The sequence below is a fragment of the Kribbella sp. NPDC003557 genome (genome assembly GCF_040610805.1).
GTDB lineage: Bacteria > Actinomycetota > Actinomycetes > Propionibacteriales > Kribbellaceae > Kribbella.
Genome location: NZ_JBEXMY010000008.1, coordinates 282,321 through 338,182 on the forward strand (window position 1 = coordinate 282,321; position 55,862 = coordinate 338,182).

Annotated in this window: 56 protein-coding genes (1 of these 56 only partly in view); 38 read left to right on the forward strand and 18 right to left on the reverse strand. The window is 70.0% G+C overall.

Annotated features, from left to right (window positions below):
* Positions 1-885 carry the 5' portion of a M56 family metallopeptidase gene (locus ABZW60_RS32890; protein ID WP_355483506.1) on the reverse strand. Its footprint begins 21 nt before the window's first position, so 885 of the gene's 906 nt are visible here — the first part of the coding sequence; it begins with the start codon at positions 883-885; its stop codon lies off the left edge, out of view.
* The gene (locus ABZW60_RS32895; RefSeq protein ID WP_355483508.1) at positions 882-1,274 is read right to left on the reverse strand and encodes a BlaI/MecI/CopY family transcriptional regulator; all 393 of its coding nucleotides are present in this window, start codon (positions 1,272-1,274) and stop codon (positions 882-884) included. Before ABZW60_RS32895 ends, ABZW60_RS32890 begins: the two co-directional genes overlap by 4 nt.
* Positions 1,275-1,354: 80 nt before the next feature.
* Here ABZW60_RS32895 and ABZW60_RS32900 point away from each other — a divergent pair, with 80 nt between their 5' ends.
* The 7 genes from ABZW60_RS32900 to ABZW60_RS32930 all read left to right on the forward strand — a co-directional run bounded on the left by ABZW60_RS32900 (position 1,355) and on the right by ABZW60_RS32930 (position 9,948).
* On the forward strand, positions 1,355-2,758 hold the full coding sequence (locus ABZW60_RS32900; protein ID WP_355483510.1) for a cytochrome ubiquinol oxidase subunit I: 1,404 nt from the start codon (positions 1,355-1,357) through the stop codon (positions 2,756-2,758).
* Positions 2,759-2,768: 10 nt separating this feature from the next.
* On the forward strand, positions 2,769-3,752 hold the full coding sequence (gene cydB / locus ABZW60_RS32905) for a cytochrome d ubiquinol oxidase subunit II (protein ID WP_355483512.1): 984 nt from the start codon (positions 2,769-2,771) through the stop codon (positions 3,750-3,752).
* On the forward strand, positions 3,749-5,374 hold the full coding sequence (cydD, locus tag ABZW60_RS32910; RefSeq protein WP_355483514.1) for a thiol reductant ABC exporter subunit CydD: 1,626 nt from the start codon (positions 3,749-3,751) through the stop codon (positions 5,372-5,374). Before cydB ends, cydD begins: the two co-directional genes overlap by 4 nt.
* Positions 5,371-6,981, forward strand: coding sequence for a thiol reductant ABC exporter subunit CydC (gene cydC / locus ABZW60_RS32915; RefSeq protein ID WP_355483516.1), 1,611 nt, complete (start codon positions 5,371-5,373; stop codon positions 6,979-6,981). Before cydD ends, cydC begins: the two co-directional genes overlap by 4 nt.
* Positions 6,982-7,027: 46 nt before the next feature.
* The gene (gene ftsY / locus ABZW60_RS32920) at positions 7,028-8,230 is read left to right on the forward strand and encodes a signal recognition particle-docking protein FtsY (RefSeq protein ID WP_355483775.1); all 1,203 of its coding nucleotides are present in this window, start codon (positions 7,028-7,030) and stop codon (positions 8,228-8,230) included.
* Positions 8,231-8,291: 61 nt separating this feature from the next.
* Positions 8,292-8,699: a YciI family protein gene (locus ABZW60_RS32925; RefSeq protein ID WP_355483518.1), complete on the forward strand. Its 408-nt coding sequence runs from the start codon at positions 8,292-8,294 to the stop codon at positions 8,697-8,699.
* Positions 8,677-9,948, forward strand: coding sequence for a sigma-70 family RNA polymerase sigma factor (locus ABZW60_RS32930; protein ID WP_355483520.1), 1,272 nt, complete (start codon positions 8,677-8,679; stop codon positions 9,946-9,948). The genes ABZW60_RS32925 and ABZW60_RS32930 overlap by 23 nt, the downstream gene beginning before the upstream one ends.
* Here ABZW60_RS32930 and ABZW60_RS32935 read toward each other — a convergent pair whose 3' ends face one another.
* On the reverse strand, positions 9,949-10,905 hold the full coding sequence (locus ABZW60_RS32935) for an asparaginase (RefSeq protein WP_355483521.1): 957 nt from the start codon (positions 10,903-10,905) through the stop codon (positions 9,949-9,951). It abuts the gene before it with no gap.
* A gap of 9 nt (positions 10,906-10,914) precedes the next feature.
* Positions 10,915-11,490 carry a helix-turn-helix transcriptional regulator gene (locus ABZW60_RS32940; protein WP_355483523.1) on the reverse strand — a complete coding sequence of 192 codons (576 nt, stop codon included), beginning with the start codon at positions 11,488-11,490 and terminating at the stop codon, positions 10,915-10,917.
* 79 nt (positions 11,491-11,569) lie between these two features.
* Here ABZW60_RS32940 and ABZW60_RS32945 point away from each other — a divergent pair, with 79 nt between their 5' ends.
* The 3 genes from ABZW60_RS32945 to ABZW60_RS32955 are packed head-to-tail and all read left to right on the forward strand — an operon-like array spanning position 11,570 to position 14,219.
* On the forward strand, positions 11,570-12,517 hold the full coding sequence (locus tag ABZW60_RS32945; RefSeq protein ID WP_355483525.1) for an NAD(P)/FAD-dependent oxidoreductase: 948 nt from the start codon (positions 11,570-11,572) through the stop codon (positions 12,515-12,517).
* A gap of 8 nt (positions 12,518-12,525) precedes the next feature.
* Entirely contained in the window at positions 12,526-12,987 is a 462-nt protein-coding gene (locus tag ABZW60_RS32950) for a sigma factor-like helix-turn-helix DNA-binding protein (RefSeq protein ID WP_355483527.1), read from the forward strand.
* Positions 12,984-14,219, forward strand: coding sequence for a hypothetical protein (locus ABZW60_RS32955; RefSeq protein ID WP_355483529.1), 1,236 nt, complete (start codon positions 12,984-12,986; stop codon positions 14,217-14,219). Before ABZW60_RS32950 ends, ABZW60_RS32955 begins: the two co-directional genes overlap by 4 nt.
* Here the strand turns inward: ABZW60_RS32955 and ABZW60_RS32960 are convergent.
* On the reverse strand, positions 14,208-14,741 hold the full coding sequence (locus ABZW60_RS32960) for a TetR/AcrR family transcriptional regulator (RefSeq protein WP_355483531.1): 534 nt from the start codon (positions 14,739-14,741) through the stop codon (positions 14,208-14,210). The genes ABZW60_RS32955 and ABZW60_RS32960 overlap by 12 nt on opposite strands.
* A gap of 344 nt (positions 14,742-15,085) precedes the next feature.
* On the opposite strand from ABZW60_RS32960, the gene ABZW60_RS32965 reads away from it, so the two are divergent.
* The 4 genes from ABZW60_RS32965 to ABZW60_RS32980 are packed head-to-tail and all read left to right on the forward strand — an operon-like array spanning position 15,086 to position 20,100.
* Positions 15,086-16,444, forward strand: coding sequence for an ammonium transporter (locus tag ABZW60_RS32965; RefSeq protein WP_355483532.1), 1,359 nt, complete (start codon positions 15,086-15,088; stop codon positions 16,442-16,444).
* Positions 16,441-16,779, forward strand: a complete 339-nt coding sequence (locus ABZW60_RS32970) for a P-II family nitrogen regulator (protein ID WP_355483534.1) — start codon at positions 16,441-16,443, stop codon at positions 16,777-16,779. Before ABZW60_RS32965 ends, ABZW60_RS32970 begins: the two co-directional genes overlap by 4 nt.
* Positions 16,780-19,038 (forward strand): [protein-PII] uridylyltransferase, encoded by a 2,259-nt coding sequence (locus tag ABZW60_RS32975; protein ID WP_355483536.1) that lies wholly within the window; start codon positions 16,780-16,782, stop codon positions 19,036-19,038.
* A 9-nt stretch (positions 19,039-19,047) separates the two neighbouring features.
* Positions 19,048-20,100 (forward strand): DUF2332 domain-containing protein, encoded by a 1,053-nt coding sequence (locus ABZW60_RS32980; protein ID WP_355483538.1) that lies wholly within the window; start codon positions 19,048-19,050, stop codon positions 20,098-20,100.
* Here the strand turns inward: ABZW60_RS32980 and ABZW60_RS32985 are convergent.
* Positions 20,093-20,968: an arginase family protein gene (locus tag ABZW60_RS32985; RefSeq protein ID WP_355483540.1), complete on the reverse strand. Its 876-nt coding sequence runs from the start codon at positions 20,966-20,968 to the stop codon at positions 20,093-20,095. The genes ABZW60_RS32980 and ABZW60_RS32985 overlap by 8 nt on opposite strands.
* A gap of 140 nt (positions 20,969-21,108) precedes the next feature.
* Between ABZW60_RS32985 and ffh the strand changes: the two genes are divergently transcribed.
* The 8 genes from ffh to ABZW60_RS33025 all read left to right on the forward strand — a co-directional run bounded on the left by ffh (position 21,109) and on the right by ABZW60_RS33025 (position 31,336).
* Entirely contained in the window at positions 21,109-22,665 is a 1,557-nt protein-coding gene (ffh, locus tag ABZW60_RS32990; RefSeq protein WP_355483542.1) for a signal recognition particle protein, read from the forward strand.
* A gap of 191 nt (positions 22,666-22,856) precedes the next feature.
* Positions 22,857-24,209: a lytic murein transglycosylase gene (locus ABZW60_RS32995; RefSeq protein WP_355483544.1), complete on the forward strand. Its 1,353-nt coding sequence runs from the start codon at positions 22,857-22,859 to the stop codon at positions 24,207-24,209.
* Between the two features lie 263 nt (positions 24,210-24,472).
* Entirely contained in the window at positions 24,473-25,654 is a 1,182-nt protein-coding gene (locus ABZW60_RS33000) for a lytic transglycosylase domain-containing protein (RefSeq protein ID WP_355483546.1), read from the forward strand.
* 24 nt (positions 25,655-25,678) lie between these two features.
* Positions 25,679-26,764, forward strand: a complete 1,086-nt coding sequence (locus ABZW60_RS33005; RefSeq protein WP_355483548.1) for an amidohydrolase family protein — start codon at positions 25,679-25,681, stop codon at positions 26,762-26,764.
* Positions 26,765-26,873: 109 nt separating this feature from the next.
* Positions 26,874-28,208, forward strand: a complete 1,335-nt coding sequence (locus ABZW60_RS33010) for an N-acetylmuramoyl-L-alanine amidase (protein WP_355483551.1) — start codon at positions 26,874-26,876, stop codon at positions 28,206-28,208.
* Positions 28,209-28,269: 61 nt separating this feature from the next.
* Positions 28,270-29,502: a histidine kinase gene (locus tag ABZW60_RS33015; protein ID WP_355483553.1), complete on the forward strand. Its 1,233-nt coding sequence runs from the start codon at positions 28,270-28,272 to the stop codon at positions 29,500-29,502.
* A complete protein-coding gene (locus ABZW60_RS33020; RefSeq protein WP_355483554.1) occupies positions 29,493-30,131 on the forward strand; it encodes a response regulator transcription factor in 639 nt (212 codons plus the stop codon). Before ABZW60_RS33015 ends, ABZW60_RS33020 begins: the two co-directional genes overlap by 10 nt.
* A gap of 86 nt (positions 30,132-30,217) precedes the next feature.
* Entirely contained in the window at positions 30,218-31,336 is a 1,119-nt protein-coding gene (locus ABZW60_RS33025) for a S1 family peptidase (RefSeq protein ID WP_355483555.1), read from the forward strand.
* Between the two features lie 42 nt (positions 31,337-31,378).
* Here ABZW60_RS33025 and ABZW60_RS33030 read toward each other — a convergent pair whose 3' ends face one another.
* From ABZW60_RS33030 to ABZW60_RS33040, 3 genes are read right to left on the reverse strand one after another with little or no spacing between them, the layout of a single operon-like run.
* Positions 31,379-32,161 carry a peptidoglycan DD-metalloendopeptidase family protein gene (locus tag ABZW60_RS33030; protein WP_355483557.1) on the reverse strand — a complete coding sequence of 261 codons (783 nt, stop codon included), beginning with the start codon at positions 32,159-32,161 and terminating at the stop codon, positions 31,379-31,381.
* A gap of 59 nt (positions 32,162-32,220) precedes the next feature.
* Positions 32,221-33,570 carry an SPFH domain-containing protein gene (locus ABZW60_RS33035; protein WP_355483559.1) on the reverse strand — a complete coding sequence of 450 codons (1,350 nt, stop codon included), beginning with the start codon at positions 33,568-33,570 and terminating at the stop codon, positions 32,221-32,223.
* Between the two features lie 21 nt (positions 33,571-33,591).
* Entirely contained in the window at positions 33,592-33,786 is a 195-nt protein-coding gene (locus ABZW60_RS33040) for a hypothetical protein (protein ID WP_355483560.1), read from the reverse strand.
* A 119-nt stretch (positions 33,787-33,905) separates the two neighbouring features.
* On the opposite strand from ABZW60_RS33040, the gene ABZW60_RS33045 reads away from it, so the two are divergent.
* Complete coding sequence (locus tag ABZW60_RS33045) at positions 33,906-34,289, forward strand: hypothetical protein (protein ID WP_355483561.1); 384 nt, start codon at positions 33,906-33,908, stop codon at positions 34,287-34,289.
* Between the two features lies 1 nt (position 34,290).
* The gene (locus ABZW60_RS33050; protein WP_355483562.1) at positions 34,291-36,396 is read left to right on the forward strand and encodes a caspase family protein; all 2,106 of its coding nucleotides are present in this window, start codon (positions 34,291-34,293) and stop codon (positions 36,394-36,396) included.
* Here ABZW60_RS33050 and ABZW60_RS33055 read toward each other — a convergent pair.
* Genes ABZW60_RS33055 through ABZW60_RS33070 form a run of 4 tightly spaced genes read right to left on the reverse strand, consistent with a single transcriptional unit; the run spans position 36,362 to position 40,368 of the window.
* Positions 36,362-37,189: a carbohydrate ABC transporter permease gene (locus ABZW60_RS33055; RefSeq protein ID WP_355483564.1), complete on the reverse strand. Its 828-nt coding sequence runs from the start codon at positions 37,187-37,189 to the stop codon at positions 36,362-36,364. The two genes, ABZW60_RS33050 and ABZW60_RS33055, sit on opposite strands and share 35 nt — an antisense overlap.
* Positions 37,186-38,115 carry a sugar ABC transporter permease gene (locus tag ABZW60_RS33060; RefSeq protein ID WP_355483565.1) on the reverse strand — a complete coding sequence of 310 codons (930 nt, stop codon included), beginning with the start codon at positions 38,113-38,115 and terminating at the stop codon, positions 37,186-37,188. The genes ABZW60_RS33055 and ABZW60_RS33060 overlap by 4 nt, the downstream gene beginning before the upstream one ends.
* Positions 38,112-39,401, reverse strand: coding sequence for an extracellular solute-binding protein (locus ABZW60_RS33065; protein ID WP_355483566.1), 1,290 nt, complete (start codon positions 39,399-39,401; stop codon positions 38,112-38,114). Before ABZW60_RS33065 ends, ABZW60_RS33060 begins: the two co-directional genes overlap by 4 nt.
* A 4-nt stretch (positions 39,402-39,405) precedes the next feature.
* A complete protein-coding gene (locus ABZW60_RS33070) occupies positions 39,406-40,368 on the reverse strand; it encodes a PfkB family carbohydrate kinase (RefSeq protein ID WP_355483568.1) in 963 nt (320 codons plus the stop codon).
* 126 nt (positions 40,369-40,494) lie between these two features.
* Here ABZW60_RS33070 and ABZW60_RS33075 point away from each other — a divergent pair, with 126 nt between their 5' ends.
* The 14 genes from ABZW60_RS33075 (at position 40,495) to dprA (ending at position 51,964) form a co-directional block, all read left to right on the forward strand.
* The gene (locus ABZW60_RS33075; RefSeq protein WP_355483570.1) at positions 40,495-41,247 is read left to right on the forward strand and encodes a DeoR/GlpR family DNA-binding transcription regulator; all 753 of its coding nucleotides are present in this window, start codon (positions 40,495-40,497) and stop codon (positions 41,245-41,247) included.
* Entirely contained in the window at positions 41,244-42,629 is a 1,386-nt protein-coding gene (locus ABZW60_RS33080; protein ID WP_355483572.1) for a 6-phospho-beta-glucosidase, read from the forward strand. Before ABZW60_RS33075 ends, ABZW60_RS33080 begins: the two co-directional genes overlap by 4 nt.
* Before the next feature lie 171 nt (positions 42,630-42,800).
* Positions 42,801-43,289, forward strand: coding sequence for a 30S ribosomal protein S16 (rpsP, locus tag ABZW60_RS33085; RefSeq protein WP_355483573.1), 489 nt, complete (start codon positions 42,801-42,803; stop codon positions 43,287-43,289).
* A 5-nt stretch (positions 43,290-43,294) separates the two neighbouring features.
* Positions 43,295-43,546, forward strand: a complete 252-nt coding sequence (locus ABZW60_RS33090) for an RNA-binding protein (protein WP_131292053.1) — start codon at positions 43,295-43,297, stop codon at positions 43,544-43,546.
* A 67-nt stretch (positions 43,547-43,613) separates the two neighbouring features.
* Positions 43,614-44,165, forward strand: coding sequence for a ribosome maturation factor RimM (gene rimM / locus ABZW60_RS33095; protein ID WP_355483575.1), 552 nt, complete (start codon positions 43,614-43,616; stop codon positions 44,163-44,165).
* Position 44,166: 1 nt separating this feature from the next.
* On the forward strand, positions 44,167-45,363 hold the full coding sequence (gene trmD / locus ABZW60_RS33100) for a tRNA (guanosine(37)-N1)-methyltransferase TrmD (protein WP_355483578.1): 1,197 nt from the start codon (positions 44,167-44,169) through the stop codon (positions 45,361-45,363).
* Between the two features lie 193 nt (positions 45,364-45,556).
* The gene (gene rplS / locus ABZW60_RS33105) at positions 45,557-45,916 is read left to right on the forward strand and encodes a 50S ribosomal protein L19 (RefSeq protein WP_355483581.1); all 360 of its coding nucleotides are present in this window, start codon (positions 45,557-45,559) and stop codon (positions 45,914-45,916) included.
* Between the two features lie 145 nt (positions 45,917-46,061).
* On the forward strand, positions 46,062-46,691 hold the full coding sequence (gene lepB / locus ABZW60_RS33110; protein WP_355483584.1) for a signal peptidase I: 630 nt from the start codon (positions 46,062-46,064) through the stop codon (positions 46,689-46,691).
* Positions 46,688-47,452, forward strand: coding sequence for a signal peptidase I (gene lepB / locus ABZW60_RS33115; RefSeq protein ID WP_355483586.1), 765 nt, complete (start codon positions 46,688-46,690; stop codon positions 47,450-47,452). The genes lepB (ABZW60_RS33110) and lepB (ABZW60_RS33115) overlap by 4 nt, the downstream gene beginning before the upstream one ends.
* Before the next feature lie 51 nt (positions 47,453-47,503).
* Positions 47,504-48,202 carry a ribonuclease HII gene (locus tag ABZW60_RS33120; RefSeq protein ID WP_355483588.1) on the forward strand — a complete coding sequence of 233 codons (699 nt, stop codon included), beginning with the start codon at positions 47,504-47,506 and terminating at the stop codon, positions 48,200-48,202.
* 76 nt (positions 48,203-48,278) lie between these two features.
* Positions 48,279-48,602, forward strand: coding sequence for a DUF2469 domain-containing protein (locus ABZW60_RS33125; RefSeq protein WP_012922325.1), 324 nt, complete (start codon positions 48,279-48,281; stop codon positions 48,600-48,602).
* Positions 48,603-48,678: 76 nt separating this feature from the next.
* Positions 48,679-49,035: a YraN family protein gene (locus ABZW60_RS33130; RefSeq protein WP_355483590.1), complete on the forward strand. Its 357-nt coding sequence runs from the start codon at positions 48,679-48,681 to the stop codon at positions 49,033-49,035.
* Positions 49,035-50,612: a YifB family Mg chelatase-like AAA ATPase gene (locus ABZW60_RS33135; RefSeq protein WP_355483592.1), complete on the forward strand. Its 1,578-nt coding sequence runs from the start codon at positions 49,035-49,037 to the stop codon at positions 50,610-50,612. Before ABZW60_RS33130 ends, ABZW60_RS33135 begins: the two co-directional genes overlap by 1 nt.
* On the forward strand, positions 50,609-51,964 hold the full coding sequence (gene dprA, locus ABZW60_RS33140) for a DNA-processing protein DprA (protein WP_355483594.1): 1,356 nt from the start codon (positions 50,609-50,611) through the stop codon (positions 51,962-51,964). The genes ABZW60_RS33135 and dprA overlap by 4 nt, the downstream gene beginning before the upstream one ends.
* 25 nt (positions 51,965-51,989) lie before the next feature.
* On the opposite strand, the gene ABZW60_RS33145 is transcribed toward dprA, so the two are convergent.
* The 5 genes from ABZW60_RS33145 to ABZW60_RS33165 form a co-directional block, all read right to left on the reverse strand.
* Positions 51,990-52,280, reverse strand: a complete 291-nt coding sequence (locus ABZW60_RS33145) for a transcriptional regulator (RefSeq protein WP_355483596.1) — start codon at positions 52,278-52,280, stop codon at positions 51,990-51,992.
* Complete coding sequence (locus ABZW60_RS33150) at positions 52,277-52,738, reverse strand: hypothetical protein (RefSeq protein WP_355483598.1); 462 nt, start codon at positions 52,736-52,738, stop codon at positions 52,277-52,279. Before ABZW60_RS33150 ends, ABZW60_RS33145 begins: the two co-directional genes overlap by 4 nt.
* A gap of 439 nt (positions 52,739-53,177) precedes the next feature.
* Positions 53,178-53,999 carry an SRPBCC family protein gene (locus ABZW60_RS33155; protein WP_355483600.1) on the reverse strand — a complete coding sequence of 274 codons (822 nt, stop codon included), beginning with the start codon at positions 53,997-53,999 and terminating at the stop codon, positions 53,178-53,180.
* 2 nt (positions 54,000-54,001) lie between these two features.
* Entirely contained in the window at positions 54,002-54,346 is a 345-nt protein-coding gene (locus ABZW60_RS33160; protein WP_355483602.1) for a metalloregulator ArsR/SmtB family transcription factor, read from the reverse strand.
* A gap of 406 nt (positions 54,347-54,752) precedes the next feature.
* Entirely contained in the window at positions 54,753-55,628 is an 876-nt protein-coding gene (locus tag ABZW60_RS33165; RefSeq protein WP_355483604.1) for an NADP-dependent oxidoreductase, read from the reverse strand.
* Positions 55,629-55,862: the final 234 nt, after the last annotated feature.

A 55,862-nucleotide genomic window follows, 5' to 3' on the forward strand; every position in this document is an offset into this window, starting at 1 on the left:
CGCCTTCACGATCGGTGCGGCGACCGTGATCGTCGGCACCACCAGCAGCGCGGCCGCTCCGGCGTACGTGATGGCGGACAGCGTCGGCTCGTTGGCCGGGGGCCCGGCCAGTCGTTGCACTCTGAGCACCGTGGCGGACTTGGAGGCAGCCAGGGCCGCTTCAGGCGCGGGCGCACCGGCAAGTGCGACCAGGGCACGCGCCAGTGGACGTGGGCCGTTGCGGCGGCGCGCGTCGTCGTCGGCGAGCAGCTCGACCAGCGTGCGTGCCTGCTCCAGCGCGACGTCGCTCCGCACCCAGCGCGGGAAGGCGTCGTGCAGCGCGGTGAACTCCTCCAGCACCAGGTCGTGCCGCGCCCGCAGATGAGCCTGCTCGTGCGCGAGGACGGCCCTCAGTTCACTGTCGTCGAGACGGTCCAGCGCGCCGACCGAGACGACCACCCGCGCGCCACGCAGCGCCGGCAGGCAGTACGCGAGCGGTGTCTCCTCGGCCAGCACGCGCAGGCCGGGGATCAGGCCGTCCGGCGTCGCCAGTACGTCGACCAGGTCGCGGTGCCGCCGGCGCCGAGCCCGCGTACCGACAGCCACACGCCCGATCGTCCACACCAGCCGCACGACGACCAGTGCGACCATCGCGAGGATCACCGCGGCCAGCAGGTCCCGCGGCGACGACGGGTCGAACCGTGGCTCGCCGGGCCGCCCGGCGATCGAGTAGGACAGCGCGATACCGCTACCGAGCGCGGCCAGTACGGCGGCCAGCGCGATCGCCTGCCAGAGGATCACCGCGGCGCGCGGGACCCGGTACGGCCACTCGGAACGAGCCAGCAGGGCCGGTGCCGGGCCGGTGAGCACCAGCGCCAGAACGGCCAGCAGGACCGCGGCGGTCACCCGGCCGGCTCCTTGCCGTCCAGCTGGGACAGGGCCTCGCGCAGCAGCGCTGCTTCCTCGTCGGACACCTGACCGACGAAACGGACCAGGGCCTCGCGGCGGTCGCCCGCACGGTCGAGCGCGTCCCGCATCAGGTCGGCGGCCATCTCCTCGCGGGGCGCGGCGGCGCTGTAGCGCCAGGCCTTGCCGTCGCGCTCGCGCTCGGTCAGCTTCTTCTTCGCCAGCCGGTCCAGCACGGTCATCACGGTCGTGTAGGCGAGCTCACGGGTGCCGGCCAGTTGGGCGTGCACCTCGCGGACGGTCAATGCCTCCGGCGCCGCCCAGAGCCGCTCCATGACCAGGCGCTCCAGGTCTCCCAGCGGCCTGGGCGCTTTCTCCTCACTCGCCACGTGACCAGTATAACTACGCGTTGTAGTAGATCCGCGCTAGCATCTACTACGAAACGTCGTAGATGCCCTGGGGAGGGCTTGTGGACACCCTGGATCTGGCCCGCTGGCAGTTCGCGATCACCACCGTGTACCACTTCTTCTTCGTGCCGGTGACGATCTCACTGGTCGCGATCACCGCCGGCCTGCAGACCGCGTGGTACCGGACCGGGAAGGAGAAGTACCTGCGGCTGACGAAGTTCTACGGGAAGCTGTTCCTGATCAACATCGCGATGGGGGTCGTCACCGGCCTCGTGCAGGAGTTCCAGTTCGGGATGAACTGGAGCGACTACTCGCGATTCGTCGGGGACGTGTTCGGCGCCCCGCTGGCGCTCGAGGGGCTGCTCGCGTTCTTCCTCGAGTCGACCTTCATCGGCCTGTGGATGTTCGGCTGGGACCGGCTGCCGAAGCTCGTCCATCTGGGCTGCATCTGGATGGTGGTGCTCGGCACGCAGCTGTCGGCGTACTTCATCCTCGCGGCCAACTCCTGGATGCAGAACCCGGTGGGCTTCCGCGTGAATCCCGAGCGCGGCCGGGCCGAGCTGACCGATCTGTGGGCGGTGCTGACCAACAAGGTGGTGCTCGTCACCTATCCGCACACGATCTTCGCCGCGTTCATGGTCGGGGGAGCGTTCGTCGCCGGGGTGGCGTTGTGGCACCTGATCCGGCGGCCGGACACGGACCGGGCCGTGTTCCGGTCGGCGCTGAAGATCGGCGCGTCGGTCGTCCTGGTCGCCAGTGTGGGCGTCGCGATCAGCGGTGACCTGCAGGGCAAGGTGATGACCGAGGTGCAGCCGATGAAGATGGCCGCGGCCGAGGCGCTGTACGAGACCGAGAAGCCGGCGTCGTTCTCGGCGTTCACGATCGGCACGCTGGACGGGTCGAAGGAGATCTTCTCGATCAAGGTGCCGTACCTGCTGTCGTTCCTGGCCACCGGGCACTTCGACGGCGAGGTGAAGGGGATCAACTCGCTGCAGGACGCCTACGAGCAGTTGTACGGGCCGGGGTCGTACAAGCCGAACATCCCGCTGACCTACTGGACCTTCCGGCTGATGATCGGCGTCGGGATGGCGTCGGCCGCGGTCGCGCTGTGGCTGCTGTGGACCACGCGCCGCGGCCGGGCCCCGGCCAGGTGGCTGATCTGGCTCGCGGCCCCGCTGCCGCTGCTGCCGCTGCTCGCGAACACCTTCGGCTGGATCTTCACCGAGACCGGACGGCAACCCTGGCTGGTGTTCGGTCTGTTGCCGACGGCATCGGGTGTCTCGCCCGGGACGACCAGCGGTGAGGTGATCACGTCGCTGGTCGGGTTCACCGCGCTGTACGGCGTACTCGCGGTGGTCGAGACCAAGCTGCTGCTGCGGACCATCAGGGCCGGCCTGGCCGGGACCGACGCGCCGCCACCGGACACCGAGCCGGAGCCCGACAAACCACTGTCGTTCGCGTACTGAGGGGCTCGAGATGGAACTGACGACTGTGTGGTTCGTCGCGATCGCGACGCTGTGGACCGGGTACTTCGTGCTCGAGGGCTTCGACTTCGGCGTCGGCATGCTGTACCGCGTGCTCGGCCGGAACGAGCCCGAACGCCGGGCCGCGATCAGCACGATCGGGCCGGTCTGGGACGGCAACGAGGTCTGGCTGATCATGGCCGGTGCGGCCACCTTCGCGGCGTTCCCGGAGTGGTACGCGACGCTGTTCAGCGGCTTCTACCTGCCGCTGTTCGCGATCCTGGTCGGGCTGATCCTGCGCGGTGTCGCGCTGGAGTACCGCGGCAAGCGGGACGAGCCGGTCTGGCGGGCGCGGATGGACGCGATGATCGTGATCGGGTCGGTGCTGCCGGCGCTGCTCTGGGGTGTTGCCTTCGGCAACATCGTGCGCGGCGTGCCGCTGGACGCCGAGCACGAGTACGTCGGCGGCTTCGGGTCGCTGCTCAACCCGTTCGCGCTGCTCGGCGGGCTGACGTTCGTCGCGGTGTTCGTCACCCACGGAGCGATCTTCCTCGCCCTGCGCACCACCGACGCCCTGCGGGTCCGGGCCAACCGGCTCGCCACCCGCACCGGCGCGATCGCCGCGGTCCTCGCGATCGCCTTCCTCGCCTGGGCGCAGGCGTTGCGCGGCGACGCCGTCTCGGTCGGCCTGGCGATCGCCGCCGTGGTTGCCTTCGCCGGAGGGCTGGTCGCGAACCTGCTGCGCCGCGAGGGCTGGGCCTTCGCCGGTACGACGGCCGCGATCGGACTGGCCGTGGTGTCGCTGTTCGTCGCGCTGTTCCCGGACGTGATGCCGTCCACGCTCGATCCGGCGTCGACGCTGACCGCGGTCGAGGCGGCGTCCTCGGCGTACACGTTGAAGGCGATGACGATCATCACGGCGATCTTCATGCCGCTGGTGCTGCTGTACCAGGGCTGGACCTACTGGGTGTTCCGTCAGCGGGTCGTGGTCGCGTGAAGCCGCTCGACCCGCGATTGCTGAGGAGAGCCCGGGGCGCCCGGGTCTTCCTGTCGGCCTCAGTCGTGATCGGGGTCCTCAGCGGGGTGCTGATCATCGTGCAGGCGGTGCTGCTGGCGCATGGCATCGCGGGCGTCGTCCTGCGGGGCAGCGGAGTGGCCGCAGTGGCCTGGGGTCTGGCTGCTGTCATCGCGGGGCGGGCATTGCTGGTGTGGGCTCAAGAAGTGGTCGCACAGCGCGCTGCGGCCGCGGTGAAGTCCACGCTGCGACGGCAGGTGCTGGAGCACTCGCTGAAGCTCGGGCCGGTGTGGCTGAGCGGTGAACGCAGCAGTGCGCTGACGACCCTGCTGACAAAGGGCCTGGACGATCTGGACCCGTACTTCGCTCGCTACCTGCCCCAGCTGGTTCTGGCGTCCACGGTGCCGGCCGGAGTGATCGGGTGGATGGCGACCGGGGACCTCATCGCTGCCGGGACAGTGCTGATCACGTTGCCGCTGATCCCGATCTTCATGGCGCTGATCGGCTGGGTGACCCAGGCGCGCAGCCGGCAGCGGCAGCACGCCCTGGCCGTCCTGGCGCATCATTTCGCGGATGTGGTCGGCGGGCTGACCACGCTGAAGCTGTTCGGTCGCGCGAAGGCCCAGGAGTCGGCCGTGCGGCGGGTGACCGACCGGCATCGTGCCGCGTCGATGGGCAGTCTGCGGATCGCGTTCTTGTCGTCGTTCGCGTTGGAGCTGCTGGCGAGCCTGTCCGTCGCGCTGGTGGCCGTCGGCGTCGGTCTGCGGCTGGTCGACGGGAAGCTGGGGCTCGAGACCGCGTTGATGGTGCTGATCCTGGCGCCGGAGGCCTATCTGCCGCTGCGGCAGGTCGGCATGCAGTTCCACGCCAGTGCGGACGGGGTCGCGGCGAGCGAAGAGGTGTTCCGGGTGCTGGAGACGCCGCTGCCGGTGCGGGGCGAGCGGACCGACGTACCGGATCTGCGGGTGAGTTCGCTGTACCTGTACGACGTGACGGTGACCTATCCGGGGCGGGACGAGCCGGCGTTGGACGGGTTCGACCTGGAGGTGCGGCCGGGCGAGGTGGTGGCTCTGACCGGGCCGAGTGGAGCCGGCAAGTCGACCGTGCTGTCGGTACTGCTCGGGTTCGTCGAGCCGGAGCGTGGTGTGGTCGTCGCCGGTGGCAGTGCGGCTGACGAGTTCGATCCGGTGGAGTGGCGACGGCAGTTCGCGTGGGTGCCGCAGCGCCCCGGGCTGCGGCTGGGCTCTGTCGCCGACAACGTGCGGCTGGGCCGGCCGGACGCGTCCGACGACGAGGTGCGCCTGGCGCTGCTAGCTGCCGGTGCCGCCGACCTGCCGCTGGACAAGGCGGTCGGTGAGCAGGGCCAGCAGCTGTCGGGCGGTCAGCAGCGGCGGGTCGCCCTCGCCCGCGCTCTCCTCACCGATGCGCCGGTCCTCCTGCTCGACGAACCCACAGCCGGCCTCGACGCCGACACAGAAGCCACAGTCATCACCAACCTCCGCACCACCGGCCGCACAGTCCTGCTGATCGCCCACCGCCCCGCCCTGATAGCCGCCGCCGACCGCACGATCACCGTAGGCCCCCGAGAGCTGGTGAACGCATGAGTCTTCAGATGGCCCGGCCACAGCGTGCTGTTGTGTGGCGGTTGGTGCTGGCGTTGGTGCTTGGGGTCGGGGCGGCTGGGTCGGCTGTTGCTCTGCTGGCTACCTCGGCCTGGTTGATTACGGCGGCCTCGGCGCAGCCTCCGGTGTTGTTGCTGATGGTGCCGATCGTGGCGGTGCGGGCGTTCGGTGTGGGGCGTGGGGTGTTCCGGTACGTCGAGCGCCTGGTCGGCCACGACGCGGCGTACCGAGTGCTGGGGGAGACCCGTGCACGGATCACCGGGCGTCTGGAGAAGCTCGCACCGCTCAGCTCGCAGCGGAAGGGGGACCTGCTCGCCCGGCTCGTGCTGGACGTGGACGCGGTCCTCGACCTCTGGCTGCGAGTCCTCCTACCCGTCGCGGTCGCAGCCGTGACAGCAGCCGCCACAGTCGCTCTCCTCGCGATCCTGCTTCCAACAGCCGGTGCGGCTGTCGCACTGGCAGTGCTGGTCGCCTGCACCGTCGTACCGTGGCTGACTGCCCGCACCGCGCAGCGAGCCGAGCGCAACCTCGCAGGCGCCCGTGGCGATGTCGCGGCCACCACGACCGAGTCCCTGCTCACGGCCGCCGACGTCGTCGCCTACAACGCGATCGACACCGTGCTGGACGACTTCAGCCGCCGTGACGCACGCCTGGCCGCGGCCGAGCGCCGTTCGGCCTGGAGCGCCGGCCTCGGCAGCGCCCTCCTCGTCTTGTGCGTCGGCGGCGCGAGCATCGCCGCCCTGGTCCTCGGGAGTACGGCGAACATCACCGGCGCCGTCTTCGCCGTACTGGTCCTCACCCCGCTCGCCCTGGCCGACGTACTGGGCGGACTCCCCGCGGCAGCCCAGCTGGCCATCCGGGTCCGGGCGTCCCTCGACAGAGTCCAGGAACTCGTCGACACCCCCACGCCGGCGACCGAGCCGGCCGAGCCACTCCCGCTGCCGGCCGGACGCGACCTCCAGGTGCGGCTGCTGCGAGCCGGGTACGACGACACCGACGTACTGGACGGGCTGAGCCTCGACCTGCCCGCCGGGAGTCGCGTGGTGATCACCGGGCCGAGCGGATCGGGCAAGAGCACGCTGGCGTCGGTACTGCTGCGGTTCCTCGAGCCACGCGGAGGACAGGTGCTGCTGGACGGCGTCGACATGGCCAGGCTCGAAGGCGATCAGGTGCGTTCGGTCGTCGGGCTGCTCACCCAGGAGAGCCATGTGTTCGACACGAGCATCCGGGAGAACCTGCTGCTCGCGAAGCCGGGCGTCAGCGACCTGCGGCTGTGGGAGGCGCTCTACCGGGCGCGGCTCGGGCTGCTCGTCGAACGACTCCCGGACGGCCTCGACACGATGGTCGGGGAGCACGGCGCGCGGCTGTCGGGCGGTGAGCGCCAGCGCCTCGCGTTCGCCCGGCTGCTGCTGGCGGACCGCGATGTCCTCGTCCTGGACGAGCCCACCGAGCATCTGGACGAGGAGACCGGCCGGGCGCTGCTCGCCGACCTGTTCGAGGCCGCGGGTGACCGGACCGTGGTCCTGCTCACCCACCGGCCCGAGTTGGTACCCCCTCACGTAACGCGACAACAGGTTTGCCTGACGTGACAAATGCGGGCGGCGGGCCGGGTGTCTGTCAAGATGGGGAATCGTGTTGACCCCACTGCTCGTCTCGCTGCTCCTCCCGCTGCTGACCGACCAGGCGCTGATCACGATCGTCGTCGCGATCGCGGTCGTGCTGGTCGTCGGCACGACCGGTCTGGTCGTCGCCCGGCGACGCCGCGCCGAGCTGCCGCCGGCAGCTCCGAAGCCCTCGGTGGAGGCCCCCGAGCCGAAGGTCGGCGAGGACGCGGAGGAACCGCGGGACACTCCGACCCGCACGCTCGAGGACACCGAGCTCCCGGAGCCCGAGGCCGCCACGACGACCGTCGAGAAGCCGGAGTCCGCGCAGGGCCGCCTGGTCCGGCTGCGCGCCCGCCTGGCCCGCTCACAGGGCTCGCTCGGCAAGGGCCTGCTCGCGCTGCTGTCCCGCGACAAGCTGGACGAGGAGGCGTGGGAGGACATCGAGACCACGCTGATCACCGCCGACGTCGGGGTGGCTCCGACGCAGGAGCTGGTCGACAAGCTGCGCACCCGGATGCGCGTGGAGGGCGTCGGCGCCGCCGAGGCCCGCGAGATCCTCCGCGAGGAGCTCGTGGAGCTGGTCAACCCGTCGCTGGACCGGTCGCTGAACGTGACCCGCAAGGAGGGGCAGCCGGCCGTCGTGCTGGTCGTCGGCGTCAACGGGACCGGCAAGACCACCACGGTCGGCAAGCTGGCCCGGGTGCTGGTCGCGGAGGACAAGCACGTCGTCCTCGGGGCTGCGGACACCTTCCGTGCGGCCGCGGCCGACCAGCTGCAGACGTGGGGCGAGCGCGTCGGCGTCCGGACCGTCCGCGGGCCGGAGGGCGGTGACCCGGCCAGCATCGCGTTCGACTCGGTCAAGCAGGGCATCGAGGAGGAGGCGGACGTCGTCCTGGTCGACACCGCCGGCCGCCTGCACACCAAGACCGGCCTGATGGACGAGCTCGGCAAGGTGAAGCGGGTGATCGAGAAGACCGCCGAGGTGGACGAGGTCCTGCTGGTCATCGACGCCACCACCGGCCAGAACGGCCTCACCCAGGCGCGGGTGTTCGCCGAGGTCATCGACGTCACCGGCCTGGTCCTGACCAAGCTGGACGGTACGGCCAAGGGCGGCATCGTGATCGCGGTGCAGCGCGAGCTCGGCGTACCGGTGAAGCTGGTCGGCCTCGGCGAAGGACCCGACGACATGGCACCCTTCGACGCGGAGCAGTTCGTCGACGCGCTGCTGGACTGATGTAGAGAACCGGATCGCGGCTTCGTCTCCTGGGTAAAGGCTCCACGAGGAGGAGAAGAACATGACCAAGTTCATGCTGCTGATGAACATGGACGGCGGGAACTGCGAGACCCCGATGCTGGAGTGGGACGAGGCCGACATGAAGGCCCACCTGCAGCACCTGGAGAACCACGTGGCGCGGCTTCGGGACAGCGGCGAGCTGGTCGAGGTCAACGCGCTCACCTGGCCGAAGCACGCCAAGGTGGTCCGCGCCGCGAGCGTGGCGGCGCCCGTGCTGACCGACGGGCCGTACGCCGAGTCCAAGGAGGTCCTGGCCGGCTACATGATCGTCGACGTCGAGTCGGAGGAGCGGGCGATCGAGCTCGCCGCCGAGCAGTCGATGGCTCCCGGGCCGGGCGGTGTACCGCTCGAGCAGCCGATCGAGGTGCGCAGGTTGATGGACTCGGATGGCGACCTCCAGGACTTCTGACTCCGCCAACGGCCCGAGCGGCGGCCCGAGTGACGGCCCCGTCGGCGGCCCGGTCTCCGGCGCGGGCCACGAGCTCGAGGACCTGCTGCGTGAGCTGACGCCGCAGGTCCTCGGCGCGGTCGTGCGCTGGTCGGGTGACTTCGCCGCGGCCGAGGACGCCGTCCAGGAGGCGCTGCTCGCCGCTGCGACCACCTGGCCGCGCGACGGCCGGCCGGACAGCCCGAAGAGCTGGCTGATCCAGACCGCCTCCCGGCGGCTGATCGACGAAGTACGCCAGCAGCAAGCACGCCGGCGCCGTGAGGAGCGTGCGGCGCTGCGCGAAGTACCGGCCGGGGAGGTCGAGGAACACGACGACACGCTGCGGCTGTTGTTCCTGTGCTGCCACCCCGGCCTGACACCCGCTTCGGCGATCGCGTTGACGCTGCGGGCCGTGGGAGGCCTCACCACAGCCGAGATCGCCACCGCGTACCTCGTGCCCGAGGCGACGATGGCCCAGCGGATCAGCAGGGCGAAGTCGAAGCTGAAAGGGGCCAGCTTCGAGCTGGACGCGGACCCGGACCGGCTGCGGAACGTGCTGCACGTGCTGTACCTGATGTTCAACGAGGGCTACACCAGCACCAGCGGACCGGAGCTGCACCGCAGCGATCTCTCCGGCGAGGCGATCCGCCTGACCCGCGCGGTACGGGCTCAGCTGCCGGGCGACGGGCAGGTCACGGGACTGCTCGCGCTGATGCTGCTGACCGACGCACGGCGGGCCGCACGGACCGGTGCGGCCGGCGAACTCGTCCCGCTGGCCGAGCAGGACCGGTCGCTGTGGGACCGCGACCACATCACCGAGGGCGTCGCGCTCGCGGTCGAGGCGTTCGAGACGCCACCGCTCGGCGAGTACCAGATCCAGGCGGCGATCGCCGCGCTGCACGACGAGGTGGACCGCGCCGAGGACACCGACTGGCCGCAGATCCTCGCGCTCTACGGTCTGCTGGAAGACCTGTCCGGCAACCCGATGGTGAAGCTCAACCGGGCCATCGCCGCCGCCATGGTCGACGGCCCGGACGCCGGCCTGAAGCTGCTCGAACCGCTGGACGACGAGCTGGCCGGCCACTACCGCCTCGACGCCACCCGCGGTCATCTGTACGAGATGCGCGGCGACAACGCGGCCGCCGCCGAACACTTCCGGGCGGCGGCCCGCGGGACCACGAGTCTGCCGGAGCGCGACTACCTGATGACCAAGGCCGCGTCGCTCAGCTGATCAGCCGTACTGCCCGAACGCGGTCAGGTCCTCGTCCGTTGCCAGGAGCAACCGAAGCAGGACGCGTGCCTTGTACGGGTCGAGGAAGCCGCCGTCGATCAGCCCGCGCCGCAACAGGTCCGTCTCCGAACCGGGGGAGTCGTAGGTGTTGCGGACGATCGAGCCGGCGCCGGTCCGTGACGTGAGGACGACCGGGATGCGCGCTGCCAGTTCACCGAGCACCGGTGCGAGCTTGGCCGGCACGTGCCCGACGCCGTACCCGGCGACGACCAGACCCTGATGTGTGTCGGCCAGCCCCTGCAGCAGTACGCCGTCGTCGTCCAGGGTGACCGTGTAGAGCGCGACACGGATGTTGTCGAGCTCTGCCGGCTCAGCACTGCCCTGGACGCCGTCCAGCCGCAGCGGACGCGTGAGGATGCGGACCTGGTCCTCGACCACATGGCCGACCGGCCCCGCGTTCGGTGACACGAAGGTCGCCGTACTGGTGCTGTGGGTCTTCCGCACCCAGCGAGCAGCGTGGATCTCTTCCTTGAAGACGACCAGCGCGCCCAGGTCACGGGCCGCGGGGGAGCAGGCGACGCGGAGTGCGGCCAGCAGGTTCGCCGGGCCGTCGGGGCCGGCCAGTGTCGGGTTGCGCATCGCTCCGGTGAACACGAGCGGCTGCGGGTGCGGCCAGACCAGGTCGGCCAGGAAGGCGCTCTCCTCGAGCGTGTCCGTGCCCTGGGTGACGACCACGCCGACGGCCCCGGCAGCGACGGCCTTGGAGGCGGCGTCGACGACCTCGAGCAGCTTGGCGGCGGTCAGGTTCGCGCTCGGGACCTTCTCGATGTCCTGGATCTCGACCGGATGGCCCAGCTCGGGCAGCCCGGGCATGGCGGCGGTCAGGTCGTCACCGGTCAGCCGACGGGCACCGGCCATCGAGATGGTCCCGCCCAACGTGAACAACGCGACGCTCACTGCTGTCTCCTATCGGGTTCGCGCTCTGACGTGCATCCGCTCCCCTTGCGGGCCGTAAAGACATAGCACCTCTGTCGGTCCAGGTCCCGGATTGGAGAACCAGTGCGGCACCCGGCAGTCGAATTCGACCACTTCCCCCTCCTTGACGATGAAGTCCTGGTCGCCGAGCTTCAGCCGGATGCGGCCTGACAGCACGTAGAACCAGTCGTAGCCCTCGTGCGTCTTCTGCACCACGTCGTTGCCGGGATAACCCTCCGGCAGGATCTGCTTGAACGCCTGTAGCCCGCCGGGCCGCCGGCTCAGCGGGATGTGAATGGTCCCGTGCCGCTTGATCGGCTTCTGGTAGATCCGCGGGTCACCGGTCGGTGGTGCGTCCACCAGTTCGTCCAGCTGCACCTGATGCGCCCTGGCCAGCGGCAGCAGCAGCTCCAGCGTCGGCCGGCGCTGCCCGGACTCCAGCCGGGACAGGGTGCTGACCGAGATCCCGGTGGCCTCGGACAGCTGGGCCAGCGTCGTACCGCGCTCGGTCCGGAGCGCCCGCAGCCGCGGCCCGACCGACTCGAGAACGTCCTCGTCGTTTGCCATACCGGCAACAGTACTTGTCGAAAATGAAAATCACCACGCACGCTGGGGGCAGACCTGGAGACAACGGAGGAGTCCTGAGATGACGAAGTACGACGTGATCGTGATCGGCGGCGGCGCGGCCGGGCTGAGCGGCGCGCAGGCGCTGGTCCGGTCCCGCCGGTCGGTCCTGGTGATCGACGACGGTTCGCCGCGGAACGCGCCCGCCGACGGTGTGCACAACTTCCTGACCCGTGACGGCGTTCCGCCGCGCGAGATCTACGCGATCGGCCGCCAGGAGGTGCAGGGGTACGGCGGTGAGTTCGTCGACGGCACCGTGACCACGGCCCGGCGCGACGAGGAGGGGTTCACGGTCGAGCTGGCCGACGGTACGACGTACCGGAGCAGGCGGCTGCTGGTGACGACAGGGCTGACCGACGTGCTGCCCGACGTGCCGGGCCTGGCGGAGCGGTGGGGGAAGGACGTGGTGCATTGCCCGTACTGCCACGGGTGGGAGGTGCGTGACCAGGCCATCGGTGTGCTGGCGACCAGCCCCATGGCCCTGCACCAGGTGCAGCTGTTCCGGCAGCTGAGCGATGACGTGACGCTGTTCCTGCACACCGCGCCGGAGCTGGCCGACGAGCAGTGGGAGGAGCTGGCTGCACGCGGAATCTCCGTGGTGCAAGGAAAAGTCGAGCAGCTCGAAGTGACGGGCGACCGGATCACAGGAGTGCGGCTGGAAGGCGGCAAGGTCATCCCGCGGCAGGCGCTGGCGATCCAGACCACCGTCAGGGCCCGTGCCGGCTTCCTCGCCGACCTGGGGCTGGAGGCCACCCTGGTCGAGGCGAACGGCGTCGAGGTCGGCACCGCGGTGCAGGTCGACGGCATGGGCGCCACGCAGATCCCGGGCGTTTTCGCGGCCGGTAACGTCGCCAGCCCGATGGCGCAGGTCATGCCTTCCGCGGCCGCCGGGCTGATGGCCGGAGCCGGTATCAACTTCGATCTGATCTCCGAAGAGACACGTCTGGCAGTAGCAGCCCGCAGTAGTTGAGGAGTTGAATGGGGCTGGGAGGGTGGATGCGCGACACGGTCGACCCGGACTTCGCCTCGTTCGTCGATGCGCGGCAGGGCAGATGGCTCCGCACGGCGTACCTCGTGTACGGCGACCTGCACCGGGCTGAGGAGCTGCTGCTGCACGCCTTCACGCAGCTGTCCGTGCGCTGGACGAGGGTGGACGACCCTGATGCCTTCGTCCAGCGCCTGCTCTACCAGCCCGCCCTGCGGCCGTGGAACCGGGCGAAACCGTTCCCGGACGACGAGGACCCGATCAGGGTCGCGCTGGCCGAGCTGACGCCGGCGCAGCGCACGGTGCTGGTGCTGCTGCACTTCGAGGAGCTCACCGAGTTCGAGGTGTCCGACCTGCTCGGGATGTCGCAGACCGCCGTGCACACACACGGCATGAGCGCCTTCGGCCGGTTCCGTGCGGCGCTCGGCGCGGGCGACTGGCGTGATGCCCGATGAGACGCGAGGACGTCCGCCCGCTGCTCCTGCAGACCACCGACCAGCTGCCGGAGCCGGAGCTGGCCGACGCCGCCTGGGCGGGCGGTCTGGTGGTCAACCGGCGCCGGCGTCTGGTGGTGGTGATCAGCGGTATCGCCGTGATCGCGCTCGTCGTCGTCGCGTCGATCCTGATCGGGACCGGGACCCGCGGCAACGCCGACATCACCCCGCCGCCGACACCGCCCGGCTACATCGAGTCGTCCGGGAAGATCAGCGGGATCGACTTCTGGGTGGCGCCGCCGCCCGGCAGCGAGCGCTTCCTCGACCGGCTGGAGACGCCGCTCGGTGACCGGCTGGAGCTGCCAGGCAAGGTCCGCGCGCTGGAGAAACACCCGCTGGACAACGTCGCGGCGGTCGTCCTGGTGAAGCAGGGCGACCGGTACGCGCCGTTGCTGCTCGACGCGGACGGCACCTGGGCCGAGGCCGACGTCGGGCTGGCGCCGGTCGACGGCGGCCCGCCGTTGAGCTCGGGCGCGATCTCCCCGGACGGCCGGATGGTCGCGTTCCCGCAGCGCGGCGAGCTGATCACGGTGGACGCGACGACGGCGCAGATCGCCCGCTTCCCGCTGCCCGACGGCGAGTACCGCAGCATCTCCTGGGTCGCCGACGGACGGCGCGCCCTGGTCAGCGGGCCCGACCGGGCGTACCAGGTGCTCGTCGGCGAACGCGGCGACGGAGAGGACGAGGTCGTCCCGGTCGCGGCGACGAAGGACCCGGACGAGGCCACCTCGCCGTTCCGGGTCCAGACCGGGGCCGTGATGCGCTACGCGTTCAACGGCCAGTGGATGGAGGACACCCCGCTGACCCTGCCGGTCCGGTCGTGGCAGGGCCAGACGTTCTCGTCCATCGCCGGTGCGGCCCGGGTCTTCGTCGCGGAGACGCTGCCGCAGGTGCCGACCCGGGTGTCGCAGCCGCAGGTGGTGGCGGCCATCTCCACGCTCAGGACGATGCCCAGCCGGCTGCTGGTGCTCGGTGAACCACAAGACAATCCCCCGACCCAGGAGGGGGCGGGGGATCGTCCGTTCGTGCGTGAGGCCGGTTGCTGCGCCGTACTCGGCTGGTACGACGACAGCAACGTGCTGTTCCGGGTCCACGGCTGGGTCTTGGCCTGGAACCTTGATAGTGGCCGGGTCCGACGCGTCACCGAGTTGGGCGTGGACCAGGTTGCTCTCGGGCCCGGACTACGGCCCTGAGGTCGGCATTTCGAGTACACAGCGCAGGGTGACGTCGGCCAGGCGGTCGGCGTCCTCCGGTGGTGGCATCGGCTGTCCGGTCAGGGCTCGGATCACGAACACCCCGGCCATCCACTCCACCATCAGCACCGGGTCCGCGGTGCTCTTGATCGGTTCGCCGCGTGCTCGCGCGCGTTCCAGTGTTTGTCTGGTGAGTTCGATCCGACGTTCCAGCACCCCGCGGTAGATCGCCGCGGACCGCTCGTCACGATTCGCCTCCGAGACGGCCAGGCGGATCATCGCCCGGCCGTAGTCGCTGTTCGCGAACGCCAGCGCGACCCGGTAGACCTGGCGCAGGTCCCCCGTGATCGAACCGGTGTCCGGATCCGGGATCTCCAGATCGAACAGTTCGGCCATGGCGTCGTTGGCGAGCAGCTCCTTGCTGGCCCACCGGCGGTAGATCGTCGCCTTGCCCACTCCCGCGGCCTCCGCGACGTCGTCCACCGTCATTCCGTCGAATCCCCGCTCCAGCAGCAGTTGCACGGCGTACCTGCGGATTCTCGGCTCCGCTTCCGGGTCGCGTGGTCTGCCTCGGCGCGGTCTCACCCCGTGGTTCGGCTCCATTTCGTTGTCCCCAGCTCGGACGGGTGCAGTGGCGCGGCTGCGTCCCGTGTGGTCCAGGCCAGAGTGCCACACTCCGGTCGGTTGTGGTCTCTGTCACCTCGATGTCACCTGGGAGCCCGCTTTGTCACATGCCTGAAACAAACCGACCGATCGGCTGAAACCGCGCGCCGACACCGTGTGCGGTGTGGCCGAGCGGCGGGCTCCCCGGCGTTGTGGAGACCTCCCGACTGAGGACGCCGGCCACCCCCAGTTCGATGGAAGGGATGACGTTGATGGAGATCAACGCCGGCGATACCGCCTGGGTTCTGGCCAGTGCCGCCCTGGTGATGCTGATGACCCCGGGCCTGGCTTTCTTCTACGGCGGCATGGTGCGCGTGAAGAGCGTGCTGAACATGATGATGATGAGTTTCGTCACCATCGCCGTCGTCACCATCCTCTGGGTGGTGGTCGGCTACTCGCTGACGTTCGCCGGTGACACCGGGCACGTGATCGGGAACTTCTCCGAGGTCGGGCTGAAGGGCCTGCTCGCACCGGAGGCGGTGAGCGGGACGACGCCCACGCTCGCTTTCGTCGCCTTCCAGCTGATGTTCGCGATCATCACCCCCGCGCTGATCTCGGGCGCGATCGCCGACCGGGCCACGTTCCGCGGCTGGATCGTGTTCGTGGTCGGCTGGACGCTGCTGGTGTACTTCCCGGTCGCGCACTCGGTCTGGTTCCTGGACGACGGCAACGGCGGCTGGATCGGCGACAAGCTCAAGGCGATCGACTTCGCCGGTGGTACGGCGGTGCACGTGAACGCGGGTGCCGCCGCGCTCGCGCTGGCGATCGTGCTCGGCAAGCGGATCGGCTGGAAGAAGGACCCGATGCGTCCGCACAGCCTGCCGCTGGTGCTGCTCGGCGCCGGTCTGCTGTGGTTCGGCTGGTTCGGCTTCAACGCCGGCTCCGCGCTGAGCGCCGGCACCACCGCCGCGGTCACCTTCGTGAACACCCAGGTCGCCACCGCCGCCGCCGTCATCGGCTGGCTGATCGTCGAGCGGCTGACGCACGGCAAGGCCACCACGCTGGGTCTGGCGTCCGGCGCCGTCGCCGGTCTGGTCGCGATCACCCCGTCCTGTGGTGCGGTCACCCCGGTCGGCGCGATCATCCTCGGCCTGTTCGCCGGTGCGATCTGCGCCTTCGCCGTGTCGCTGAAGTACAAGCTCGGCTTCGACGACTCGCTCGACGTGGTCGGTGTGCACCTGGTCGGCGGTCTGTTCGGCTCGCTGGCGATCGGTCTGCTCGGCTCGGCGGCGGCGCCGTCCGCGGTCAACGGCCTCTTCTACGGCGGCGGCGTCTCGCAGCTCGGCAAGCAGGCGCTGGCCAACGTGGTGGTCGGGATCTACTCCTTCGCCGTAGCCTTCATCCTCGGCAAGGTCATCGACAAGACCATCGGCTTCCGGCTCAAGGAGGACGACGAGGTCACCGGTGTCGACCAGGTCGAGCACGCGGAGACGGCGTACGACTACCTCAGCGCCGCGGGTCTGCGCGGTGCGCTCTCCACCCGGCCCGCACCGGCGGCGGTCGCGGCCGAGCAGGAGAATGGCTCCACCGAGGCGTCCGAGAAGGAAGGTGTCAAGGCATGAAGCTGATCACCGCGGTGGTCAAGCCGCACAAGCTGGAGGACGTCCGGGCCGCGCTGGAGACGTTCGGCGTCACCGGCATGACGGTCACCGAGGCGAGCGGCTACGGCCGGCAGAAGGGCCACACCGAGGTCTACCGCGGCGCCGAGTACGAGGTCGACCTGGTGCCGAAGGTGCGGCTCGAGGTGGTCGTCGAGGACGGTGACAGCGCCGACGTGACGGACGTGATCGTGAAGGCCGCGCAGACCGGCAAGATCGGTGACGGCAAGGTCTGGGTCACCCCGGTGGAGACGATCGTCCGGGTCCGGACCGGCGAGCTGGACGGAGACGCGCTCTAGATGCAGGACCGGGCAGAGCAGCGGCGTGGCCGCGCCGAAGAGGCGGACGCGCTGCTGCAGCTGCTGCTCGCGAAGGCTTGCGACGCCCTCGGTGTGCCCACCGAGGGCGTCGCGCTGGTCGCGGTGGGCGGCTACGGGCGTCAGGAGCTGTCGCCGTACAGCGATCTCGACGTGATGCTCGTGCACGCCGAGGGCTACCCGCGGATCGACGAGCTGGCCGCGCAGATCTGGTATCCGCTGTGGGACTCCAGGACCAAGCTGGACCACAGTGTCCGTACGCTGGCCGAGGCGCAGGAGGCGGCGGCAGCTGACGACAGGGTCGCGTTGGGGCTGCTGGACGCCAGGCACGTGGCCGGGGACTCGCACCTGACGCTGCAGCTGCGTTCGGTGCTGATGGCCGACTGGCGGCGTACGGCCCGCTCTCGGCTGCCCGGCCTGGCGCAGGCTTGCCGCGACAGGGCGTCGACAGTCGGAGAGCTCGCACACCTCGCGGAGCCCGACCTCAAAGAGGCGTACGGCGGCCTGCGCGACGCTGTCGTGCTGCGTGCGTTGGTGGCGTCGTGGCTGGTCGACGTACCGCATCCGGTGCTGGAGCGGGCGCGGCGGGACCTGCTCGAGGTCCGCGACGTGCTGCACGAGGTGGCTGGTCGCGCGACCGACCGTCTGGTCGCCGACCTGGCCGGTGAAGTGGCGGCCGGGCTCGGGTTGTCCGGCCGGGACGAGCTGCTGCGGCACGTGTACGCGACAGGTCGGACGCTGGCGCATGTGTGTGACGTGTCCTGGCGGCGCGTCGAGAGCTTGATGACCAAACCTCCGCGGTCCCGGCGCCGGCAGCGTACCGGTGGGCCGTTGCTGCTCGCGCTGGACGAGGGTGTGGGGCAGCACGAGGGCGAGGTCGTGCTGATGCCGGACGCGCGTCCGGAGCGGGACCCTGTGCTCGGTCTGCGTGCTGCCGCGGTCGCGGCCGATCGGGAGCTCGTGCTGTCGCCTGCTGTCTGTGCGCGGCTGGCGGCGTCGGCGGCAGACCTGCCCGAGCCGTGGCCGGGGGAGGCGCGCCGCTTACTGTGCGCCCTGCTCGGTGCCGGCCACGGTTTGCTCGAGGTGTGGGAGGCCTTGGACCAGGCCGGGTACATCTCCCGGATCCTGCCCGAGTGGGACGCGGTGCGGTTCCGTCCGCCGCAGTCGGCGATCCACCGGTTCACCGTGGACAGGCACTTGCTGGAGACCTGCGTCGAGGCGTCCGCGATGGTGCGCGACGTACGGCGCCCGGACCTGTTGCTGGTCGCCGCGCTGCTGCACGACCTGGGCAAGGCGCTCGACGGAGACCACAGCGTCACCGGTGCGGGCATCGCGGCCCGGGTCGCTCGCCGGATCGGCTTCAGTGAGGCGGACGCCGACACCATCACGCTGCTGGTCCGGCAGCACCTGATGCTCGCGCAGGTGGCCACCCGGCGCGATCTGGAAGACCCGATGACCGTCGACATGGTGGTCGGGATCGTGCGCAGCACCGAGACGCTGGACCTGCTGGAGGCCCTGACGTACGCCGACGCGCGCGCGGCCGGCCCGGCCGCGTCGTCGCCGTGGCGCATGCGGCTGGTCGGCGAGCTGTGCCGGCGCGTGCGCAGTGAGCTGGCAGGGGGCGGCGAGAGCATGTGGACCGAGACCCCGCCGGTTCCGGTGCCGGTGCTGCACCAGGTGGTCGGCGTGGGCCGGCTGGGTGTCACGGTCAGCGATCACCACGGTGACCTGCGGGTGAACGTCGCCGTACCCGACCAGGTGGGCACGCTGTCGACCGTCGCCGCCGTACTCGCGGTGGAGCGGCTGGCCGTGCGATCCGCAGTCATCACGTCCGTCGACGGCCTGGGTATTTCTCAGTGGACCGTCGCGGGCTCACCCCCTGACCCGGTGCGGTTGCGTGACCGGCTCGCTGTGGCGCTGCGTGACTCTGCCGACGTCGTACGGCGGTTGGCCGCACGGGACTCGTCGCGGCCTCGTGTCGCCAGTCGCGTCGACCTGCTGCCGGAGGCCTCGGAAACGGCCACGGTGCTGCAGGTGCGGGCTCATGACCGCCCCGGGCTCCTCTACGACGTCACAGCGGCTATCGCGGCGACTGGTGCCGACATCCGCTCCGCACACGTCAGCACGCTCGGGGCAGAGTGTGTCGACGTCTTCTACCTCACCGACCGTCACGGCTCGCCACTCGAACCCGAGGACGCGCGGACGACGGCAAAGTCGGTGCTGGATCGACTGAGCTTCTAGGCTCCCTCTGTGGATGTTGTTGAGGCTCTGCAGCGACAAGCGACCGCCTGCGAGGACCTGGGGTCCCCGATGTACGCCGAGTTGCTCCGGCTGCTCGTGGACGACTACGAGGTCGGTGGGGTGTCGGTCGAGGTACTGGCCGAGTACGAGGGCCGTTCGTTCGGTGAGGCGATCGGTCTGCGACTGCTGGCGGCTGTGCACAGCATGGCGCTGTCCGGCACCGCACCGGAGCTGGCGTCGTTCTACCCGAGCACCGGCGGGACATGGGACCCGGTGCTCGGCTGGGAGGCGTTCGAACAGCTACTGCAGTCGCGGCTCGGTGAGGTGCGGTCGCTGCTGACACAGCCGCCGCAGACGAACGAGGTGGGCCGCTCGGCCGCGCTGTACGGCGGTCTGCTCCAGCTGGTCGAGGCCGTGCCGCTGCCGGTGCGCCTGTTCGAGATCGGCGCCAGCGGGGGACTGAACCTGCGCGCGGACCGGTACCGGTACGTGGCGGACGGGACGTCGTACGGGCCCGCCGACAGTCCGGTCGTGTTCGAGACGGCTTGGTCCGGGCAGGTGCCGTCGGTGGAGCTGCGGATCGCGGAGCGCGTCGGCTGCGACATCGCACCGGTGAACCCGTTGACGCCGGACGGTGCGCTCACGCTGACGTCGTACGTCTGGCCGGACATGCCCGATCGCCTGGCCCGGCTCCGCGGTGCACTTGAGGTCGCACACGAGGTCCCGGCCGACGTACGCCCGGAGGACGCGGTCTCGTTCCTGAACGGTCTGGAGTTGGCGGAGGGACACGTCACCGTCGTCTGGCACTCGATCATGTGGCAGTACCTCCGCCGCCCGGACCGCTCCGCGATCCAGGCCCGCCTGGCAGACCTCGGCGCCCAGGCCACCGAGTCCGCCCCACTGGCCCACCTCAGCCTCGAGCCCCACGCGGTCATGACCCACGGCCGCGGCACAGACGGCTACGAGTACCGCGTAGACCTACAAACCTGGCCAACCGGCAAAACCCGCTCCCTAGGCACCGCAGCCCCCCACGGCCAGGACCTGATCTGGCGCGCTAGCTGAGTGCTGCCACAAGACTGTCGGTGAGTTCGGCGGCGTAGCGGCCGTCGGGGTCGAGGTCCGGGTCGAAGATGCCGATGTCGAAGCCGACGCACTTGGGCGACGCGAGCAGGGGGCCGAGGAGGGCGCGGAGCTGGTCGTGGTCGATGCCGCCGGGGTCGGGGCTGTCCACGGCCGGCATCACCTCGGCGTCGAGGATGTCCACGTCCAGGTGCACCCAGAACCCGTCCAGGTGGTCGAGGTGGGCCAGCGTCCCGCGGGCCGCCGCCTCCGGCTCCTCGGCGATCGCCGACGCCGGCCACACCGGGATCCCCGCCTCTTCGACGTCACCGACGTACTCGTCGTCCGCCCGGATCCCGAGCAGCACCGCGTCCGTGTCCAGCATGTACGGCCCCAGCCCTTCGAGATCGGTCAGGTCGGCCTGACCCCGGCCGGTGACCAGCGCCAGGGCCTCACCACCGGCAGCACCGACGTACGGCGAGTTGCCGACGGTCCGGAAGTCCGAGTGGCCGTCGATGTAGACGACGCCGTACCGCCCGAGCCGCTTCAGCCCGAGCGCCGGGCCGAGCAGGTTGCTGCACTCACCGCCCAGCAGTACGACGAACTTCCCCTGCTCGACGAACCCGGCCACGCGATCCGCGACCTGCACGGTGTACCGCGCCATCGCCTCGGCGTTGAACACGCCGTCGCCCGGAGTCCACCCGGCCGTGTCGTACCGCGGCGGGGTCACGCAGCCGCCGTCCTCCGCCCCGATCCGCCCCAGGAAGCCCCGGTCCCGCACCGCGCCCGCCAGCTTGTAGCACCCCGGAACCACGCCGGGAGCCGGTGCTCGCAACCCCAGGTTGGACGGCCCGTCCAGCACAACCCGCATCAGCATCCCCTAACCGGATCTGGTACTTCGACTGGTTAGATGCTGGCGGTCGCGCGATTGGTTGTCAACGGAGTTAGGCGCACGGTGCGGGGCCGGTAGACTCGGGGAGTTCATCGCTTCGACGAAACGGACTGTTTCTCGTGTTCGACACGCTCTCCGATCGGCTCTCCACCGCGTTCAAGAACCTGCGGGGCAAGGGCAAGCTGACCGACGCCGACATCGACGCGACCGCCCGGGAGATCCGGATCGCGTTGCTGGAGGCCGATGTCGCGCTGCCCGTCGTACGGGAGTTCATCGCGGCGGTCAAGGAGCGCGCCTCCGGGGCCGAGGTGCGCGGCGGCCTGAACCCGGCGCAGCAGGTCATCAAGATCGTCAACGAGGAGCTGGTCAACATCCTCGGCGGCGAGACCCGCGAGCTGCGGATGGCCAAGCGGCCGCCGACGGTGATCATGCTCGCCGGCCTGCAGGGCGCCGGTAAGACCACCCTGGCCGGAAAGCTCGCCAAGTGGCTGCGGGAGACCAAGCACCAGACCCCGATGCTGGTCGCCGCCGACCTCCAGCGGCCGAACGCGGTGACCCAGCTGCAGGTCGTCGGCGAGCGCGCCGGCGTCCCGGTGTTCGCGCCCGAGCCCGGCAACGGCGTCGGCGACCCGGTCGAGGTCGCCCGCAAGGCGATGGACGAGGCCCGCACCAAGCAGCACAGCGTGGTGATCGTCGACACCGCCGGCCGGCTGGGTGTCGACGAGGAGCTGATGAAGCAGGCCGCGGACATCCGCGACGCGGTCAGCCCGGACGAGATCCTGTTCGTCGTCGACGCGATGATCGGCCAGGACGCGGTGACCACCGCGCAGGCCTTCCTGGACGGCGTCGGCTTCGACGGCGTCGTGCTGTCCAAGCTCGACGGTGACGCCCGCGGTGGTGCCGCGCTGTCGATCGCGCAGGTCACCGGCCGCCAGGTGATGTTCGCCAGCAACGGCGAGAAGCTCGGGGACTTCGACGTCTTCCACCCGGACCGGATGGCCAGCCGGATCCTGGGCATGGGCGACGTGATGAGCCTGATCGAGAAGGCCGAGCAGACCTTCGACGCCGAGGAGGCCGCGAAGACCGCGGCCAAGCTGCAGAAGAAGGGCGGCAAGGACTTCACGCTGGACGACTTCCTCGCCCAGATGCAGTCGGTCCGGAAGATGGGCCCGCTGACCAAGATCTTCGGCATGCTGCCCGGTGCGAACCAGTTCAAGGACCAGCTGGAGAACTTCGACGAGCGCGAGATCGACCGGATCGAGGCGGTCATCCACTCGATGACCCCCGCCGAGCGGGCCGACCCGAACATCATCAACGGCTCCCGCCGGGCCCGGATCGCGAAGGGTTCCGGGACCGAGGTGGCCACCGTCAGCGGCCTGGTCGAGCGGTTCTTCGAGGCCCGCAAGATGATGGCCGCGATGGCGTCCGGCAAGGGCATGCCGGGAATGCCCGGGATGCCGGGCATGCCGGGGATGGGCGGCGGCGCCCGGAAGGCCAAGCAGCAGCAGAAGAAGGGCAAGAAGCGCGGCTCCGGCAACCCCGCCAAGCGGGCGAACCAGGGCAGCCAGCAGCCGCAGGCCCCGGAGCCGGGTCAGCTGCCGGCCGCGTTCGGCGGGCAGAACGGCGGCGACTTCGAGCTGCCGGACGACTTCAAGAAGATGCTCGGCGGTAACTGACCTTCCGGCCCTTCCCGAAAGTGCACATCTGTCGTCCGTTCACCCGACGCGGTGGACGGATGACTGCTTCTACGGTGGTTCTGCGTAGGGGGTGGCTCACCGGCACGGGTTGTCGACGACCTCCAGGCGACTAAGATCGTGCCTACGCCCGGAAGACACACCACCTGCGGAATGCGTCGAGGACGGTTCGGATGAGGCAGCAGTTCAAGAACCTGGACACCTGGCGGGGAAAGCTGACCGCCACCTGGGTCTGCCTGGCTCCGCCCACCGCCATGGTCGCCGTGTTCGTGGTCGGCGGAGTCACCTCGAACACGTTCGTCGTCGACGCGCACGCGCTGTCGGCCCCGCGCCAGGACGCGGTGTTCGACGACCTGGCCGACGACGTGCCGGACCAGCCGGGCGTCGACGGCAGCCTGCCGACCCAGGAGAAGTCGACCGTCCAGGTCCCGGTCACCGGGACGACGGACGGCACCGTGCAGCCGATCCCCGGCGCGTTCGGCGACGCCTCGGGCATCCCGGGCACCGTGCTCGCGGCGTACCAGAAGGCCGCGCGGGACCTGGCGATGTCGATGCCGGGCTGCCACATCACCTGGCCGCTGCTGGCCGGTATCGGCAAGATCGAGTCGGGGCACGCCAGCGGCGGCAAGGTCGACGCGAACGGCAACACCCGCGGCAAGATCCTCGGCCCGGTCCTCGACGGCGGCCCCGGGATGGCGGCGATCGCCGACACCGACCAGGGGCTGTACGACGGAAACGCGTCGTGGGACCGCGCTGTCGGGCCGATGCAGTTCATCCCGGGCACCTGGAGGACATTCGGTGCCGACGGCAACGGTGACGGGATCAAGGACCCGCACAACGTGTTCGACGCGGCGCGCGCGGCGGGTGACTACCTCTGCTCCGGCGGGGCGAACCTCGCCGATCCGCAGGGCCTGGTCCAGGCGGTGCTGCGCTACAACCACTCGATGGACTACGTGTCGAACGTGCTGCGGTGGATGCAGTCGTACAGCAAGGACACCGTGAGCGTCCCGGACAAGCCGGGCGTCATCGACACCCCGGACGACGACGGCAACGCCGACGACCGCGAGTCGACCCCGACGTCGACCCCGCCGACCACCGCGCCGCCGACGACGGTTCCGACCACGGTCCCGACCTCGGTGCCGACGACCACGCCGGCGACCTCCAGCCCGACCGCCGCACCGAGCTCGACGCCGACGTCCCCGCGCCCGCCGCACAGCCCGGCAACGTCCACGCCGCCCACCACATCGAAGCCGACCCGGCCGCCGCTGAGCCCACCGCCGAGCAGCCCGACCACGACGCCGACGAGCCCGACGACGACCACGCCCACGGAGTCGCCGACCACCACGCCGACGACGCCGACGACCTCGCCGTCGGGTGACCCGACCAGCGACCCGACCTGCACCCCGGGGACGACCACCGCGCCGTCCAGCAGCCCGACCGTGACGCCCACGCCCGAGCCGTGCGCCACGACCGCCCCGAACGGCGAGTCGTCCGCGAGCCCGAGCGACGCACCCGCGGCCGGCTGAGCCGCACGACCGGCTGAGCCTCGCCGAGACCGGCCCGATCGATCGCCGGCCGGCTACGGCCGGTAGGGTGAGGTAGCGACGTTCGTTACCTCGGTGCCGGTTTTCCGAGGGGTTTCTGGGCGGCGTAACTTTGCGTCGTCTTGATGTAACTTTCTGGCGCGTGGTTCGTTGAAGGGGCTATGCGCCTAACCCGTAGTGGTAACCGTCGGGTCAAAATCATCATCGCTTCATTGTGTACGGCCCCGCTCCTGGTCGGGGCCATCGTGACCGTCGCCTCGGGGGGAGCCGGTGCCTCCGGACCGCTCGAGGCAGGCAGCCCGGTCGCCCCGTCACCCGGGGCCGGGCTGAACAGCGGTGAGTTCGACGAACTGACGATGATCGTGCCGCAGCGTCCCGGGGTGGACGGCCGGCTCGGATCCGACAAACCTGCCCGCGACGACGTCCCCGTGCAGGGGGCGACCGACGGCCGCTCGGTCGTGCGTCCCGGGCGTCCGGGTGCCGTGAACGGCATCCCGCGCGGGGTGTTCCCCGCCTACCGCCGCGCCACCGCCAACCTCGCGGTCGTGCGGCCGAACTGTGGGCTGACCTGGCCGTTGCTGGCCGGGATCGGCAAGGTCGAGTCCGACCACGCGAGCGGCGGCCGCGTCGACGTGGCCGGCACCACGCGCGGCCGGATCCTCGGCCCGCTGCTGAACGGCCGGCACGGCAACGGCCGGATCACCGACAGCGACAAGGGCAAGTTCGACGCGGACCAGACCTGGGACCGGGCCGTCGGGCCGATGCAGATCATCCCGCAGGTCTGGGACGAGTTCGGGGCCGACGGCAACGGCGACGGCTACCGCAACCCCAACAACGTGTACGACGCGGTCACCACGGTCGCCGTGGTGCTCTGCGCCGAGGGCGACGACCTGCGCCGGCCGCGCGACCTGGTCTCCGCCCTGCTGCGGTACCAGCACTCCAAGGACTTCGTCGCCACGGTGCTGAAGTGGATGCGCGTCTACAGCAAGAACGCGGTCCTCGTGCCGAACGCGAAGGGCAACATCTCGACCGCGAAGACGAACGGCAACGCCGAGCGCCGGGTCGACCCGCGCCAGGTGCCGGACGTCCCGGACGACACCGGCACGCCGACCCCGACGCCGACACCGACCGCGCTGCCGACGACGGTTCCGCCGGTGGTGCCGTCCACGCCGGACGACCGCACGACGGTGCCGAAGCCGGCCGGAACGCCGACCGACACCCCGACCAGGACGCCGACGAAGACGCCGACCAAGACCCCCACCAAGACGCCGACGAAGACCCCGACGCCGACGCCCACCCCGACTCCGACCCCCACGCCGACCCCGACGCCGACGGCGACCCCGACCGACACCCCGTCCGGGACGCCGTGCGCCGGGAACGAGACCACCACCCCGACCTGTACGCCGGGCGGCGGCTCGCACGGATAACTGGCACCGGATACGGTCAGCCGTATGACGGTACTCAGGCTCGTCGGCACGGTGTTGCCGGCTGGTGAGCAGCAGGAGATCCACCTCAGCGGTGGGCTGGTCGTCGACCGGCCCGCCGCTGCTGATGTGACGACCGTGCACACCGGCGGCTGGATCGTGCCCGGCCTGGTCGACGCGCACTGTCATATCGGCCTCGACCAGCACGGCGGTGTCGACCGGGAGACCCAGGAGCAGCAGGCGATCGCCGACCGCGAGGCCGGTGCGCTGCTGGTGCGGGACGCCGGCTCACCGGTCGATACGCGCTGGATCGACGACCGTGCGGACCTGCCGAAGATCATCCGGGCCGGCCGGCACATCGCCCGCTCGAAGCGCTACATCCGCAACTACGGCTGGGAGATCGAGCCGGACGAGCTGGTCGCGTATGTCGAGCAGGAGGCGCGCAGCGGGGACGGCTGGGTCAAGCTGGTCGGCGACTGGATCGACCGCGACGCCGGTGACCTGACCCCGTGCTGGCCGGCCGAGGCGCTGAACGCCGCGATCGCCCGCGCCCACGAGCTCGGCGCCCGCGTGACCGCGCACGTGTTCGGCGAGCACGCCCTCCCGGATCTGCTGGCCGCGGGTATCGACTGTCTCGAGCACGGCACCGGCATCGAGCCCGGCCTGCTCGGCGGGATGGCCGAGCGCCAGGTGGCCGTCGTACCGACGATGATCCAGCTGGAGAACTTCCCGCAGTACGCCGAGCAGGCCCAGGCCAAGTTCCCGGCGTACTCGACCCACATGCGTGACCTGTACGAGCGCCGCCTGCACCGGCTGCGGGACGCGTTCGAGGCCGGCGTCCCCGTGTATGCGGGGACCGACGCGGGCGGTGTCCTCGGGCACGGCCTGGTGGCGCAGGAGATCCAGGCGCTCACCGAGATCGGGATGTCGGGGGAGCAGGCGCTCGCTGCGGGGTCCTGGGCAGCCCGCGCCTGGCTCGGTGCGCCCAGCGAGCTGCGGCCGGGCGACCCCGCGGACCTGGTCGTGTACGACGAGGACCCGCGGGCGCATCCGGCCGTGCTGACGCATCCGCGGCTGATCGCACTCCGTGGGAACGTGATCTTCTCGCGGTGACGGGAAGAAATTCACTCAAACACTGGATGGAACGGAAGATCTTCCCTTAGCGTGGGCTGCGGGACCGCCGACGCCCCTCGGCGGACCAGAGATGGAAGGAACCGCCCCGATGGGACAGTCACGACTTCTCCCGGCCGCCCTGATACCCACCGTCCTCGCCGTCGGCGCACTCGGCTTGACGGCTCTTCCGAGCGACGCGGCCCAACCGCCGTCCGAGACCCGGCTGGCGGCCGCGTTCCAGGCCGCTTCCGCGAAGTACGACGTACCGCGGGAGGTGCTGGTCGGTGTCGGCTTCGCCGAGACGCACCTCGACGGCCACGACGGCACGCCGAGCCAGGCGAACGGCTACGGCGTGATGCACCTGGCCGCGAACAACGTGAACAAGACGATGTCCGAGGCGAGCACGCTGACCGGCCTGCCGGTCGCGAAGCTCTCCAAGGACGACACCTCGAACGTCCTCGGCGCCGCCGCCGTCCTCGACTCCTACGCCGATCAGGCCAAGCTGACCGACCGCGGCAACGTTGCCAAGTGGTACGGCGTGATCGCGAAGTACTCGCATTCCGCCGACGCGTCGACCGCGCGGCTCTACACCGACGAGGTCTACCGGATCATTGCCCGCGGCGTCCGTACGGCGGGTGTCTCGACCGACCCGAAGGCGGTCACCCCGGATCGCGGCGCGTACGCGAAGGCCGCCCCGCTCGGGACGGCCGCCGTCGACTACCCGAACGCGATCTGGAACCCGGCCAGCACCAGCAACTACCGCGTCGGCCGGACCGCGGCGATCACGACGATCGTCATCCACGTGACCCAGGGCTCGTACGCCGGCACGATCAGCTGGTTCAAGAACCCGTCGGCACAGGTCAGCGCGCACTACGTGGTCCGCTCCAGCGACGGCGAGGTCACCCAGATGGTGGCCGAGAAGGACACCGCCTGGCACGTCCGGACCGAGAACCCGTACACGATCGGCATCGAGCACGAGGGGTACGTCGACCAGCCGTCCTGGTTCACCGACGCGATGTACCGGTCGTCGGCCGCCCTGACCCGCAACATCGCCGACCGGCGGGGCATCCCGAAGGACCGGGCCCACATCAAGGGCCACAGCGAGATGCCGAACAACGACCACACCGACCCGGGCCCGAACTGGAACTGGGACTACTACATGCAGCTGGTGAACGGCGGCGACCCGAACCCGCCGGAGTACAACTTCACCACCTGGGGCAGCGGCGTGAACGTCCGCTCGGCGCCGAAGCTGTCCGCGTCGGTGGTCACCACGCTGCCCGGCCCGACCCGGGTCTTCGTCGAGTGCCAGGTCCAGGGCGACACCGTGACGGCCAACGGCTACACCAACAACTGGTGGGCCAAGCTGCGTGACCAGCACGGATACATGACCAACATCTATATCGACGACCCGAACCAGAAACTGCCCGGCGTACCGGACTGCTAGAAGGCGAAAGGTAGAGCCTGCTGTACCGACCGCGGCGCCCGGTGTGCCGCAGGATGGGTGCATGCTCACGAAGATCCTCTCCCGGGGTGGTCCGGCCGCCGGCTATCTGGTGATCCGCTACCTGAAGTCGGTCACGTTGCTGGCCGCGACGCCGATCAGCCTGCTGCTCGGCTGGATCATCCCGGGCGTCACCGCCGGCCTGGTGAAGCTCGCCAACAGCGAGCGGTACCGGGCGGCGAAGTACCTGGGCGTCCCGCAGGCCGAGGAGCTGCCACCGGCCCTGCCTCGGCAGCCCGGGGACGTCACGACGCTGTTCCGCGACACGTCGTTCAAGCGCAGCCTGCGGTGCCTGCTGATGCCGGTCGTGATGATCCCCGAGCTGCTCGTAGCGGTCATCGCGGTCGTCGGTGCGCCGGCGGCGATCCTCGGCATGCTGTTGTGGTGGCTCGACCCCGGCAACTTCAGCTTGATGGGTGTCGGCGTCGACAACTGGTTCGAGGCGCTCACCCTCGGCCCGCTGCAGGTCGGAGCCAGCCTGTGGTTCCTTGGGCGGGTCGCGCCCGCTCTGGCTCGCGGTCACGCCAAGGCGGCGCTCCGGCTGCTCGCGCCGAGCCCGGACCAGCTGGAGACAGCCAGGCTGGCACAGCGCGTCGAGGAGCTCACCAAGAGCAGGGCAGGCGCCGTCGACTCGCACGGTGCTGAGCTGCGGCGGATCGAGCGCGACCTGCACGACGGGACGCAGGCTCAGCTGGTGTCGCTGGCGATGCGGATCGGTATCGCCAAGCAGACCATGGCCGAGGACCCCGAGAAGGCCGCCAAGCTGCTGGACGACGCCCGCGACGGCGCGGAGCAGGCGATGACGGAGCTGCGCGGCGTACTGCGGACCATGTACCCACCGATCCTGGCGGACCGCGGCCTGGCCGGAGCGGTGTCCGCACTGGCCGCCCGGTGTCCGCTGCCGGTTGAGCTCCGCATCGGCGCCTTGGGCGAGGTCCCGGCGGCAGTGGAGGCCGCTGCGTACTTCGTCGTCGCGGAGTCCCTCACCAACATCACGAAGCACAGTGCGGCGGGGCACGTCGACATACAGCTCGAGCGGCGTGGGCCTGAGCTCTACCTGGCGGTCACCGACGACGGGATCGGCGGAGCGCGGATCAGTGCGCAGTCCGACCTGCTGGGCCGGGGGAGCGGCCTGCATGGCATGCTCCATCGCGTGCAGGCGATCGACGGTCACATGGAGCTGCAGAGCCCGATCGGCGGGCCGACCACCGTCGAGGTGATCCTTCCGTGCGGGTGATCATCCTCGAGGACAACCCGATCCTCGCCGAGGGCCTCAGCCTGCTGCTCGACAACTCCGGCTTCCAGGTCGTCGCGGTCGCCACCGACGCGGACCAGTTCGCCAAGGCGGTCGACGAGCACCCGGTGGACATCGCGGTCGTCGACGTACGGCTGCCGCCGACATTCACCGACGAGGGCCTGCGGGCGGCGATCGAGGCGCGCCGCGTCCGGCCGGGACTCCCGGTGCTGGTGTTCTCGCAGTACGTCGAGGAGGTGTACGCCGCCGAGCTGCTGGCGGCGGGCAGCGAGGGCGTCGGCTACCTGCTGAAGGACCGCGTCTCACGCGTCGACGAGTTCCTGGAAGCGGTACGGCGGGTCGCGGCCGGCGGGACTGTGCTGGACCCGGAGGTGGTCAGCCAGCTCATGGTGAAGCGGAGCAGCCCGCTGGACCGGCTGACGCCCCGCGAGCGTGAAGTACTCGCGCTGATGGCCGAAGGCCTCGGCAACACGGCGATCGGGGAGAAGCTCGTCATCTCCGACGGCGCGGTGCACAAGCATGTCGGCAACGTGTTCCTCAAGCTCGACCTGCCGCCGACCGACTCCGGTCACCGCCGCGTCCTCGCCGTTCTCGCGTACCTCGGTCTGTGAACCCTTGACGCGCCTGACAACGTAGGCCACTCTCGACCTGAGAGCGCTCTCATCCACCGAACCGCCCCTAGGTGAGGAGAGTTCAGATGAAGGTCCTACTGGCCGCCGTGCTCACGGCGGCTGTCCTGACTGTGCCCGCGCAAGCGCTGGCCGCACCCGAGCCGTTGGCCGTCCCGGGCCAATCGGCCGCCATGCAACGCGACTTCGGGCTGACCGAGCAGCAGATGCAGCAACGGCTGGCAGCCGAGACATCGGCGGCGAAGCTGTTGCCCGCGGCCCAGAAAGCGGCCGGCGCCGCGTTCGGCGGAGCCTGGTACGACGCCGCCACGCGGAAGTTGGTCGTCGGAGTGGTCGGCTCCGCGCGTGCCGCCGCGGTCCGGGCCACCGGCGCGCAGGTGGCCGCCGTACCCGTGCCGGCGAAGGTGCTGGACCAGCGGAAGGCGGCTGTCGACAAGCTGGCCGGCAAGGCCGTACCGGCTGCGGTCAGCGGCTGGGCCGCAGACCCGCGGTCCGGCAGCGTCGTGGTCAACGTCCAAGCAGGCAAGCGTTCCGCGGCCGTCGACGCGTTCGTGGCGAAGGTCGCCACAGCCGGTGCGGTCACGGTGAAGGAGGTCGCGGCGCAGGCGCCCCGTACCTTCGCGGCAGGAACGGTCGGCGGCGACCCCTACTACGTCAGCAACATCCGCTGCTCGATCGGCTTCTCGGTGTACGGCGGGTACGTCACGGCCGGCCACTGCGGCCGGAGCGGCATCGTGCGCGGCTGGGACGGCTCTGACCAGGGCTCGTTCCGCGGCTGGTCGTTCCCCGGTAACGACTACGCCTGGGTGGCCACCGGCTATGGCTGGTGGACCGTGCCTGTCGTGCTCGGCTGGGGGCAGGTGAGCGACCAATTGGTCCGCGGCTCGTGGGAGGCGCCGATCGGCTCGTCGGTCTGCCGGAGCGGTTCGACCACGCACTGGCACTGCGGCACGATCCTGGCCAAGAACGAGACGGTGAACTACGGCAACGGCCAGCTGTTCTACGGCGCGACCAAGACCAGCGTCTGCGCCGAGGGCGGCGACTCCGGCGGCTCGTTCATCACCGGTGACCAGGCGCAGGGCGTGACGTCCGGCGGCTGGGGCAACTGCGGCAGCGGCGGCGAGACGTGGTTCCAGCCGGTCAACGAGATCCTGCAGGCGTACGGGCTGACCTTGCACACCGCATGACGGGCTGTGGGATCCCCTTGCGTGCAAGGGGATCCCACAGGTTCAGCAGATCGGTACGCCGGGGAGCTGGGCGTTCGGATCGTCGATGTAGATGTTGCTGATGAACCCGTTCTGGTCACGCAGCTTGGACCACCAGTTGTTGGTGTAGCCCTCGGCGTTCACGGTGTCGCCCTGCTTCTGGCAGAGCACCCACACCGAGGTCGGCCCGCCCAGCGTGGTCACGACCGGCGAGCTCAGGTGCGCGTCGGAGCGGACGTTCACGCCGGAGCCCCAGGTCATGTAGTTCTTGCCCGGACCGGAGCAGCCGTTGTCGCTGGTGAGGAAGTAGGAGCCGTACGAGCCCGGGTAGGCCAGTCCTGACCCGTTGATGACGATGTTCTGGCCGATGCCGTTGAGCAGCTGCTCGTAGTGGATGTGCGGGCCGGTCGAGTTCCCGGTGCTGCCGGTGACCCCGATCTGCTGGCCCTGCGAGACCTGCTGGCCGTTGGCCACCGAGTACGCGGACAGGTGGAAGTAGTAGGTCTTCCAGCCGCCGCCGTGCTCGATGGCGATGTAGTTGCCGGCTCCGCTCGGCTGCGAGAAGCGGTACGCCGTACCACCGGCGGACGCGAGCACCGGCGTACCGTTCGTGGTCCCGCCGTCGGAGCGGATGAAGTCGAGCGCGCGGCGGACCTCACCGGAGTGGTGGCTGTAGGTCCAGCGTTGGCCACACGGGAACGGGGCCTTGAAGTTCGGCGCGGCCTGCGCCTGCGTCGGCGCCGCCACCAGCGTGGCGGCGCCGAGCAGGAGCGCGGCGAGTACTGCGAGGATTCTTCTGGGCGGCATGCTGCTCAGTGTCAGCCGTCAAAGAGCAACCTTCAACGGTTTGCGCCTGTAGTTAATTGTCAGGCGGATTCGTCGGCGACGGGCTCCAGTTTCGGGGTCTCGTCCTTCTTGGTGGCCAGCGAGTCGATCAGCTGCTTGGCCAGCGCGAAGCCCGATCCGCCCATCGTGATCGTCTTCACCAGGGTGTCCTCGATGCCCTGGGCACCGTTCAGGACGACCATGTTTCCGACCTTGTCGAACGAGCTCGCCGCGGCGGTGACGATCTCCGGGTAGGCCTCGGCCAGCTGCTGCGCGACGACGGCCTCGGTGTTGGTGGCCAGCGCCTCGGCGCGTGCCTTGATACCGGCGGCCTCGGCCATCGCCTTGGCCTGCACCGCGGACGCCTCGGCCTTACCGGTGAGCTCGGTGGCCTTCGCCTGCGCCTCACCGCGGAGCTGGACCTCACGGGCGTTCGCCTCGGCGGCCGCGATCTGCGCGTCCCGGTTGGCCTGGGCCAGCGTGCGCTGGCGGTACGCCTCGGCGTCGGCCGGCTTCAGGACCGACGACTCCAGCTGCTTCTCGGCCAGCGACGCGTTCAGCTTCGCGGTCTCGGTCTCGGCGACCACGACCTCCTGGCGGGCCAGGGCCTCGGCCAGCGGGCCGGCCTGCGACGCCTTCGAGTTCGCCTGGTCGACCTCGGCCTGGTAGCCGGCCTGCGCGATCGAGCTCTCCCGGACGGCCGCGGCCTTCTGGGCGGCGGCGGCCTGCTCGCGCTCGGTCGCCTCCCGGTCCCGCTCGGCCTGCGCGATCCGGGCCGCGGCCTCGACCGCGGCGGCCTGCGGACGGCCGAGGTTCTTGATGTAGCCGGACTCGTCGTCGATCTCCTGGATCTGGAGCGAGTCCACCACCAGGCCGAGCTTCTCCATGTCCCCGGCCAGCGAGCCGCGGATGTTGGTGGTCAGCGTCTCCCGGTCGTGCAGCATCTCCTCGACCGTGGTGGAGCCGACGATCGCCCGCAGGTGACCCGCGAACAGCTCGTGGATGGTGCCCATCACCTGCTCGTCGCTCTGCTCCAGGAACCGCCGGGCGGCGTTGGCGATCGAGCCGTAGTCGTCACCGACCTTGTAGGCCGTGACGCCCTTGATGTGCAGCGGGATGCCCTGGCTGGACACGCACGTCACGGTCAGCGGCGTCGCGCGGATGTCCAGCGGCAACCGCCGTACCGTCTGGAAGCCCGGTAGCACCGCGGTGCCGCGGCCGACCACGATCTTGAATCCGAGGGTCTCGTTGACCTGGTCGGTGCTCGAATGCGCGCCGAGGCCGGAGATGATCAGTGCCTCGTTCGGCTCCGCCACCCGCCAGACCATCCGGAACAGGATCAGCAGCACGACCACCGCGATCGCCGCGATGATCAGGTACGTCCAGAGCATTTCCCCTCCAAGGGAACGAAGTTAGACAGCGCGCGCGACGTAGACGGTGCGGGGCGGGTCGAAGTCGACCACGATCACCTGCGTTCCCACCTCGAGCACCTCGTCGGTCGCCGGGTAAGCGTAGAAGGCCTCGGTGGCACCCCGGACCGGCAGCATCACCTCGCCGACGATCCCGGGTGCGATCCGGCCGATCACCCGCCCCCGCTTGCCAATCATTTGCCCCTCCGACGTCGCCGCGCACGATCCAGTTCCCGAAGCCTACGTTGTCGATGGCTTGTGGCCGGACCCGCAACGGCCGCATTGTTGGAGCAACGGCCTGGGGGTGGGGAGGGGCCATGGCTGGGGAGGTCCGGGTCGAGGTGGTCGACGAGAGTGTCGACACCGAACGGCTCGAGGTGCTGGCGCTGCTGCTGCGCCAGGAACTGCTGATGCTCGACGTCCGGTCGGTCGAGCCGTACGGCGAGGGCGAGGCGCCGCCGGGCTCGAAGGGCGGGCTGGCCGCGGTGGCCGGCGTCCTGAGCGTCTCGCTGGCCCCCGGCCTGCAGGCGATCGGCGGGGTGGTCGCGGTGATCCGCGAGTGGCTGCGCAGATCCAGCGGCGGGCGGTCCGTGAAGGTCACGATCGACGGCGACGTGATCGAGCTCACCGGGGCCTCCGACGAGATGCAGCAACAGTTGATCGACACCTTCGTCCGACGGCACGCCGGAGCGGACGTGTGACATGTCCGGCGCGCGTATCGCCCTCGTGGTGGCCAACGATCATTACGACGATCCGGGACTTCGCAGCCTGGTAGCGCCGGCGCAGGACGCGGCCGCACTGGCCGAGACCCTGGCGGACCCGTCGGTGGGCGGGTTCGAGGTCCGGGTCCTGCGCAACGAGTCCGCGCAGGAGATCCGGGTCGCGGTCGAGGACTTCTTCGCCGACCGGCAGCCGGAAGACCTGTTGCTGCTGCACTTCTCCTGCCACGGCCTGAAGAACGCCGCCGGCGAACTGTTCCTGGCGGTCGCGGACACCAGGCCTGCCCGGCTCGCGTCGACCGCGGTCGCCGCGGACTTCGTCAACCGGCAGATGTCGGACAGCCGCGCACAGCGGATCGCCCTCTTCCTGGACTGCTGCTACGGCGGCGCGTTCCCGCGCGGCATGGTCGTGCGCGCGGCCGGCGAGGCGCAGGTACGGGACGCGTTCGCGGGCCAGGCCGACGTCGGCGGCGGTCGCGGGCGGGTCGTGGTGACGGCGTCGAGCGCGATGGAGTACGCGTTCGAGGGCGGGCAGTTGGCGACGGACGCGACGCCGACCCCGTCGGTGTTCACCGGCGCCGTGGTCGACGGGCTGACGACGGGGGAGGCGGACCGGGACGGCGACGGCTGGGTCGGCCTCACCGAACTGGTCGGGTTCGTGACCGACCGGGTCCATCGGGTGACGCCGAACCAGAACCCGCAGATGTGGACGTTCGGCGCGCAGGGCGAACTGCTGATCGCCCGCAGCCGCATCCGCCGGATCACCCCGACCCCGCTGGCGCCGGAACTGGTCGAGGCGCTCGAGAGCCCGTTGCCGGCGGCAAGGTTCGGCGTGGTCGACTACCTGCGTGAGCGCCTCGGCGGCACCGATCTGGGTCAGGCGTACGCCGCCTGGCAGGCGCTGCAGCCGATGGTGAACGACGACAGCCGCCGGGTCGCGCTGGCCGCCGCGGAGGCGCTCGAGCAGGCCGTTCCACGGGTGACTCCCGACGCGATCGACCTCGGCCCGGACGGTGCCGAAGTACGGCTCGAAGGTCCGCCGATCGTGCAGACCGCGGTCGCGACGCCGAGCGTGGCCTGGCTCAAGGTCCAGCAGGACGGCGACATCATCAAGGTCCGTGCCGACGGGTCCGGCGACGGTGAGGCGGCGGTGGTCGTGAGCGGACCCACCGGCGAGCGGACGATCCCGGTCCGCCTGACCTTGCCGGACACCGAATCCGAACCGCCACCGCGACCACCGGAGCCGGAGCCCGAACCGTCGCCCGAGCCCGCGCCGGTCCCCGAGCCGCCGCGGCGCACGCCGCCGTCGTCCGGCCAGGTCCCGTGGTGGATCGTCGCCGTCCTGGTGATCGGCGCCGGGCTGCTCATCTACCTGAACTGGCCGGGGCAGTCGGAGTCGCGCAAGCTCTGGTACGACGCGGACGACACCGGCTGGTACGTGTACCGGAGCTCGGGCGACCCGATCATCCTCTCGTCGTTCGGCATCCTGCTCGCGAGCCTGGCCGCCCGGTCCGCGCGGCCCGTCGTCCTCGGCATCATCGCGGGATGTCTCGCCTCGATCCTGGAGGACGGCGTGCTGATCCTCGTCGGCGGCATCGCGTCCAAGGAGAGCGTGAAGCTTTTCGGCAGCTGGACCACCGAGACCACCGCATGGCTACTGACCGGCGCGGTCGCCGTGGTGCTGGCCGCGGTACTGCTGTTCCACTACCGGCCCGAACGGTTGCCGCTCCGGCCCGTCCCCAGGCTCGCGGCGGCCCTGGTCATCGTGGGTGGCGCGGTCCTGATGCTGAGCGCGCTGCTGCAGGATTCCAGTGGCGTGTCCTTCTTCCACGTCACGATGCTGGCCGCGCTGGAGCCGGTCGTCGCGGTCGCACTGGCCTGGTTCGCCGTGGCGTCGGAGTGGGGCTCCGTCGCCGGCATCTGGCTCAGCGCGACCGCGACGACGTACGCACTGATCAGCATCGTCGCCGTGATCCCCGCGGTGACCCAGGCGGACACACCGTCCGTCTTCGTCGCCGCGCTGCTCGGCAACGCACTCGTCATCGCCGGCGTGCTCAGCCGCGGACTGCGCCTTCCGTCGCGCCCTTGATGAACTGGCGGGCGAAGATCGCGAACACGATCACCAGCGGGACCATCGCCATCAACGCGCCGGTCATCACCATGCTGTAGTCCACGCCGTGCGAGCGGTTCAGCGTCGACAAGGCGACCTGCAGCGTCACGTGGTCCGGGTTGGTCAGCACGATCAACGGCCACATGTAGTCGTTCCAGGAGCCGACGAACGTGAAGATGCCGAGGAACGCCAGCGCCGGCCGCGCGGACGGCAGCGCGACGTGCCAGTACGTGCCGAAGAAGCCGCAGCCGTCCAGCGTCGCGGCCTCGACCAGCTCGTTGTGGATCGAGTTCTGGAAGTACTGCCGCATCCAGAAGATGCCGAACGCGTTCGCCGCGCCGGGGATGATCAGCGCCTTCAGCGAGCCCACCCAGCCGAGCAGCGCCATCGTCTGGAACTGCGGTACGGCGGCCAGCTGCGCCGGCAGCAGCATCGTCGCCAGCAGGATCACGAACAACGCGTTCCGCCCCGGGAACCGGAACTTGGCGAACGTGAACGCCGCGAGCGAGTCGAAGAACAGCACCAGCAGCGTGGTGGAGACCGCCACGACCACGGTGTTCGCCATCGACTGGAAGAAGGCGACGTTCTCCAGCACCTGCCGGACGTTCTCCCCGAAATGTCCGCCGAAGGTCAGCTTGGGCGGGAACCGGTAGATGTCGGCGGTCGTGTTCGACGCCATCAGGATCGTCCACACGAACGGGAACATGAACACCAGCAGCGCCAGCACGAGCGCCGCGTGCAGCGCGAGCCCGCGCAGCCGGTACCGGGTCATCGGTCCTCACCCCGTCCGCGGAAGATCCGCCAGTTGATGGCCGTGAACAACAGCACGAGCGCGAAGATGCTGAGCGCGATCGCGGCGGCGTACCCGTAGTCGTTGTCCAGGAACGCGGCCCGGTAGAAGAACAGAACCACGGTCATGCCGCTCTGCCCGGTGCCGCCGCTGTTGCCGACCATCACCTGCGGCTCGGTGAACGTCTGCAGTCCGCCGATCGTCGACATCACCACGGTGAACAGGACGACGGGACGCAGCTGCGGCAACGTGATCGCGAAGAACGTCCGGACCGCGCCCGCCCCGTCCACCTTGGCGGCCTCGTACTGGTCCTTCGGGATCGCCTGCAGCCCGGCCAGGTAGATCAGCGTGTTGTACCCGACCCACTGCCACACGATCATCGTGGAGATCGCGATCTTGATCCCCCACGGCTGCCCGAGCCAGTCCTGCTGCGGGATGCCGAGCGACCGCAGGGCCGCGTTCACCAGACCGAAGTTCGTGCTGAAGATCGAGCTGAAGAAGATCGCCATCGCGACCAGTGACGTGACGTTCGGGATGAAGTACGCGATCCGGTACACGTTCGTGAACCGGACCGCGGACTGCAGCATCACCGCGAGCAGCAGGGCGAGCACCAGCGTCGGCACCGTCGACATCAGGAACAGCACGACGGTGTTCTCCAGCGACTGCCAGAACGTCGGGTCCTTGACCAGGAACGCGAAGTTGTCCAGCCCGGTGAACCGGCGGGCGCTCAGGCCGTCCCAGCGCTGGAACGCCAGCACGATCGTGGACAGCATCGGGTACAGCCCGAACACCGCGAACAGCACGTAGAACGGTGACAGCGCGAGGTAGAACCGCCAGTACGACCAGATCCGCCGCCTCGGCGCGGCCGTCGTCACCCTGGCGGCCGGCACGGTCGCGGTAGCGGTCACTGCACTCCCTGTCGTTTGGCGATCGCCTTCGCCTTCGAGACCGCGGCCGACCACGCCGCGTCCGAGGTCTTGGCGCCGGTCTGCACCGTCTTCAGCTCGTCGTGGAACGGCGCGGCCACCGAGTCGTCGTACGGGCTCTGGTACGCGACCGGGATCGCCTTCGCGGCCGGGCCGAACACGTCGATCGGGACCTGGCCGCCGAAGAACTTGTCGGCCGCCTTGAGCTGCGGCTTGTCGTACGCCGCCGGCGTCGACGGGAAGATCTGGGCGTCGGCGAACGCCTTCGCCTCGTTGTCGGGGCTGAGCATGTACTTGATCACGTCGAACGCCTTCTGCGGATCGGCCGCGTTCTTGGTGATCGCGAGGAACGAGCCGCCGAAGTTCGCCGGGCCGCTCGGCGTCGCCGCCAGCCGCCACTTGCCGGCGCTCGACTTCACCGCGGACTTGATGTCCAGCGCCACCCAGGCCGCGCCGATGTGCGCGGGCACGGTGCCCTGGTCGAGACCCGCGTTCCAGTCCGGGCTGCCGCTCGGCGTCTTGCCGTCGATCTTCAGCGTCATCGCCTTGACCGAGGTGTCCCAGGCCTTCCGGATGTGGTCCTGGTCGCCGATGAACTTGTTGTCCTTGGAGATGTACCGCTCGGTGCCCTGGCCGACGACCATGTCGTAGAGGTCGGTCGCGTCCCAGACCAGTAACGCCTTCGGGTTCTTCGCCTTCAGCTGGACCCCGGCGTCGAAGAAGTCGTCCCAGGTCTTCAGCTGCGCGGCCACCTGGGCCGGGTCGCCCGGCAGGCCGGCCGCGGCGAAGATGTCCTCGCGGTAGTACAGCGCGGTCGGGCCGACGTCGATCGGCAGGCCGATCACCTTGCCGTCGAGGGTGGTCGCCTGGTTGACCTTCCATTCCAGGTAGTCGCCGAGGACCGAGTCCGCGCCGACGGTCTTCAGGTCGACGAAGCGGTCGGCCTGCGGCAGCAGCGACGCGATGTCCTCGCCCTTGATGCCGGTGATGTCCGGGATCCCGGTCCCGCCGTTGAAGGTGGTGACCAGCTTCTGCTTGAAGTCGCCGCCGATCTCGGAGTACTTGATCTTCGGGTCCGGGAAGTGCGCGACCGTGTCGTCCAGCACCGACTTGCCGAGACCGCCCGGCCAGCACCACATCGTCAGCTCGGTGGTGGTGTTCTTCTTGGCCGTCGTGCCGGTGGTGTTCATCCCGGACGAACAGCCGACGAGGCTGCCGCCGAGCACGGCCGTGAAGCCCCCGAGCAGCGTCCGACGTGAGAGCTCCATACTTCTACCTTCCTGAGTGTGCGCTGATCAGCGCGTGGAGGTTCTGGTCTTCCGGGTGCGCGGCCTGCCAGTCCGCGAGGTCGGCCCAGCGCGGTGCGGCGTCCGCGCCGCCGAGCCGGGTGACGGAGAGCGCGGCGGTCAGGGCGGCGAACCGCACCCGCTGCGCCAGTGGCAGTCCCCAGAGCGTGGCGGCGATGAAACCGGCGGCGAACACATCACCCGCCCCGGTGGTGTCCGCCGCCGGGACCGGATACGCGGGCACGGCGACGTGCTCGCCGATGCTCGCGTCGAGAGCGATGGCGCCCGCGGCGCCGTTGGACACGACCACCAGCGGCACCCGCTCCGCCAGTCGGCGCACGGCCTGCTCCGGCGAGTCGGTCCGCGTGTAGGCCATGGCCTCGTCGGCATTGGGCAGGAACACGTCGCAGTGCTGGAGCTGGTCGAGGACGGCCGGGTCCCACTGCTCGGTCGGGTCCCAGCCGACATCGGCGAACACCACGCTGCCGGCCGCCTTCGCCTTCGCCAGCCAATCGTTCGGCCAGGGTCCGATGTGCGCGGCGACGGCTCGGGCAGCCGGCGGCGTGGTGATCAGCTCGTCGGCCGACAGCAGGGGTGACGTGCCCCTCGTGACCAGTGCCCGGTCGTTGTCGTAGGCAAGGGCCACGGTGAGCGGCGTCTGCCAGCCGGCGAGTCTGCGGGAGAGTGACAGATCGATGCCCTCGGCGCTCAGGTAGCCCCAGACCTGGTCGCCGGTGGCGTCCGCACCGAACGCCGCGGCCATACCGGTGCGCAGTCCGAGCCGGGCCAGCGCCACCGCGAAGTTCGCGATGCCGCCCGGGCTCTCGTGCGACTCGGTGGCCCAGACCTCGGTGCCGGGACGCGGCGGAGTGGGCAGGCCGAGCACCAGGTCCTCAAATACCAGACCGGACACGACCACATCCAAAACCGGAACGTCCAGTTCGTGCATGGGAGGCCACACTCCTGCAGGGTCGATCAAACTCGTTCATGAATCTTGAAACTCTTGCTCAGGATCCGCAATACCTGATCACAACTTTGACTAAAAATGATTGAGTTTGCGTGATACGGTCTCTCCGTGTTGCCGAAGCAGCGACAGGATCAGATCGTTCGTGCGCTCCGGGCCGACGGGGCCGGGGGCGTCAAGGTGCTGGCCGGGAAGCTCGGCGTCAGCGAGGCCACCATCCGGCGCGACCTCGAGCAGCTGCACGCCGAGGGTCGCCTGACCCGGGTGTACGGCGGTGCGCTGGCGGTCGACGGCGGCGACGAGCCGTTCGCCGACGTCAACGCCGTGCACGCCGAGGAGAAGGACCGGATCGCGCGCCGCGCCGCCGAGCTGGTCACCGACGGCGAGTCGGTGCTGCTCGACATCGGCACGACGGCGCTCCGGGTCGCGCAGCACCTGCACGGCCGTTCGCTGACCGTGGTGACCAGCAACCTCGCCGTACTGGAGGAGTTGCAGAACGACGAGCAGATCGAGCTGATCGTGCTGGGTGGATTCGTGCGGCGCAGCTACCGGTCGCTGGTCGGCTACCTGACCGAGGAGAGCCTGCGGCAGATCCATGTCGACTGGCTGTTCCTGGGCACCAGCGGCGTCCGACCGGACGGCCGGGTGATGGACAGCACGATGATCGAGGTGCCGGTCAAGCGCGCGATGATCAACGCCGCCGACCGCGTGGTCCTGCTCGCCGACCGCACCAAGTTCCCGGGTCACGGGGTGGCCCGCGTCTGCGAGCCGGGGGATCTCACCATGGTGGTCACCGAACCCGGCGCCGACGAAACGACCCGTGCCCAACTGACCGAAGCAGGAGTAGAGGTGGTCCTCGCGTGAAGCTGACGATCCTGGGTGGGGGCGGCTTCCGGGTTCCGCTCGTCTACCACGCCCTCCTGGGCGACCGCGGCCCCGGCCGCATCACGTCGGTCGTCCTGTACGACACCGACCAGTCCCGCCTGTCGGCCATCACCGCAGTCCTCCACCAACAGGCAACAGCCGCGACCGACGCCGGCTCGGCCGCCTCGGGTGGCGACTCGGCTCCCGTTGACCCGCCCGTCGTGTCGGCGACCACCGACCTCGACGAAGCCCTGCGTGGTGCCGACTTCATCTTCTCCGCGATTCGTGTCGGCGGACTCGAAGGCCGCACCGTCGACGAGCGGGTAGCGCTGGACCTCGGCGTGCTCGGCCAGGAAACGGTCGGCGCCGGCGGCATCGCCTACGGCCTGCGCACGCTCCCTGTCGCGGTGCAGATCGCCCAACGGATCGCGGCGGTCGCCCCGGACGCCTGGACCATCAACTTCACCAACCCGGCCGGCATGGTGACCGAAGCCATGATCCCGTTCCTGGGTGACCGCGTGATCGGCATCTGCGACTCCCCGTCCGGCCTGGGCCGCCGGGCCGCCCTGGCGTTGGGCGTCGACCCGGCGACAGCTTTCTACGACTACGCGGGCCTCAACCACCTCGGCTGGCTCCGCGGCCTACGGTCCGGCGGAGTCGACCGGCTGCCCGAGCTACTGGGCTCGGCCGATGCTTTGGCGTCCTTCGAGGAGGGCCGCCTCTTCGGGGCGGACTGGCTGCGGTCGCTGGGGTCGATCCCGAACGAGTACCTGCACTACTACTACTTCGCGCGCGAGACTCTGGCCGCCGTCCAGGGGGTCCGGCAGACGCGCGGCACCTTCCTCCTGGAGCAGCAGTCCGCGTTCTACGCCGAGACCGGCAAGCACCCCGATCAGGCGCTGGAGCTGTGGCAGAAGACAAGGGCCGAGCGCGAGTCGACGTACATGGTGGAGAGCCGTGAGGTCGCGGACGCGGGGGAGCGCGACGAACGCGACATGGCCGCCGGCGGGTACGAGCAGGTCGCGCTGTCGCTGATGCGGGCGATCGCGCACAACGAGCGGGCGTCGCTGATCCTGAACGTTCGCAACCGCGGCGTACTGCACCACCTCGACGACGACGCCGTGGTCGAGATCCCGTGCACCGTCGACGCCAACGGCGCCCTGCCGGTGGCGGTGACCCAGCTCACAGACCACCAGGCGGGCCTGATCAGCGCGGTGAAGGCCGTCGAGCGCTCCACCATCGAAGCGGCCACCGCGGCGTCCCGCTCGGCCGCGCTGAAAGCGTTCGCCTACCACCCGCTCGTCGACTCGGTCACGGTGGCCGGGAACCTGCTCGACACCTACGTCGAACAGCTCCCGAACCTCGCGTACCTGCGCCCGTGACGCCGATTGGTCCGAGCGGTGTGGAATCTGGCACAATGGCCTGCTGAGTCCGTCCTGGTTCGTGCAGCCCTCTAACTCCACGGCCCGGCCGGCCCATCGAGTGTCACTCCGTTGTCCCCACGACGCTGTGCTGCTCACCCAGTCTGTAATTCCAAGGGAGACCACCCGAAAGTGGCAGTCAAGATCCGTTTGAAGCGCATCGGCAAGAAGCGCACCCCGCACTACCGCATCGTCGTGATGGACGCCCGCACCAAGCGGGACGGCCGGGCGATCGAGGAGATCGGGATCTACAACCCGAAGACCGAGCCCTCGTTCATCCGCGTCGAGTCGGAGCGGGCGCAGTACTGGCTGGGCGTCGGCGCGCAGCCGAGCGAGGCCGTCGAGGCGATCTTCAAGGCCACCGGCGACTGGCAGAAGTTCAAGGGCCAGGACGCCCCGGCGCCGCTGCGGGTCGCCGAGCCGAAGCGGGACAAGCAGGAGATCTTCAACGAGGCGCTGGCCGAGGCCCACGGCTCGCTGAAGACCGAGGCGGTCACCGCCAAGAAGACGGCGAAGAAGGCCGAGAAGAAGGACGACGCCGCCGAGGCGCCGAAGGCTGACGAGGCCAAGGCCGAGGAGCCCAAGGCCGACGAGGCTGCGGCCGAGACCACCGAGGCCTGACCATGATGGAGACCGAGGCGCTCGAGCACCTGGTCCGAGGCATCGTGGACAACCCCGACGACGTCAGCGTCCGGGCCCGGAACCTGCGGCGTGGCCGCACCCTCGAGGTGCACGTCCACCCCGACGACATCGGCAAGGTGATCGGCCGCAACGGCCGCACCGCCACCGCGATCCGCACCGTCGTCGGCGCCCTCAGCTCCGAGTCCTCGCTGCGCATCGACTTCGTCGACGAGTTCAACCGGCGTCCGCGCCGCTGAGCTCAGCAGTCCTCCGAAGGGCCGCCCCCGCTCCGGGGTGCGGCCCTTCATTTCGTACAAAGGAGCAATGCACGTGTTGGTGACTGTCGGGCGGATCGGCCGGGCGCACGGGATCAAGGGCGAGGTCGGCATCGATGTGCGCACCGACGAGCCGGACCGCCGGTTCGCGGACGGCGCGGTCCTGGTGACGGACGCCAAGGTGTCCCGGACGCTGACCGTGGCCGCCAGCCGCTGGCACAGCGGGCGGCTGCTGGTGAAGTTCGCAGAGGTGCCGGACCGGACCGCGGCGGAGCAGCTGCGCAACCTGGTCGTCCAGTCCGAGATCGATGCCGACGAGCGCCCGGAGGACCCCGACGAGTACTACGACCGCGACCTGGTCGGCCTCGCGGTCCGGACCACCGACGGCGCCGACGTCGGCGAGGTGACCGACGTCGTGCACCTGCCGTCGCAGGACCTCCTCGAGATCCGGCGTACCGCGGGCAACCTCGTGCTGGTCCCGATGGTCGAGGAGTTGGTCCCGGAGATCGACATCGACCAGCGGTACGTCGTCGTGGCGGACCGGCCCGGACTGCTCGACCCCGAGGGCGCAGAGGTGGTCCAGACCGAGTCGGGGGACTGACATGCGGCTGGACGTCGTCACGATCTTCCCCGAGTACCTGGCCGCGCTGGACGTGTCCCTGGTCGGGAAGGCGGCCAAGAGCGGTCTGCTGGACATCCACCTGCACGACCTGCGGGAATGGACCCACGACCGCCACCGCACCGTCGACGACACCCCGTACGGCGGGGGAGCGGGCATGGTGATGAAGCCGGAGCCGTGGGGCCAGGCTCTGGACGCGGTCGCTCCCGTCGACGGTCCGGCGCAGCCGCGGCTGATCGTGCCGACCCCGGCCGGCCGGCCGTTCACACAATCGCTGGCCTACGAGCTGGCGGCCGAGCCGTGGCTCGCCTTCGCCTGCGGCCGGTACGAGGGGATCGACGCGCGCGTGGCGTCGTACGCGGCGGAGCGGATGCGCGTCGACGAGGTGTCCATCGGCGACTACGTGCTGAACGGCGGCGAGGTCGCCGTACTCGTGATGGTCGAGGCTGTCGCGCGTCTGCTGCCCGGCGTGATCGGCAACCCGGAGTCGCTGGCCGAGGAGTCCCACTCGGGCGACGGCCTGCTCGAGTACCCGGTCTACACGAAGCCGCCGAGCTGGCGCGGGTACGACGTACCCGACGTGCTGCTGTCCGGGAACCACGGCCTGATCGCCGACTGGCACCACGACGAGGCGGTCCGGCGTACTGCTGAGCGTCGGCCGGACCTGCTCGCGGCGTGGGGCGACGTTCTCGCGGGCAAGGACGACTCCAGCGGTGTCCGTCTGCTGCCGGCCACCGAGGCCGACGCCGGCGAGATCCACGTGCTGCAGTTGGCGGCGTTCCTGTCCGAGGCGCGCCTGTACGACGACTACACGATCCCGCCGCTGACCGAGGATCCTGCCGGCACCGCGGCCCGTCTCTCGCGAGGGATTGTCCTGAAGGCCGTTGCGGGCGCCCGGATCGTCGGATCCGTCCAGCTCGTCGTCGACGGCTCCGTGGGGCAGATCGAGCGCCTCGTCGTCGCTCCGGACTGGCAGGGCCGCGGCCTCGGTGCTCGCCTGCTGCGCGCCGCCGAGCGACTGGCCCCCGCCGAGGTCACGTCGTACGCGCTGGACACCGGCGCGCTGAGCGAGCGGAACCTGGCGCTGTACCAGAAAGCGGGCTACCGGGAGCTCAGCCGGGAGGCCCAGACGCCGAAGGTCGACCTGGTCCGGCTCGGCAAGCGTCGTCGCCGTAAGTGAGGTCCCGCCGCTCACCGTACGCAGGCGACGCCCGCGGATTTCGTCACGGTATGGGGCGTGTGGCAAGATTGTCTGCTGCTGCCCTTCGGTGCTCCTGCCACAGGGGGTGACCACCGACCGGCAGCCTTTTGATGACTTCATCACCACCGACATTCGTGGGTGACCTGTGGCACGCGCGAGAAAGAGACACCTGATGAGCAACGTCCTGAACGAGCTCGACAACGCGAGCAAGCGTGACGACATCCCCGCCTTCCGCCCCGGTGACACCGTCAAGGTGCACGTCAAGGTCGTCGAGGGCAACCGGTCCCGTGTCCAGGTCTTCCAGGGTGTCGTGATCCGCCGCCAGGGTGGTGGCCTGCAGGAGACCTTCACGGTCCGCAAGGTCAGCTTCGGCGTCGGTGTCGAGCGGACCTTCCCGCTGCACACCCCGATCGTCGAGAAGATCGAGATCGTCACCCGCGGCGACGTCCGCCGCGCCAAGCTGTACTACCTGCGCGAGCTGCGCGGCAAGGCGGCGAAGATCAAGGAGAAGCGCGAAGTTCCGGCTTCCTGACGCCGCGTAACGACGACGGTCACCTATGGCGCCGAGCACTGCGACTCGCGCTCGCCCTCGCCCGGTCTCGAAGAGGGCACGTCGCAGCAAGGGACGTCACCGCAGGCTGAAGCAGCGGAATCCGCTGCTCAGCCTGCTCGTCGAGATGAGCACCGTCACGGTGCTCGCGCTCGTCATCACCGTGGTGCTGCGGCTGTTCGTCGCGGAGGCGTTCTACGTGCCGTCGGAGTCGATGTACGACACGCTGACCAAGGACGACCGGATCCTCGCCGAGAAGATCAGCTATCTGCACCGTGATGTCGACCGCGGCGACATCATCGTCTTCAAGGACCCCGGCAACTGGCTGAACGAGGAACAGGCCCAGCCGGGCACGGTGCGCCGGATCGGTGAGTTCGTCGGCATCCTGCCGCGCAGCGGCGAGGGTCACCTGGTGAAGCGGGTGATCGGCATCGGCGGCGACCGGGTGGTCTGCTGCAACAAGGACGGCCTGATCACCGTCAACGGCATCCCGCTGGACGAGCGGGAGTACCTTTTGAAGGACGCCAAGCCGTCGGAGATGCCCTTCAACGTGCTGGTGCCGGCCGGTCACCTCTGGGTGATGGGCGACAACCGCGCCGAATCGGCCGATTCCCGCGCCCACATGGGCGGCCCCGGCGGCGGCTTCGTGCCGGTCGAGAACGTGGTTGGCCGGGCCTGTTGCGTAATCTGGCCGTCTGACCGGATGACGATGCTGCGTCCTCCGGAAACCTTCAAGAAGCCGGGGCTGAAGAAGTGACCGATACACCGACCAAGTCGGACGCCAAACCCGCTCATCGTTCGGGCTTCGCGGCCGCTGCCCGCGAGTTCGTGCTGATCGTGGTCGGTGCGCTGATCGTCTCCTCGATCCTGCGGGCGTTCGTCGGGCAGATGTTCATCATCCCGAGCGAGTCGATGGAGAACACTCTGCTGGTCGGTGACCGGGTCGTGGTCGAGAAGCTCACCGACGTCAAGCGCGGCGACGTGGTCGTGTTCGAGGACCCGGGCGGCTGGCTCGGCGCCGAGGAGAGCGGCCAGAAGCGAGGCTCGGTCGGCCGGTTCTTCGAGATCGTCGGCCTGCTGCCGGACTCCAGCCACGGCCACCTGATCAAGCGCCTGATCGGCATGCCGGGCGACAAGGTCGCCTGCTGCGACTCCAAGGGCCGCCTGCTGGTGAACGGTCAGCCCCTCGACGAGACCAGCTACCTGTATCCGGGCGACGCCCCGTCCCAGATGGAGTTCCAGGTCACCGTCCCGGCCGGCCGGATCTTCGTGATGGGCGACCACCGCTCCGCGTCCGGGGACTCCCGCGTCCACCTGCAGGACCTCGACGCGAACGGCGCCAACCAGGGTGACGCGGCGTTCGTGCCGCTCGACAAGGTCACCGGGCGGGCGATCATGATCGTCTGGCCGTCGGGCCGCTGGGGCAAGCTCGGCGTCCCGGACACGTTCAAGGCGGTGCCGGCCCCCGGACCGGCGCCGGACAAGCCCTCGATATCCCTCACACCGCCGCCTAAGTGAGCCGCTGTCGGCTCTGGTGCCTAGGGTGGGTTGTGTGATTCGGAGGGCTGGATGAGCGCGCTGCCGCGCGGGAGCACGGTCCGGCGGGACGCCGGGCTGTACGGGTACGAGCGGGCCCTGCGCCGCGTCGGCCTGGACCCGATCGCCGGCGTCGACGAGGCGGGTCGTGGGCCGTGCGCCGGACCGCTGGTGGCCGCGGCGGTGATCCTGCCCGAAGGCAAGCGCGGCCAGATCCCGGAGCTCGCGGACTCGAAGCTGCTCACCGCGAAGGCGCGGGACCGGTGCTACGACGAGGTCCGCAGGCGCGCCCTGGCCTGGTCGGTGGTGTCGATCGAGGCCGCGGAGTGTGACCGGCTCGGGATGCACGTCGCGAACGTGGAGGCGCTCCGGCGGGCGCTGTTCCGCCTCGACGTGCGGCCGTCCTACGTGCTGACCGACGGGTTCGGCGTCGACGGCCTCGACGTCCCCGGGCTGGCGATCTGGAAGGGCGACCGCGTCGCGGCCTGTATCGCTGCCGCGTCAGTGATCGCGAAGGTGACCCGGGACCGCGTGATGGAGCACTGGGACAAGGTGTACCCGCAGTACGGGTTCGGGATCCACAAGGGGTACTGCACCCCTGAACACCAGGCCGCACTGGACGAATACGGTCCGTGCCCGCAACATCGACGCCGGTTTGAGAATGTCCGCCGCAGTCTGAAGCCCGTTATGGGACAGAATGTGACCAGTCCCACCGGAGTGGAGAGCCAGTGAGCGAGCGTAGCGAGCGAACCGATAACAGAGCCGCCCTCAGCGCTCGGGCCGGAACCGAGCGCAGCGAGGTGGAGGCATGAGCGCTGACGACCTCGAGAAGTACGAGACCGATATGGAGCTGCAGCTCTATCGGGAGTACAAGGACGTCGTCGGGATCTTCAAGTATGTCGTGGAGACCGAGCGGCGCTTCTACCTGTGCAATGCCGTCGACCTGAAGGTCCGCACCGAGGGCGGCGACGTGTACTTCGAGGTGACGATGGCCGACGCGTGGGTCTGGGACGTGTACCGTTCCGCCCGCTTCGTCAAGAACGCCAAGGTCGTCACCTTCCGCGACGTCAACATCGAAGAACTCGCCAAGTCCGACCTGGAAGTCCCCAAGGACTCCGACTTCGGTCGCTGAGTTTGTCCACAGGTTCGAACTGAGGGTCCGCATCGAGGCCTGATCCCGGCATCTTCTCTGCCGGAGGTGGTCATCGATGCGGACCAGCAACACCGTCGGACGGTACGGCGAAGATCTCGCCGCGAGATATCTCAGCACGCACGGTTTCGCCGTGCTCGAGCGCAACTGGCGCTGCGAGTTCGGCGAGATCGACATCGTCGCGCGTGAAGGCGACACCCTCGTCGTCTGCGAGGTGAAGACCCGCCGCGGGCTGAACTACGGCTCGCCGCTGGAGTCGATCACCTACCGGAAGCTGGCCACCCTCCGGAAGCTGGCCGGCCGCTGGCTGCAGACCCATGAGCTCAGACCGGCGGAGATCCGGATCGACGTCATCTCGATCCTGTTCGACCGCGACACGCCGCCCAGCGTGGACCACATGCGAGGTGCGGTCTGATGGCGCTCGCACAGACCTGGTCGGTCGCCCTGGTCGGTCTGGAGGGCCACCTCGTCGAGGTCGAGGCCGATATCGCCCAGGGCCTGCCGAAGACGACGCTGATCGGTCTCCCCGACACGTCCCTGTCCGAGGCCCGCGACCGCGTCCGCGCCGCCGTGGTGAACAGCGGCGAGCGGTTCCCGGACCGCAAGGTCACGATCGGCCTGTCACCCGCCACGCTGCCCAAGACGGGCTCCCACTACGACGTCGCCATCGCCCTGTCGCTGCTCACAGCGGCCGGCGCGGTCGATCCGGGCGTGCTCCGCCGGACGGCGATCATCGGCGAGCTCGGCCTCGACGGCCGCATCCGCGAGGTCCGCGGCGCGCTCGCGATGACGCTGGCCGCCGCCCGCGCCGGCTTCGACCGCATCGTCGTCCCGGACCTCAACGTCGGCGAGGCCCGCCTGGTCCCCGGCATCGAGGTGTACGGTGCTCGTTCGCTGCGCCAGGTCCTCGCCCTGCTCCGCGGCACCGAGATCCCCGAGGAGGCCCCGCCGCGGGCCGAGCCGCGCCTGGTGTCGGAGTCGCTGATCAGGGTCCCGGGCGTCGACCTCGACGACGTCATCGGCCAGCGCGAAGGCCGCCGGGCGATCGAGGCCGCGGCCGCCGGTGGGCATCACCTCTTCCTGCACGGCCCACCGGGGTCCGGCAAGACCATGCTCGCCGAGCGCCTCGCCGGGCTGATGCCCGACCTCAGCACCGACGACTCACTCGAGGTCTCCGCCGTGCACTCCCTGGCCGGCCTCCTGACGAACGATGCCGAGCTGGTCCTCCGGCCGCCCTTCATCGCACCGCACCACACGGCGTCCCTGGCCAGCCTTGTCGGCGGCGGATCCGGCGTGCTCAGACCGGGCGCCATCAGCTGCGCCCACCGCGGCGTCCTGTTCATCGACGAAGCCCCCGAGATGCATCCGCTGACCCTCGACACTCTCCGCCAGCCACTCGAATCGGGTTTCGTCGAGGTCCACCGGGCGGCGGCCGTCGCCAAGTTCCCCGCCCGCTTCATGCTGGTCCTGGCCGCCAACCCCTGCCCGTGCGGCCTGTCCGGCACCAACCAGGGCATCTGCAGCTGCACACCGCAGCACCTCGCGCGCTACCGCCAGCGCATCAGCGGCCCGATCAAGGACCGTCTCGACATCCAGCGCCAGATCCTGCCCGCCGCCCGCACCGTCACCGATGGCGAGCCTCCGGAGTCGACCGCGACCGTGGCTGCCCGAGTCCAAGCCGCCCGCGACCGCCAGCTCCACCGCTACCGCGCCACCGCCTGGACGCTGAACAGTGAGATCCCCGGCCCCGTCCTGCGCCGCGAGCACCCGCTGGACAAGCCCAGCCAACGCCTCCTCGAAGACCACTACACCGCCGGCCGCCTCACCGCCCGAGGCTTCGACCGCGTCGTCCGCCTCACCTGGACCCTCGCCGACCTGGCCGGCCTCAGCACCCCCACCGTCGAACAAACCCACGAAGCCTTCCAACTCCGCTCAGGCGAACCCCTCACCCACCTGTCGGACCAGCGCGCCCTCAAAGGACCCACCCAATGACCACCACCTTCGCCCTCCCACCGACATCAGCCGGCTCCGCACGCCTAAGCGGCGGTGACGTCCGCGCCTGGGGCGCAGCAACGGCGGGCACCGGGGGAGTGGGCATCGAGTCACCCGGCGACGTCAACTACCAGACCGAAACGACCAGAGCCGGTGTGAGCGGGTCCGACGGGTCCGGTGCGGGCCGTGGATCCGGCGGCCTCGAAGTGGTGGCCGGCGGCAATGATGACCCGGAGCGCCTGGCCCGTGTCGGCTTGTCGCGCGTGATCGAGCCGGGAGACCTCGCCGCGTTGAAGGCGTTCGACGGCCTGCACCCGGTGGAGATCTGGGATCGCCTCCACCGCAACCCACCCGGCCTCGAGCGCTGGTCGACCCGACTCGCCATCGCCGACCCGCACCGGGACCTCGACCGGGCCGCGGCGGCCGGCGCCCGATTCGTGATCCCCGGCGACGACGAGTGGCCCGAGCAGGTCGACGTACTCGAAGAAGCCGGCCAACTGTCCCGCCGCGCCGGTGTACCGTTCGGCCTCTGGATCCGCGGCCGCGCCAACCTCCGCCACGCCCTGACCAGCTCCGTCGCGATGGTCGGCGCCCGCGCCTGCTCGTCGTACGGCGAACACGTAGCCGCCGAGCTCTCCTCCGGCCTCGCCGACAACGGCGTCACCGTCGTCTCCGGCGGCGCCTTCGGCATCGACGCGGCCGCCCACCGCGGAGCTCTCGCCGCCGCCGGGGTGACGATCTCGGTCCTGGCCTGCGGCGTCGACGTCAGCTACCCGAAACGCAACTCGGCCCTACTCAGCCGGATCGCCGAGGACGGCCTCGTCATCGCCGAGCTCCCACCCGGTTGCGCCCCGACCAGGCTCCGCTTCCTCGCCCGCAACCGGCTCATCGCCGCCATCACCCAAGGCACTGTCGTCATCGAAGCCGCCATCCGCAGCGGCGCCCTCAACACTGCCGGCTGGGCCGACCAATGCGGCCGCCCCGTCCTCGCCGTCCCCGGCCCGATCACATCCCGCATGTCCGCCGGCAGCCACCTACTCGTCCGCGAACGCAACGCCGTCCTGGCCACCAACGTCGCCGACATCATCGAGGCGATCTCCCCGTTCGGCACCAACCTGACCCAACCTCCCCGAGCCCCCCAAACCCTCACCGACACCCTCCACCCCGACCTCCAACGAACCCTGGACGCCGTCCCCGTCCACACCGCCGCCCCCACCCACCGCATCGCCGTCACCGCAGGCCTGGACATCCCCACAACCCAACACTGCCTGGAAACCCTCGCCACCCTGACCCTGATAGCCCAAACCTCCGCAGGCTGGCACCTCCACCCAACTCCACCCACCAATCCCTGAAGGCCGGTGCGCGAAGCCTCCTGAGCTACTTCGGGCCGTCCAGCAGGGCTCGCAGGGCGTCGCGGTGAGTGGTGTAGGCCTTCTCACCGGCCTTGGTCATGCGGTACGTCGTGGTCGCGCCGCGCCCATGACCAGACTTCGTCGTGCTGACATACCCCGCGTTCTCCAACGCCGACATGTGTTTCGACAAGTCGGAGTCGGTCACCTCCAGATACTCCTTGAGGAACCGAAACGTCACCGTCGTCGCGTTGGCCAGCACCGCCATCGCGGCCAGCCGCTTCGGCGCATGGATGACCGGATCGAGCCCGTCGATCATCCGAGCCGCTCCCGGACCTGTTGCGCCACCACGGCGTACCGACGCTCGTAGTACCAGAGTCCAGCGGTCACCAGGACGAACGCGGTCACGGCGGCAGCCGGCACGCCCACCAACCACCAGACGAGACCAACGACAACCACGACCACCGGCAGCGCCTGGAAGTACCGCTTCCAGAGACGCCCGATCTCCTGCGGCGGCCGACCACGCCCCGGAAACGGCATCGCGCCGTGCCGCCGCTGCATCCACGTGATGAACGCGATCTCCAATGCGAACAGCGTCGCCATCAACGCGAAGAACAACGCACTGTTCTCCCGCCACCAGCTGAAGATCCCGACCAGCGCCCCCGCCCACAGCCCGACAACCACCGGATACCACCAGGGCGTCTTCGGATAACTGACGTACGGCGCCGCCTCGGCCCGCTCGACAATCCGCAGCTGCTCCTCCGCATCACTTTCCATACCGGAAACCTACTCAATAACTTTCCACTTCCGCAAGTAGAAAGTAATCGCCACCCCCGTCCAGGCGCCACCTGCAGATGCCTCCCGGCCCGCACGACACCCCGCCCCGACACCAGACACACCTGCTCGACGTACACCACAAGCCCGGTCCGCACCACCCACTCGCGCCGCACGCACCGCCCCCGCACGCCCCGCCCCGGCGGCGCACCCACGCGACCCGGCGGCGCCACGGCTCCGCCCCGGCGGTGCACCCATACGACCCGGCAGCGCCACGGCTCCGCCCCGGTGGCGCACCCATACGACCCGGCAGCGCCACGGCTCCGCCCCGGTGGCGCACCCATACGACCCGGCAGCGCCACGGCTCCGCCCCGGCGCTGCCGGCAGGCTCCTGTCGTCACCGCCCATCTCACCGCGGCACGCTGGGCGGTGCGGCATGTGGTCAGCGGGTGGCGTCGTTGGTGTGTTCTGTGGGGCCTTCGGGTCTCCGGCCGGGCGGAGTGTTCAGGAGGTCAGCTGCGAGCTTGTCGAGGCGGTCGGGCCAGATTGCGAGCGCTTCGTCCGGGCTACTCAGGCCGGTCTCGGTGAGGATCAGGCGAGCGCCGTGGCCGGTGCCCTCTGTCAGCTCCCACCGGACTTTGCCGCCCGCCTGCTCGTACTCCAGCACCTTCGGTTCGGACTGTTCGGTGACGGTTCCCTCGTGGGGGAGGTGCGTCCAGACCGTCTCGGCCGGGCGCGTGAGTTGCCGCTCGAAGCGGATGGTCCAGCCGTCCGCTGTCTGTTCGGCCGAGCCCTGATCCAATCCGAGCTGCTTCACGAAGCTGTCGTGCAGAGAGCCGGTGTCCGGCTCGACGTCGGAGGGCTTGCCGGCCAGGAGTAGGTCCATCGCGTCCAGGCAAAGTGTCCAGCCGGAGCTGAAGCTGGCCGCGCCGAAGTGGTCGTCGAAGGTGTGACTGAGGACCAGCAAACAGCCGTCATCGGCCGGGAGCAGTTCCCATCGCAGTACCTCACCGTTCCAGGTGATCGCGAACACGCGCGGCGGATCGAACTCGAGCACCTCGCCGTCACCGGCCGACTCACCTTCCATCGAGTACTCGACAGCGCTGCCGATGTGTGGCTGTAGCTTGACCGAGGCCGGGAACCAGCGGACCAGTTGCTCCGGCTCGGTGAGGGCACGCCAGACCTTCTCGGCCGGGTGTCGCAGTTGCCGCTCCATCCGCAGCACCGAGCGGCCCTCGATTGTTCGCAGGGTCTCGTTTGCCATCGTCAACCTTCCGTTTCCGCCGGGCTGTCGTCCGGCATCGTGTCCAGGTGGTCTTCCAGGTCGTCCAGAGCGCGATCCCACAGCTGCCGGTACGGGTGCAGCCAAGCGTCCAGCTCGCGCAGCGGTCCGAGCCTCAGCTCGTACCACCGCCGCTGCGCGTCCACCCGAACGCCGACCAGCCCGGCCTCGCGCAGTGCCCGCAGGTGCTTCGACACCCCGGGCTGACTGAGCCCAAGCTCATCCGTCAGTTCACCAACCAGATGCGGCCGCTCCCGCAGCAACTCCAAAATCTGCCGCCGCCGCGGCTCAGCCAAAACCTCAAAAGGTGCACCCACAGAAGCCAACATACCGACGCAGCTATATAACCGCAATGGCATGTACGAGAATCGGGGGCCTCATCAGCAGGTAGCTGAAAGGCCCGCTGAGTCGATGACAGCGCCGCGCCCCCGCCCACCGCGCCCCCGCCCACCGCGCCCCCGGCGACAGCGCCCCCACCGCGCCCCCGCCCACCGCGCCCCCCGCCCACCGCGACCCCCGCCCACCGCGACCCCCGCCCACCGCGCCCACGGCGACCGCGCCCCCCGCCCACGGCGACTCCGGCCACGGCGACTCCGGCCACGGCGACTCCGGCCACGGCGACTCCGGCCACGGCGACCCCCGACCACGGCGACTCCGGCCACGGCGACCCCCGACCACCGCGACCCCCGACCATCCATTGGTGCCGGGCTTCCATGCCCCGATCGGGAGTCGATCTCACGGGATGAGGATCAGTTTCTCCCGGATGCCGGCCTCGAGCTGACGGTGGGCTTCGGCGGCTTCGCGAAGCGGCAATGTGCGGTGTGCGCGGAGCTGTAGCCGTCCGGACGCGAGCATCTGCATGGTCTCGGCGAGCGCGGCCGGCGCCGCGTCCGGGCGCGGACCGGACAGGCGTACGCCGAATTCGGCCGCACGCGGATCGGCGAGAGTGACCACTCTCCTGGGGTCGCCGACCGCCGCCAGGGCGTGTGGGAGCACGCCCGTTCCGGCAGCGTCGACCGCCGCGTCGGCTCGGACCGTAGCGCTCAGAATTACCGGCTCGGCGCCTAATTCGCGGACCAACTGCTCGTCGTGCCCGCGGACCACGCTGAGTACCCGAGCGCCCCGGGCTATCGCCAGTTGTGTCGCGATGATGCCGACCGACCCACCGCCGCCATACAGCACCAGCGTCTGCCCGCTTTCAAGCTGAACTTCATCGAGTACGCGGACAGCCGCCTCGGCCGATGCAGGCAACGCGGCGGCGTCCTCCCACGACACGCCCGCCGGCTTGACGGTCCAGATATCGGCGATCGCGGACTCGGCATAGCCGCCCAGGCTCAGCAGTTGCGCGGCAACCTCGTCGCCCGCGGACACTCCGGTGACGCCGGGCCCGACCATGTCCACGGTGCCGGCCGCCTCGAAGCCGAGTACGCCACCCGGCGCTGCCCCGAAGGCTCGCAAATGGCCGGAGCGGATCGCCAGGTCAGTGGGACCGACGCCGGCCGCGGCCACCTTCAGGCGTATCTGCCCGGGCCCCGGCTCAGGCAAAGCGACTTGCTGCCAGCGCAGCACCTCGGGCGCCCCGAAGTCGGTCAACACAACGGCGTTCGACATTTTCTCTCCTTGCTCGACAAATCGTTCACATGTGGGTGCTTGGCTGGACTCGACCAGCAGCAGATCCGGCTGGCCTTATGTGGGTACGGCAGCGGATGGACTTCGAGGACGATCACCAGTCGCAGGCAGCTAGCAGGCTGCGACTCCCTGAAAACGAGGTCCTTCAACGGATTCGTCGTGTTCGCCTTCAAGGTTCACTCTCACGGTCGAACGCCTCGGCCGGGATTGCAGCGA

Excerpts from the sequence above, each read along its gene's own strand:
- cydB (WP_355483512.1), top strand. The coding sequence starts at position 2,769 with ATGGAACTGACGACTGTGTGGTTCGTCGCGATCGCGACGCTGTGGACC.
- cydC (WP_355483516.1), top strand. The coding sequence starts at position 5,371 with ATGAGTCTTCAGATGGCCCGGCCACAGCGTGCTGTTGTGTGGCGGTTG.
- ABZW60_RS32925 (WP_355483518.1), top strand. The coding sequence starts at position 8,292 with ATGACCAAGTTCATGCTGCTGATGAACATGGACGGCGGGAACTGCGAG.
- ABZW60_RS32930 (WP_355483520.1), top strand. The coding sequence starts at position 8,677 with ATGGCGACCTCCAGGACTTCTGACTCCGCCAACGGCCCGAGCGGCGGC.
- ABZW60_RS32940 (WP_355483523.1), bottom strand. The coding sequence starts at position 11,490 with ATGGCAAACGACGAGGACGTTCTCGAGTCGGTCGGGCCGCGGCTGCGG.
- ABZW60_RS32945 (WP_355483525.1), top strand. The coding sequence starts at position 11,570 with ATGACGAAGTACGACGTGATCGTGATCGGCGGCGGCGCGGCCGGGCTG.
- ABZW60_RS32950 (WP_355483527.1), top strand. The coding sequence starts at position 12,526 with ATGGGGCTGGGAGGGTGGATGCGCGACACGGTCGACCCGGACTTCGCC.
- ABZW60_RS32955 (WP_355483529.1), top strand. The coding sequence starts at position 12,984 with ATGAGACGCGAGGACGTCCGCCCGCTGCTCCTGCAGACCACCGACCAG.
- ABZW60_RS32965 (WP_355483532.1), top strand. The coding sequence starts at position 15,086 with ATGACGTTGATGGAGATCAACGCCGGCGATACCGCCTGGGTTCTGGCC.
- ABZW60_RS32970 (WP_355483534.1), top strand. The coding sequence starts at position 16,441 with ATGAAGCTGATCACCGCGGTGGTCAAGCCGCACAAGCTGGAGGACGTC.
- ABZW60_RS32975 (WP_355483536.1), top strand. The coding sequence starts at position 16,780 with ATGCAGGACCGGGCAGAGCAGCGGCGTGGCCGCGCCGAAGAGGCGGAC.
- ABZW60_RS32985 (WP_355483540.1), bottom strand. The coding sequence starts at position 20,968 with ATGCGGGTTGTGCTGGACGGGCCGTCCAACCTGGGGTTGCGAGCACCG.
- ABZW60_RS32995 (WP_355483544.1), top strand. The coding sequence starts at position 22,857 with ATGAGGCAGCAGTTCAAGAACCTGGACACCTGGCGGGGAAAGCTGACC.
- ABZW60_RS33005 (WP_355483548.1), top strand. The coding sequence starts at position 25,679 with ATGACGGTACTCAGGCTCGTCGGCACGGTGTTGCCGGCTGGTGAGCAG.
- ABZW60_RS33010 (WP_355483551.1), top strand. The coding sequence starts at position 26,874 with ATGGGACAGTCACGACTTCTCCCGGCCGCCCTGATACCCACCGTCCTC.
- ABZW60_RS33015 (WP_355483553.1), top strand. The coding sequence starts at position 28,270 with ATGCTCACGAAGATCCTCTCCCGGGGTGGTCCGGCCGCCGGCTATCTG.
- ABZW60_RS33025 (WP_355483555.1), top strand. The coding sequence starts at position 30,218 with ATGAAGGTCCTACTGGCCGCCGTGCTCACGGCGGCTGTCCTGACTGTG.
- ABZW60_RS33030 (WP_355483557.1), bottom strand. The coding sequence starts at position 32,161 with ATGCCGCCCAGAAGAATCCTCGCAGTACTCGCCGCGCTCCTGCTCGGC.
- ABZW60_RS33035 (WP_355483559.1), bottom strand. The coding sequence starts at position 33,570 with ATGCTCTGGACGTACCTGATCATCGCGGCGATCGCGGTGGTCGTGCTG.
- ABZW60_RS33040 (WP_355483560.1), bottom strand. The coding sequence starts at position 33,786 with ATGATTGGCAAGCGGGGGCGGGTGATCGGCCGGATCGCACCCGGGATC.
- ABZW60_RS33045 (WP_355483561.1), top strand. The coding sequence starts at position 33,906 with ATGGCTGGGGAGGTCCGGGTCGAGGTGGTCGACGAGAGTGTCGACACC.
- ABZW60_RS33050 (WP_355483562.1), top strand. The coding sequence starts at position 34,291 with ATGTCCGGCGCGCGTATCGCCCTCGTGGTGGCCAACGATCATTACGAC.
- ABZW60_RS33055 (WP_355483564.1), bottom strand. The coding sequence starts at position 37,189 with ATGACCCGGTACCGGCTGCGCGGGCTCGCGCTGCACGCGGCGCTCGTG.
- ABZW60_RS33065 (WP_355483566.1), bottom strand. The coding sequence starts at position 39,401 with ATGGAGCTCTCACGTCGGACGCTGCTCGGGGGCTTCACGGCCGTGCTC.
- ABZW60_RS33070 (WP_355483568.1), bottom strand. The coding sequence starts at position 40,368 with ATGCACGAACTGGACGTTCCGGTTTTGGATGTGGTCGTGTCCGGTCTG.
- ABZW60_RS33090 (WP_131292053.1), top strand. The coding sequence starts at position 43,295 with ATGGAGACCGAGGCGCTCGAGCACCTGGTCCGAGGCATCGTGGACAAC.
- rimM (WP_355483575.1), top strand. The coding sequence starts at position 43,614 with ATGCACGTGTTGGTGACTGTCGGGCGGATCGGCCGGGCGCACGGGATC.
- trmD (WP_355483578.1), top strand. The coding sequence starts at position 44,167 with ATGCGGCTGGACGTCGTCACGATCTTCCCCGAGTACCTGGCCGCGCTG.
- rplS (WP_355483581.1), top strand. The coding sequence starts at position 45,557 with ATGAGCAACGTCCTGAACGAGCTCGACAACGCGAGCAAGCGTGACGAC.
- lepB (WP_355483584.1), top strand. The coding sequence starts at position 46,062 with ATGAGCACCGTCACGGTGCTCGCGCTCGTCATCACCGTGGTGCTGCGG.
- ABZW60_RS33120 (WP_355483588.1), top strand. The coding sequence starts at position 47,504 with ATGAGCGCGCTGCCGCGCGGGAGCACGGTCCGGCGGGACGCCGGGCTG.
- ABZW60_RS33125 (WP_012922325.1), top strand. The coding sequence starts at position 48,279 with ATGAGCGCTGACGACCTCGAGAAGTACGAGACCGATATGGAGCTGCAG.
- ABZW60_RS33130 (WP_355483590.1), top strand. The coding sequence starts at position 48,679 with ATGCGGACCAGCAACACCGTCGGACGGTACGGCGAAGATCTCGCCGCG.
- ABZW60_RS33135 (WP_355483592.1), top strand. The coding sequence starts at position 49,035 with ATGGCGCTCGCACAGACCTGGTCGGTCGCCCTGGTCGGTCTGGAGGGC.
- dprA (WP_355483594.1), top strand. The coding sequence starts at position 50,609 with ATGACCACCACCTTCGCCCTCCCACCGACATCAGCCGGCTCCGCACGC.
- ABZW60_RS33145 (WP_355483596.1), bottom strand. The coding sequence starts at position 52,280 with ATGATCGACGGGCTCGATCCGGTCATCCATGCGCCGAAGCGGCTGGCC.
- ABZW60_RS33150 (WP_355483598.1), bottom strand. The coding sequence starts at position 52,738 with ATGGAAAGTGATGCGGAGGAGCAGCTGCGGATTGTCGAGCGGGCCGAG.
- ABZW60_RS33155 (WP_355483600.1), bottom strand. The coding sequence starts at position 53,999 with ATGGCAAACGAGACCCTGCGAACAATCGAGGGCCGCTCGGTGCTGCGG.
- ABZW60_RS33160 (WP_355483602.1), bottom strand. The coding sequence starts at position 54,346 with ATGTTGGCTTCTGTGGGTGCACCTTTTGAGGTTTTGGCTGAGCCGCGG.
- ABZW60_RS33165 (WP_355483604.1), bottom strand. The coding sequence starts at position 55,628 with ATGTCGAACGCCGTTGTGTTGACCGACTTCGGGGCGCCCGAGGTGCTG.